The organism is Elusimicrobiota bacterium (genome assembly GCA_016182905.1).
Classification (GTDB): domain Bacteria; phylum Elusimicrobiota; class Elusimicrobia; order UBA1565; family UBA9628; genus GWA2-66-18.
Genome location: JACPFR010000010.1, coordinates 1 through 55,404, shown reverse-complemented (window position 1 = coordinate 55,404; position 55,404 = coordinate 1). Strand labels below are relative to the sequence as shown.

Here is a 55,404-nt window from a genome sequence, read left to right as displayed (position 1 = left end):
CCAGCGGCCGTCCTGGAAGCGAGGATTGCTGGGGCCGCCGTTCCACGGCCGCGCGGGGGTGGACGAGGACGCCGAGCCGGCGCCGGGGTGGATGTCGGGGACGCTCCCCTTCGGCTCGGCGGCGCGGCGGGAGAAGAAGGGGTCGCGCGCGTAGGCGATGGCGCGCAGGGCCGCGGCCGTCTTCATCGGCCGGGTCTGGTTCGTCAGCATCTCTTGAAGCTTCGAGGGCTTGGGCGAGCCGTCCGCGTTGAGGCCCTGGGAGCGGGAGTACTCCTCGAACTTGCCGGAGCGGACCAGGACGCGGGCCCAGGCGTCGGGCGAGTTGAAGTAGGCCTGCTCGTTGACGCTGGCGATGTCCGCCGGCGACTGGTCCATCAGCTCCTCGAGGGGCGCCAAGGCGTCCGCGCCGCCGGCCAGCTGGGCCGTCACGACGTAGGCATAGAGTATCGGCCAGCTGGAACCGAGGCTGTAGTCCTTCACCCCGCGCGCGTCGAGGTAGCGCTTCATCGCGTCGCCGAGTCCGAGGGTGAGCCCGAGGCGGGAGACCATGGCGGCCCACGCGCGGGACATCTCGTAGCCGGTGCGCGAGTAGCTCGTCTGCGTCTTCATCATGTTGTGCAGGCGGGAGAGGGCCTCGGGGCTCGTCTCCGTCTCGCCGGCGAGCTTGAGCGCGGCCTGGCGCACGGGCTCGGCGCTGTTCGTGCCCCAGAAGGTGGTGTCGCGGAAGATCTTCTGCAGCTCCTCGGTGCGGCCGAGGCGCTTCATCATCGCGAGATAGGCGTCCGCGTCGGTCTTCGCGTGATCGAGGTCGGCGGGCATGCCGACCGCGCCGAGGGCGCGGTTGGCGGCCTCGGAGATGTCGTTCGTGCGCCCCCCCTTGATCTGGGCGGCGCGGCTCATCGCCTGGCGCGTCGCGGCCAGGCCCAGGCGGGCGTAGATGGCCGACAGCGCCTGCACGAGCGCGTTGTGGACCGGGACCTCGTAGTGCGAGGTGCCGGTCACGCGGCGGGCCATGTTCTCGAGGACCTGCACGTCTTCGGCTCCGCCGAAGCGCTCTAAGATGAGCGCCGCGGTCATCGCCAAGGGCCAGTCCGCGCCGACCTCGTTGACGACCTTCGGCGAGGACCACGTGTTCTCCGCCGGAGCCTCGAGGGTCTCGGCGCCCCACTTCTTCGACTCGATCCATCCGCGCGCGGTCGCCGCGGCCGACGGCTGCGCCAGCATGGCGTAGCCCTCGGCCGCGGCGATCCGGATCGCGTGGCCGTCGCGCTGGTTCTCCGAGATGCGCGACTGGTCGATGACGCGCATCATCAGCTCGCGGATCTTGGCCATCTCCCGGATCTGGTGCGGCGTCCAGGCTCCGGCGACTGCGTCGCCGGAACCCCCGGCCGCTGACGCGGCCGCCTTGGTCACCGCCGAGAGGGCCGGGGCCTCCTTGCGGATCTCGAGCCAGATCTGGGTGCCCTCGGGCCCGGTCTTGAAGCCCATGCGGGCGCCCGGGATCGCCGCGAGGCGGCGGTACAAGTCGAGCAGGTTGTGGTCCCAGAGCAGGCGGGCGCTGAGGTTCAGGTTGTCGGCCTTCTGCTGGGCCGCCAGGTACGACGCCGGAGCCGCGCCGCTGAAGTGCATGACCAGGGACTTCTGATCGTCGGCCGAGAGCTCGTACGCGCCGCCGACGGCGACGCGGATCGCCTCCGCCTCCACTTTCGCCGTCACGGTGACGGGAGAGGCCGAGCCGGCCGTCGTCGCCTGTTCCTTGGCGAGCTTGACGACCTGCTTGAGCCAGCCCTCGCCTTGGCCCGAGGCCGGCGTGTCGAGCGCCTGAATCACGTTGTCGTCCCAGCCCGCCGCCTTGACCGCCGCGATCGTCTCGGCCGTCGCCGCGCGCGTCGCCGCGTCCTTCTTTTTCGAGTTGTTGTGTTCGGCCGCGACCACGGAGGAGTCCACGGCCAGCCCCGCGCCGGGAGAGAGGAACGCCTTCGTCCGCTCGGAGGCAGCCGGAGCCGCCGCCGACGCCCCCTCCTTCGGAGGCAGAGCCTTGCGCATGAGCTGGTCGAACAGGTTCTCGGACGGCTCCTCGGCGTCCATGCCGCCGGAGAGCCGCTCGATGATGGAGAACAGCTCGGCCGCGACGGCCTCGGACGCGCCCTGCACGGTGGCGCGCGCCGTGTTCTTCTCCGGCTTTTTGCTCGCCGCGAAGACGATCTTGCCGTCCTCATAGGTCACGTTGATCTGCGCGCCGCGGATGTCGTTCTTGCCCGCCTCGGCCTCGCTGAGGATCCACTTCGCGAGCGGGTCGATGATGTTCTTCTCGATCGCCGCCGTCATCGGGCGCGCGCCGTTCAGCGGATTGTAGCCGGCGACCTTGAGGAAATCCACGACGGACTGGTCGAAATGGATGTCGGTGTCGTGCCGGTCAGCCAGCAGGCGCTTGAACTCCTCGAGCTGGATCGTCGCGATCTTCGACATGTCCTGGGGCCGCAGGCGGTTCACGCGGATCCACTTGTTCTTCGACATCGGATCCTCGTCGAGGCGGTTCAGGAACTCCGGCCGGAAGCGCTCCTTGAGGGCCGCGCCGACCATCAGGTCGATCTCCTCGTCCCAGAGTTGATTGACCTCGTCGACGGTCGGCAGCGGCTTCGCGTCGCGATCGGCCGCCTGGCCGGCGGCGATCGCCGCGTTGTGCGCGTCGATCTTCTCCAGCATCTTGGCGTACTTCTCGCCGTCTACGCCCTTCATGCCGGCGTTGGAGGTCAAGATGATGACGGTGTTCTTGAAGTCCACGGTGCGGCCCTGCCCGTCGGTCAGGCGGCCGTCGTCGAGGATCTGAAGAAGCACGTCGAACACCTTCGTGTGCGCCTTTTCGACCTCGTCGAACAGGATCACGGAGTAGGGCTTCTTGCGGACGGCCTCGGTGAGCTGGCCGCCCTCGCCGTAGCCGACGTAGCCGGGAGGCGAGCCGGTCAGGCGCTGGGCCGTGTGCTCTTCCATGTACTCGGACATGTCCAGGCGGATCATGGCCTCGGGATCGTTGAAAAGGAAGCGCGCGAGCTCCTTCGCGAGGTAGGTCTTGCCGACGCCGGTCGGGCCGGTGAGCAGGAACTTGCCCATGGGCCGGTTCGGGTTCGAGAGGCCGGCCTTGTTGCGGCGGATCGCGTTCGCGATGGCCGTCATCGCCGGCGTCTGATTGATCACGCGCCGGCCGAGCTCCTCCTCCATCTTCGTGTAGCGCGCGGCGTCTTCCTCGCCCAGGTTCAACTGGCCGGACGCGATGCCGGTCTTGGCGGCGATCACCCGCTTCACCACTTCGGTCGTGACCTTGCCCGAGCCCGAGGCCACGGCCTCGCGCTCGCCGTACAGCGACTCCGCCTTCTTCACGAGCCCGGCGACCTTGTTGTACAGGTCGACCGGCAGCGCGAGGGTCGAGGCGATGCCCTTGTCGATCAGGGCCTGGCGCGCCTCGTTGACGGCGACGACGAGCTCGCCCCACGTCTCGCGCAGGTCGAGCGTGATCGCGGCGCGCAGATTGTCCGGGCGGGAGAGCTCGGCGGCGTCCTGGACGGCCTTGATCGACTTGTCCGGGTTGAAGTTCGTCTTGTCGAACTGGTCGGTGAGCTTCGCCGCGTCGACGAGCGCCTGGTCGGGGATCACCGCGTCGTGCAGGCTCTGCAGCCACGACTTCATCGCGCGGAGGATCGAGGTCGTCTGCGCGACCGTCGGCTCCTCGACGTCGATCTTCTCGAACCGGCGGCGGAACGCGTCGTCGCCCTCGATGAACTTCTTGAACTCGGAGCGGGTCGTCGTCGCGATGACCGAGATCTTGCCGTCGCGCAGCGGGCCCTTGAGCACGTTGGCGATCTTCTGCCCCGCGTTGTCGAGGAAGAACTTCTGGATCTCGTCCATCAGGACGATGACGTCGTTGCCGCGGGACGGCCCGCCCTGGTTGAGGCGCGGGAGCAGGTCGAGTATGGCCGACAGCATGCCGACGGGATCGTCCTGGGTCAGGATCTTGTTGATGTCGAGCTCGACGAGCCAGCGGCCCTTGAGCCGGTCGAACTGGAGGAAGGCATTCGAATCGACCGCCGTCGCGGCCTCGGCGTCCTCGATCATCTCGGCCAGGCCCTCGGGCACGGCCGTCTTGCCCACGCCCGCCTCGCCGATGAGGATGACGGAGTTGCGCATGCCGCGCGGGGAGGTCACGATCGGCAGCATCCGCTTGATCTCCTCCCCCCGGCCGACGACGGGCGGCCGCTTGTCCTCGGGATGGCGGGCGAGCGGCTTGAGCATGACGCTCAGGAGCTGGACCTGCTTGTCGGTGAGCTTGCTCTTGCCGTCGTTGAGGGTGACGTTCTGCAGGTACTCCTGCCACGCCTGCGCCGGGTCGCGGCGCACGGCGGCGGGCGCCGCGGGCTCCGGCTCGACGGCGGCCGCCACGGCGGCGGCCGACGGCTTCAGCTCCGGCGCGCCGGGCTGCTCCTGGAACGGGCGGACGGACGCGGCCCCCGAGTGCGGGGCGGCCGTCTCGTCGACGAGCAGCTGCAAAGTCGCGTCCATGTCGGCGCCCTCGGGCACCACCAGCAAGGCGGCGGTCTCGGAGCCGCGGAAATTCGCGTGCATCAGCTGCAGGCGGCGAACCTCGGCGTAGTCCTTGATCGCCTCGGCGCTCGTTCCCTCGCGGAACTCGACGATGACCGCGCGGGCGTGATCGTAGGCGGGGGCGCCGGCGTACGGCTCCTCGTCCTCGGTCATCTTGGCGGCGATGTTCGGATGGACCTTGACGGCTTCGACGTTCGCTTCGGCGGCGAGGCCGGCGGCCTTCTCGATGGCCCGGCCGGCGTCCGCTCCGGTCAGCGTATACATGTCGCCGTGGTGATAAAGGGTGTTCTGGCCTTGGCGGTAGAGAGCCGCGCGGATGTCGTCCTCGGACGTCCCCTCGGCGAACTTCACGAGGACCACGTTGACGCCGTACTCCGCTTTGCCGTGGCTCGAGACCTTGGCGGGCAGCGCCGGCGGCGGGATCAGGGCGCGGCGCACGGCGGGGGTCACGCCGACGCTGCGCACGTCGGAGCGGCGCGCGAGCTCTCGCGCGAGCTCGGCCGCGCGGGCCGGATCGGAGGCGCCGATCTTCCAATCGTGGTTGTCGACGCGCTCGCGCGCGCCGTAGCCGACCAAGGTCCCCCCGATCTTCTCGACGGGGACCGCGGGGTCGAACAGGACATGGACCTGATCCGTCAGACCGTCCTCCTTGACGACCTTCCCCTGCCAGTCCTCGTCCACGCCGGGCGCGTACGCGGGCTCGGGCTCGACGGCGGGCGTCTCCGCGACGGGCGCCTCCGGCGAGGCGGCGGGCGTCTCAAGAGGCAGGTCGCCCTGAACGGAGGCGTCGACCCCGCTTTCCGCCGCGGGCGTCTCCGCGGCAGGCGCCTCCGCGGCGCGGCGTCCGCGGGTCAGAAGGAGGTTGTGCACGAAGGTCGAGACGACGACCGTCTTCACGTCGGCCTCGTCGACGAAGGCGCGGGCGAGCTCGGCGGCCTCGGCGGCGGAGCGCACGGTCGTCTCCACGACCGTCTGGCCCTTCATCTCCTTCGGGGACGACAGCGAGCGGAAGGCGCGCATGGCCGACGGGTGGTTGGCGAACACGACGCGCACGCGCGCCTGAGGGTAGCCGCTGTTGAGCTTGACCTTGTGCGTCCAGTCCGGGCGCAAAGCGGCGGGGGTCCCGACGGGCTCGGGCACGGGGATGTCCATCGCCTCGCGCAGGCCGGGGTGCACGACGATCCGCAGCACCGCGGGGTCGCGGACGATCCGGCGCGCCACGAGATGCGCGTCCGTGCGGTTGGCGATCTCGATCCGGTAGTAGCCCATCGCGGGCGCGGTGGCGGAATACTCCAGGCCCGCGAACAGCCGCTCGAGGTCGGCCTGCGGCGTGCCGGGCGTCACGTCGACGGCGATCGCGTTGACCGAGGCGGAGTCCTCCGCGACGACCTTCGACAGCGGGTCCCCGGGAGCCTGCTCGTCGCCGATGGACGGGGCGCTCAGCAGGCGGGAGAGAAGGGAGAGCTTGACGGCGCCGCCGCCCTGGGACTTCTCCTTGTCGGCGGCCTTCATCGCGTCCTTGAGCTTGCCCTGCTGATGCTTGTTGTCCCAGCGCGCGAAGATCTCGTGCTCCTTGAACCACTTCTTGAGACGCTCGTAGAAGGGCCCGTTCCGCGGGTCGGCGAGGACGGCCTTGATCTTCTCGAGGGAATCCTCGGGCATGGCCTTCTCTTTAAGGAACTCGGCGGCCTTGTCCGGGTACTCCTTCATCAGGGCCTCGAGCTTCTGGTCGTCGGAGAGCGCGCGGAACTCCTCCTTGGCCATCATCTCGTCGACCAAGGTCTCGAGGGCGTTCTTCATCGCGTGCTCGGTTTCATAGGCCGAGACTTCGCTCTCCAGACCGAGGTCCTCGGCGATCTGCACGATCACCGCGCTCCACTGGCTCATCAGCTCCATGAGGTCCTGGACGGCGGCCTCGGAGCGGACCTTCTCGCGGATGCACCAGTAGTCATACGAGCAGGGCAAGGCGAGGAACAGCAGCGGCAGGGCCAGCGCGAAGTTGAAGTAGGCCGCGGCGTAGAAGGCGGCGAGCGCCGTGAAGGTCACGGTGTTCGCCAAGGTGTTGATGCCCTTCTGCGTGCGCACGCCCATGAAGTCGGCGAGCCAGGTCAGGACGTTGGAGGGACCCTCGTAGAGCCGGCGGAACACGCCCTGGTAGCCGCGCTCGACCTTGGGGTTGAAGATCCACTTGGCGTAGAACCGCTCGGGCAGGACGCTGGCGAGGATCTTGCCGCCGTCGAGCTGGGGCAGGGGCAGCATGTTGAACGCGGCGAGCGCCAGGTTCATCTTCCACAGGCCCGCTGCCACGAGGGCCAGCACGCCGCCCGCGGGCAGCAGCGCCGCCGCTCCGAACGCGAGGCCCGCGATCAAGAGGTTCGTCGCGGGACCGGCCGCGGCGACCCAGAAGGCGTTGCGCGCCGAGCGCGGCCCGCCGAACGGGGAGGTCAGGTTGTTGAAGTCGGCGTCCACGGGCTTGCCCGCGCCGAGCAGGAGCGGGAAGGGCAGCAGCACGCTCGAGATCGCCAGCGACAGGGCCGGGACGATCACGGTCTTGACCGCGTCGATGTGGACGAACGGGTTCAGGCTGTGGGAGTGGGCGTGCTCGGCCGTCTTGTCTCCCAGGCGATGGAGCACCGCGATGTGCGCGACCTCGTGGGCGAGGACGGAGACGACCAGGCCCGCCCCGAGCGTCAGGACGGGAACGGCGCCGTACGCGATCGCCACGGCGACGGCCGCGGCGACGGCCAGCGGAGCGACGACCTTCGCCCAGATCGGCGTGGCCGCCGATCTGCGGATATCGCCGACGCGGCGCGCGGCCTCGGGGGTCGGGATCGAGTAGTCGTTGATGATCGCCGTCGCGCGGGCCGAGGGCTTGGAGAGGCCGGCGGCGTGGGAGTGGGAGTGAGTCTCCCCCTTCGCCGCGGCGGGCGCGTCGGAGACGCCGTCCTCGCGGTCGGCCGCCCCGTCGAAAGCTTCGCGGCCGGAGAGGCCGAGGAAAGGAAGATACTTCGCCAAGGCCGCGCGCACGCCCGACTTCTTCGGCCTCACCCAGCGCGGGCCCGCCTCCGCGGGCGTCTTCTTGCCCGTCTTGACCCAGCGCGGTCCCGCCGCGGGCGGCGCGGGCTGCTTGGCGCCCTCGACCCAGCGCGGGCCGTCGTCCTTCTTGACCGGCGCGGTGGGCGCGCTAGGCTGCTTCGCGGGCTGTCGCGCGCCCTGCTGGTGCGCGCCCTGGCGTTCATCGGCGTTGGCCGCCGCGGGACGGGGCAGCGCGAGGGCCGTCGGAGCCACGGCGGGAGAGAGCGCCGGGACGAGGCTCGCGGAGCCGAGCGAGAGATTGGAGGGAACGGCGGAGACGCCGTTGGAAGCGGAGGGCGAGAAGCCCGCCCGCGCGGCCGAGCCGGCCTCGGCGGCCTGTCCCGCGCGGAACGTCTGCGCGGCGACCGGGGTCACCGTGGTCGTCGCCATCAGCGACCCGCTCACGATCACGGCCACGACGGACTTCAGCGTCTTGGTGTTGCGCAACGATGCCATTGGTTCTCTCTCCTGAGTACCACCACAACGTGCTTCTCTATATGAGGGCAGGAGAATTATAAGGACTGTTGATCTGAATCAATAGGGACCGAGGACCCAAAAAGCCCGTCGATTAAGGCCCGCGAACGCGTGGGCCCAATGGGGAGACGCCGCGTAGGACTTTGCGGCGTTGTGACGCCCGTGTGACGGCCTGACGACGCCGCGGGCAACGACTGGACGCGGGAACGGCCGGCGGTATCAAGGCGTATCAGGCGGCGTAGCCGCTAAGCTCGTCAGACGAGCGTAACGCGCCGCTCCGCCGTCATACGCCGCCTGAGCGTAACGTCGAGGAAACGGCGCCGGATCGACGCCCTGAGGGGCCTGGGGTCGCCGCGACAAGGGGTCGTCGAACGTCGCGGACGACCCCCGGAGCGCGGCTCGATGCCGCGCGTCCCCGAAGGGCGTCGATCCGGCGCCGTCCCAGTATCGGCGTTACGCCCGGAGGCTGAGTATGACGCGGATGCCCGCGAGGTTGACCTTCTTCTCCATCCACCCGCGTATGTCGCGGAGACGGTTCAGGTCGAAGTCGTTGTAAAGCCGCTGCCGCCCGCGGGTGCGGGACGGACGCAGCAGGCCGTGGCGCTCGATCCAGCGCAAGGTCCAGATCGGGATGCCCGTCAGGCGCGACGCGGCCCCGATCGTGTAGACCGGGGTCGCGGTCGTGCGCTTGACCGGGCGGTAGAGCCTACCCACGCGGAGGCCTTCTGAGCTTGCGCGGGCGCGAGCCGAGGGACGCCTCGAGGCGCGGGGCCTCCGAGCGGATCTTGACGTAGGGCGTCCAGGTCGCGGTTCTCTTCACGAACATCCAGGGCATCAGGTCCTTGGCGATCATCGGCATGACCTCCGGGGAACGTCTGGCGCTGCAAGCTCCGTGTATATATCAGCTTAACTGATATTTGTCAATAGGTAAGCTGATATATATTGTCATGGGATGCGGCGCGCGCCCGCTTTTGTTAGGATTTAGGAGTGAAGACGCTGCAGATCTATCTCGCCGATCTGAAGGAGCTGCTCGAGGGCCGGGACTTCGTGTCCGCCCGCACGCTCCTCAAGCTCCTCAGCCCGATCGACCTCGCCGACGGCTGGGACCACTTCGACGCGGACGAGCGCGTGGCGATCTTCCGCCTCAGCACGCGGCAGAAGGCGATGCAGCTCTTCGAGGAGCTGGAGAGCGAGCAGCAGGCCGCCCTCGTCGGGAGCCTGCAGCGGCAGGACGCGCAGGAGCTGCTCAGCGACCTCGACCCGTCCGAGACGAGCCGCATGATGCGGGACCTTCCCCAGCCGCTCGTCCGCCAGTTCAACTCGATCATGAAGAAGGGCGGGCAGGAGTGCGTCCAGCAGTACCTCCAGTATCCCCCCGAGTCGGTCGGCGCGCTGATGCGCGGGCGCTACGTGACGCTCGACGAGAAGTGGACGACGAAGGCCGCGGTCGAGCGGATACAACACAGCACGCGTCTCAGACGCATCGAGGAGACGCACCTCGACACCTTGATGGTGATCGACTCCAAGAGCCAGCTGCGAGGCGTCGTCGGCCTCAAGTCGCTCGTCGTCGCGCCGAACGACATGCTCGTGCGCGACCTGATGGACCCCGCGCCGCGCACGCTGACGCCGGAGCTGGACCAGGAGGAGGCGGTCAAGCTCTTCACCAAGTACAAGCTCAAGAGCGCGCCCGTCCTCGGCGCGGACGGCGCCCTGCTCGGCGTCGTCGTCTACCGCGACATCTTCGCGATCGCGAGGGAAGAGACCGAGGAGGACTTCGCGAAGATGGCCGGCTACGCGCGCGAGACGGGCCTGCGCTCGAGCTTCCGCGGCGCGATGCTCCGCCTGCCCTGGCTGGCGATCACCTGCCTCGGAGGCGTCGGCGTCTCGCTGATCGTCACCCGGTTCGAGGCGACGCTCGCCCAGATCATCGCGCTGGCGAGCTTCTCCCCGATGATCGCCGGCATGGGCGGCAACGTCGGCTCGCAGACGGCGACGATCGTCGTGCGCGGCCTCGCCACGGGCGAGATCGGGGACGACGACCAGGGCTCGACCGTCCGGCGCGAGCTTTCCGTCGGAGCCTTGCTCGGGCTTTTTTACGGGATCGTGGTAGGAGCCCTCGCCGGATTCCTATATCACTCCCGACACGGCTGGAGGTTCGGAGCGGTCGTGGGCGTCTCGATGGCGCTGTCGATCTCCGTGTCGTCGGGGCTCGCCTCGATCGCGCCGCTCGTGATGCGCCGCTTCAAGATCGACCCCGCCACCGCCGCCGGGCCGATGACCTCGACGACCACCGACCTGCTCAGCAACGCGTTCTACTTCACGCTCGCGAGCTGGCTCCTCCTCGGCCGCTAGCCGCCGCGGGAGACGAGGACGGCCGCGAAGTCGGGGCCGGGCTCGGCCTTGAGGTCGTAGCCCAGGTCCAGGTGCAAGGTGTAGGCGTGGAGCATGAGGCGCTTGGCCCCCCCGATCGGACGCGGCGGCGGCCCGTAGCGGGGATCGCCCAGGATCGGGTGTCCCTCCGAGCTGAAATGGGCGCGGATCTGATGCTTGCGGCCGGTCAAGGTCTCCACGCGCAGCAAGGTGGCCCCGCCGAGAGGGCGCTCGACGCGCCAGCGCGTGACCGCGCGCTTGCCGTCGGGGGCGGGTGCCACGCGCCCGGAGCTGAACTCGCGCAGGGGCTTGTCGATCTCGCCGGAGCCGGTCATCGAGCCCAGGACGGCCACGAGGTACTCCTTCTTCGCGCGCCGCTCCTCGAACTCCTTGGACAGCAGGCGGTGGGTCTCCGCGTCCTTGGCGAACACGAGGATGCCGCTCGCGTCGAGGTCGAGGCGGTGGACCGTGAAGACCTTCTTGCGCAGGCGCCGCTCGATCTCGACGTTGACCGCGATGCCGATCTCGCCGCGCCCGGGGATGGTGGGCAGGCCGACGGGCTTGTTCACCGCGACGATGCGGTCGTCCTCGAAGATGATGGGCGTCTCGATCATCGCCCCCCCGTCACGCGCGCCCACGCGGCCGCGGGCTCGAGCGCGCCCTTGCCCGCGATGACGAGGTTGAGGAACTCCCAGGCCGCCTCGGGGCGCCCGGTCGCGACGCCCGCCTCGTAGGCGGCGCCGGCGAGAGAGCCCTTCATGTAGGGGGTGGTGTCGCCGCGGAAGCCCCCGCGGGCCCACTCGCGTCCGCCGTCGAAGGCGCTCAGGTTGCCCGCGTGGACGGTGCCCGCGCGGCCGGCGCGGACCTCGTCGAGGCCGACGAGCTCGACGGCGCGCAGTATCTCGACGGCGACCGCCGCGATCTCCGCCCCGTACTTGTTCGAGACGAAGCCCTCGTCCTGCAGCCAGTGCACGTACTCGTGGGCGAACAGCGGCCGGTAGTTGGCCGAGAGGTCGGGCAGGCGCCGCCAGTCCGGCTTGACCATCAGGCGGATGCCGAAATCGGAGCGGAAATGACCGTCGGGGATGCCGACGTGGTCGGGATGGTCCTTGTAGGTGGTGGCGGAGTGCCAGTACATGCGGTAGCCGTTCGTGCGCCCGAGCACGTCGGCCTTGTACGCGGCGTCGACCTTGCGGCCGAGCTTCGCGGCGATGACCGGAAACTCCGCGGCGACGAGCGAGGGGATCGTCCTGGCGACGAGCACCTCCTCGTTGACCGGCGCCGCGCCTGACTCGAGCCAATCCGTCGTGACCTTGCGCCAGGGCTTGAGCTCGGCGGCCACGCCGCGCCGGGACAGCAAGGTCGGATACAGCGCCGGGAAGGCGAGCCGCATCACGAAGCGGCCGAAGACGGTGGACGAGAGCGAGGCCGCGACGCCCTTCGGCACGACGGAGTTCCATTCGACGACGCCTTCCTCGGAGATGATGAAGAAACGCGCGTCCTTGCCCGCCGCCGTCTCAAGGTCCTCCGGCGAGGGATAAGCCGAGTGCATCGAGTAGACGCCCATGCGCGCCGTCGGGTGGTTGTGGAGGGCGAGGTCGTAGTCGTCCCACTCCCCCGACACGCCGTGGCGGTCGCCGCGCGCGATCAGCCACTTCCCGTCGCCCTTGCGCCTATGAAGGAACACCTCGTGCGGGAGCTCCGCGACCGCCCGGAGGCTCTTCGCCGTCGGGGCGAAGCCGAGCGGGAGGACGGACCCGGCGGGCGCCGCGTCGAGCGCCTTCAGCGCCGCCTTCATGAGGCCGCCGTCATGATCGTAGCCGTCGAGCGCGGCGAGGTTCCCGGCCGCGGACGGCGCGGGCTTCCTCGCGGGCGAGAGCAGGCGGAGGAACGCGCCCCGGCCCGGCTCCGCCGCCGCGGGCGCCGAGACGACGCCGCCGCCGAGCGCGACGGGCGCGTCGAGCTGGGCGCGCGCGTTGAAGTCCGCCTCCGCCGCGCCGGACGCGTCGCCGGAGCCCAGCTTCGAGACGTCGAGCGCGGGCGCGGCGAGGGACTTGATCAGGAGCGGCCGAGGCTCGGCGACGGCCCCCTTGACGGCCGCCGGACGCGCGACGGCGAGCGCGGGAGCGGAGAAAGGGGCCGCGAGCGGCGACGGGGCCAGGCTCGCCAGCGGGATGAGGGCGTTCGACGCCAACTGGAGCGGGACGGCGCCCAAGGGCGACGCGGCCGACGACGACGCGCCCGGGATCCCCAGCTCCGGAACGAGCTCGACCCGCGCGGTCCCCGCGCGGGCGGGAACGGCGAGGGCGGCGGCCAGGACGGCGGCGAGACGGACGGTCATTCCCCGGAGCATAACAGCCGTGAGGAGGTCACGCCAGGGGTCGAAAGACCTATAATAGGAACCGTGAGATCCGCGAGAGTCCTGGTGGTCGACGACGAGGGCGCGAACCTCGAGATCCTGCTGCGCTGCCTCGCCCAGAAGGGGCACTCCGGCGTCGGCGCGGAGAGCGCCGAGGAGGCCGCGAGGGCGCTGGCCGCCGGGACCTTCGACCTGGTCCTCCTCGACCACGTGCTGCCCGGTCAGACCGGGATGCAGGCCCTTCCCCGCTTGAAGGCCCTGACCCGCGCGCCGATCCACATCATGAGCGGCTATTCCGACGACGACACGCGCCGCGACGCCGTGCTCCTGGGAGCGTCGGGCTTCCTGCCCAAGCCCATCGAGCACGCGGCCTTGGGCGCTCTGCTCGACTCGCTGCCCGAGCGCCCGGCGTGAACATCCCCCCCGCCTCGGAGCTCAAGCGCGAGGCGCTCGCCGGGCTGACCACCTTCTTCACGATGGCGTACATCGTCGTCGTCAATCCGGCGATCCTCTCCGCGCCGGGCACGGGCATGCCCTTCTCGGGGGTGCTCACCGCGACCGTCCTGCTGTCCTTCCTCATGACCTTGATGATGGGCGCGTACGCGCGCCTGCCGTTCGCCGTCGCTCCGGGCATGGGCATCAACGCGTTCTTCACCTACTCCCTCGTCCTCGGCCTGGGCGTGCCGTGGCCGACGGCGCTCGGCGTCGTGTTCTGGGCGGGCGCGCTGTTCGTGGTCATCTCGGTCACCCCCCTGCGCGTCAAGCTCGCCGAGGCGATCCCGGACGGCCTGCGCACGGGCGCGGCCGCGGGCATCGGACTGTTCCTGGCCTTCATCGGCTTCAAGAACGCCGGGGTCGTCGTCTCGGACCCGGCGACGATGGTGCGGCTCGGCGTGCTCGACCGCAAGGCCTTCCTGGCGCTCGCGGGAGGCGCGCTGACGATCGCGCTGATGCGCCGCAAGAGCCCCTTCGCCTTCCTCGCCGGCATATTCGGCGTGACCTCCGCGGCATGGGGCATGGGCCTGATCGCCGTGCCGCCGGCCCTGCTGTCGCCGCCCGATTTCTCGAGCGTCTTCCTGAAGCTCGACGTCGCCGGGGCCCTGAAGCTCTCTTTATTGCCGGCAATCGTCTCCTTGCTGTTCACCGACCTGTTCGACTCGATCTCGACCTTCGTCGGCGTCGCGCACGCGACCGGCCTCGTCGACGAGAAGGGCCGCCCCCTGCGCCTGAAGGAGGGCCTCGTCGTGGACGCCTTCGCGACGATGGGCGCCGGGCTCGTCGGGACCTCCTCGGGGACGGCCTATATCGAGAGCGCGTCGGGCATCGAGATGGGCGGGCGCACGGGCTGGACCGCCTTTTTCACCGCCCTCTGCTTCATCCCCTGCTTCTTCCTGGCGCCCGTCGCCGGCATGGTGCCGGCCTACGCCACCGCGCCGGTGCTCGTGATCGTCGGCGCCTTGATGTTCCGCAGCGTCGCGCGCATCGACTTCTCGCGCGTCGAGGACGCGATCCCCGCCTTCCTGACGATCGCGCTGATCCCTCTGACCTTCTCCATCACGCAGGGCATACTGTGGGGCTTCGTCTCCCACGCGGCGCTGTACGCGCTGTGCGGCCGCCGCCGCGAGGTCTCCGCCGGAACCTGGGCCACCGCCGCGCTGTCCGCGGGCCTGCTCCTCCTCGACCACGCCCGCTGGTAGCGCTACGCGGCGGGCTTGCGGCCCGACATCAGGTACTGGAGACCCGCGCCGACGGCGCAGAGCCGCCGCTCCTTGGCGGCCGCGTGGCTCCTGCGCTGATAGGCCATGACGTTCTCCCAGAGGCCCGGGAATTCCTCGGGCTTGCCGCCGCCCGCGCGGAAATAGGACTCGGTCTCGTCCTTGTCCCAGATCCAGAAATCGCGCGAGAGCCAGTCCTCGGCCTGCGCGAGCGCGGCGGCCTGCTCGGGCGTGGACCGGCCGGGAAGGGTGAGCGTCGCCTTGTCGGAGAGGTAGGCTTGAAGGTCCTCGAGCCCGGCCTCGTGGAGCAGGGCCGGAAGCAGGTCGCCGATAGAGTTGTTTCCCAGCCCCAACGCCGCCTTGCCTCGCTCGCACAGCGCCTGAAGGCGGACGGCGGCCGTCAGCACGGAGACGTCGCCGTTGAAATTCTCGCTGTCGCGGACGAGCGAGTTCGCGAGGTTGTTCGGCTCGCTCAAGACCAGCAGGCCGCCGGGCTTCAGCACGCGCAGGAACTCGCGCAGCGTCGTCCGAGGATCGGCGACGTGGATCAGCAAGGTCTGGCATGTCACCAGGTCGAACGCGGCGTCGTCGAACGGCAGCGCGTTGACGTCGCCTCGCCGGTAGCCGAACCGGCTCAGGCCCTTCGCCTTCGCGATCTCCGCGGCCTTCAGCACCCACTCGGGCTCGCGGTCGACGCCCGTCACGACGGCCTTCCGGGAGAGGAAGGGCGCCAGGACGCGCCCCCAGTGGCCGATCCCGCAGCCGGCGTCCAGGACGCTCCGGGCCTCCGACAGCCGCCAGCGCGCGGCCATCAAGGCGATGAAGTCGGAGTTCCACCAGAAGTCGCGCGACTCGCCGAAGTACTCCGCGGAGTGCGGCTTTTCTTTTTTGGCCGCCATCACAGCGCGGCCTCGAGCGAGGCGAGCGCGGACAGCCAGCGCTCCTCGCGCGAGACGTCCTCGAACGAGTCGTAGTGGAGCTCGCCGGACGGCGCCTTCGCCAGGATCGCTCGCGCGCCCCGGCCGCGCAGGGCGGCCGGGGCGCGGGCCGCGAGCTCGACGGCCAAGGTCCGGAAGTTCAGCTCGGCGCTGTAGCTCATCTTGGCGCCGAGCGCCGTGTAGTCGAACTCGGACGCGAGGATGCGCACGCGCCGGGCGGGAGAGACGAAGAGCATCTCGATGAACGACGTCCGCTTCTCCTCGCGCACCTGCCGCGTCTTCTCCTTGGCGCCCATCAGCGGCAGTCCGGTCGCCAAGGTCGCCCCGAGGCGCACGGACTTCTCCGCGAGCGACGGGCCCTCGGTCACGGTCTTGAGTCCGCTCTCGCCGACCGTGCCCGCCGACAGCACCTTCAGGTGCGTCCAGACCAGGCGCGAGCGCTCGGCGTTCCCCCGCCCGGCCGTGACGTCGAAGCCGTCCCCGGACAGTTCCGCCTTCGTCACGACGACCGGCGGCGGCGGCTCCTCGAGCAGGCTGACGGGCACCGCGACGGCGGGCTGCCCCGCGGCGCTCAGCTCCGCGGCCAGCGCCTCGGCGTCCTCCGCGGGCGAAGGCTCCGCGACGATGCCCCAGGAGCGGCGCACGGCCGGCAGCCAGCTCTCCGAGGGGAGCGCGGACCTCTTCGCGAACGCGGCGGCGACGAGGCGCGGGTCGAAGCGCGCGGGCGCGCGCAGCAGGACGGCGTGGGGCGGACGGGGCCCGCCGCTCACTTCGGGGGGATCAGCGCGTAGCCCCGGCCGGAGACGCTGACCAGCCACTGATCCGACTTCCAGCCGAGCTTGAGGCGGACGCGGCGCACGTGGACCTCGACGGTCTTCAGCGCGCCCTCTGACGGGGCCTCGACGCCCCACACCTCGCGGTACACCTCGGCGCGCTCCGTCGGCTTCGGCGTGCGGCCGGCGAGGAAATACAGAAGCTCGAACTCCTTCGGCGTCAGGTGCTGGTACTCCTTGCTCCCGAGCTTGACGAGCTTGCGCGGATAGTCGAGGCTCAACGCCCCGACCGACAAAGCCGCGGGCGGCTCGGCGCGCTCCTCGCCGGCGTTGCGGCGCAGCAGCGCGCGCGCATAGGCGAGCAGGCGGGCGCTCTTCACCGGCTTGGTCAGGTAGTCGTCTGCGCCCATGTCGAGGCAGGCGATATCCTGGCCCTCCTTGTCGTTGCCGGTCAGGACGATGATCGGGATGCGCGCGGTGGCGGCGTCCTGCTTGAGGACCTGGCACACCTCGAGCCCTTTCATGCCGGGCATGATGAGGTCGAGGATCACCAGCTCGGGCATCTCCTTCTGGACGGCGAGTATGCCGGCCTTGCCCGACGGAGCCTGGACCACCGAATAGCCCTCCAGAGACAGCACGTCGCCCACCGCCTTGCGGAAGGACGCGTCGTCGTCTATCAGAAGCACCTTCGATGCCATGCCGAGATTTTATATAAAAGAAGAGTGGAACCCAAGCTCTTCCCGCTCGCCGTCCTCTTCCTGACGGCCGGACTCGCCTGGGGCTACGCGCTAGGACGGCGGCGCCGCCGCGCGCGCGCCGAGGCCCACCTTCCGGACGAGGAGCGAATCGCCTGGCTCCAGCGCCTCTCCACGATCGGCCAGATGATGTCCGGCGTGGTGCACGAGGTCCGCACTCCCCTGGCCACCGTCATCCTCACCGCCGAGCACGCGCAGCGCGTCCTCGACAAGGGCGGCGACCCCCGCCCCCAGCTGGCCGCCATCCTCGGCGAGGCGGACCGCGCCGTCGAGATCCTCTCCGACATCCTCGATTTCGCCAAGCCCTCCCCCCTCGAGCTCAAGCCCCTGCCGCTGGCCCCGCTGATCAAGGCGGCGCTCGAGCCGATCTGGATCCGCTTCGACGAGCGCGGCGTCGACGTCTGGCTCGAGGTCCCCGAGGACCTCGTCGTGCGCGCCAGCCAGCGCCACTTCCACCAGGTCGTGACCATCGTGCTGATGAACGCCCTCGACGCCCTGCCCTTCGGCGGCCGGCTCGAGATGATCGCCAAGCGCGAAGGAGACACGGTCCGCGTCGCCCTGACGGACAACGGCGTGGGCATCGACCCCGTCGCTCTCAAGGGGCTCTTCGAGCCCTTCGCCACCGGCCGCGCCGAGCGCGGCGGCACCGGCCTCGGCCTCAACGTCGCGCGCTGGATCATGACCAAGCACGGCGGCGACGTCGCCATCTCGAGCGAGGGCACGGGCAAGGGCACGACCGTCACGCTCACCTTGCCGTCGGCTTAGAACGCCGCCTGGCCGGGCGCGCCCGCAGGTCGGCCATTCCGGACATGCTACAACTATAATGCTATCATCACCCCGACAAATTGGAGGAAGCATGGCTTTTTACCGCAAGAAGCGCCGGAAAGTGGGCCCGAGCAAGAACGACCAGAAGGTCCGCCGCGCGCAGAACGCCGAGGACCAGGAGCGCGCCGCCGGCACCCTCTCCACCCGCTTCCCCTCCCTGCGCTCCCTGCGCGTGAAGGTCTCCATCGCCACGCCCCAGGGCGTCGTGCTCGAGGAGTCCGAGGAGACCTACGGCCCCAACGACCCCTTCTTCCTCGAGGCGGACTGCCCCGGCTCCTGCGGCTCCGGCTCCTACGACTTCGCCGTCTTGATCGGGCAATCCCTCGAGAATCTTCAAGAGCGCGGCGCCGCCCAGATCGTCTGCTCCGAGCCCTCGTACAGCGGCGCCCCGGGCGCCGTCTGCGGCTGCATCGCGAAGTGCGAGTTCCTCGCCGAGGTCACGCCCTCATGAGCGAGGATCTCCAGGCCGAGCTCGCGCGCCTGCGCGCCGAGAACGAGACGCTCAAGAAGGCCGGCGCGCGCGGCGTCTCCCTGAAGGTCAGCCAGAAGGGCGCCGTCAGCCTGTACGGCATGGGCCGTTTCCCCGTCACGCTCTACAAGGAAAAGGAATAGTGCGCCGGGCCGTACTCCTCTCCTTCCTCGTGCTGGGCGCCTGCGCCTCGCTCGACAAGGAGAACGAGACCTTCCTCGAGGGCGACCGCGCCCACTCCGCCGCCGCGAAGCACGACACCGGCGGCTGCAAGCCGTGGTTCGTCTCCCCCTCCCGCGACTGGGGCGAGGGCGCGCCGCGGCACTCCTGCTGGAACCGCCTGTGGGAGGTCCCGACGGCCGTCGTCGTGGCGCCTATCGCCATCGCGATCGTGACGGCGCCCATCTGGGTGCCGATCGTCGTCCTCAAGTAGCCGTCACTCGAGCAGGCGGGCCACCGCGCCGGCGATCAAAGCCTCGAGCCTCGCTTTCTGCGCGGGCGTCAGCTTCGCCTTGTCCAAGGTCAGGATCTTCCCGCTCGCGGGATCGTACAGGGACCCGTCGCGGACCCCTCCGTCAAAGCCGGCGTCCACCGCGGCCTCGTCGCGCGTCAGTTCCACGCTCACGCATTGGACCGTCAGCCGGGCGGGATAGACCTCCCCCCCGGGCCCGCTCAGCGGCCGGGCCAGGTAGAAGCTCACGCGAGGCTTCATCCCGCCGGGACACTGGCCGTCCACGGCCGCGGCCGACATGACCACGACCGACACCTCGTATTCGGTCGCGCCGACCGACAGTCGCTCCACCGAGGTGGGCCGCTGCCGGGCTCGCTCCGTGAGCCGGGCCCAGGCCCCGGCGTCGGCCACGCGCGCGAGCGGCGCGGCCTGCGCGGCGGAGGCGAGCGCGGCCAGCACCAAGATCAGCTTCACCACGCGGGCTCCAGCATCACCGTGCCGGCGCGCTTCGTGGAGACATAGAGGCCGTTCGTCGCGGTCGCGGACCGCCGCACCTCTTCGAGGCGCGCGTACAGCGCCGCGCCGGGGCAGGAGGTGATCTCCTGGTCGCGGTGTCCTTTGATCCTCTCCGCGGGGATCGAGTAGGTCTCCGACAGCCAGCGCGTCAGCTTGATCAGAGAGTCGAGCTGGGCGGCCGTGGGCTTCCGCTTGCGCGGCGAGAAATCCCCCATCAAAGAGATGCCGACGTTGCCGTCGTTGCGGTCCTTCACATGAGCGCCGACGAGGCCCAGCGGACGGCCTTCCCAGATCCGGCCGCTGCCGTCGATGAGGAAGTGATACGCGATGTCGATCCAGCCCCGTCCGCGCTGATGGAAGCGCTGGATCCCCTGGAGCTCGTCCACGGCGTCGTCGCGGCTCGTCGGCTGCGGCGCCTCCGTGTGGTGCACCGAGATCCGCTCCGGCGTCATCGGCTCGTAGGGCTTGGCGGCGGGCGAGGCGCCCCAGGCGGAACGGGGCTCGACCGTCGGCTTGGGTGAGGCTCCCGCGACCGGGAGAGACGCGGACATGAGCCTGAAGGGTCCGCCGCCCGGGCGCTCCTCCTCGAAATCTGCGGCGTACACGCCATAGAACTCGATCGCCGACGGGACCGCTCCGTCGGCCGTGATGCGCAGGCGAACGGCGGACCCCTTCTTCCCCGACACCAGGACCTTCGACCAGAAGCGGCCATGAGAGGAGCTCTCCCCGCTCGCCTCGGTCCACGGCCCCCAGGCCGTCCCGTCCTTGACCGACGCCTCGAGGACGACGCCGGGGCCGTCGAAGCGGCCCTGGATCAGAAGCCCGGTGAAATCCGAATCCACGGGGTCGCTCGGGCCGGAATCCCAGACGACCTCGCCGGGGACGGTCGCGGCCAGGACGATGCGCCCGTCGAGGGGCTTGCCGCTGAACTCGACATGCGCGCCGACGTCGTTCGCGCGCAGCGGCGCGGCGAAGGCCAGCAGGGCGAGCAAAGCGGCTCTCATGCGCATAAGGTACACCGCGCGCGCGCCGGGCGGCAGAGGCGAAAGGCCCGCCCCCCGCTGGGCCCTTCGCCGGGGTCGCCTTGCTATTAATGGCCGCACATGCTATCATGAAGCGCGGGGTAGAGCAGCCCGGTAGCTCGCAAGGCTCATAACCTTGAGGTCGCTGGTTCAAATCCAGCCCCCGCAACCATTTCGCAGTTTCCTCGACGAGAAACAGGATCGAACCCCAGTCAAAACTGACTGGGGTTCTTCTGTTTTAGACCCCACAAGACTACTAGGTTCGTGGAGGTCAAAATGGCGAAAACTGCGACTTACACCGCTCCAAAATACGGCGAATGCTCACTAGGCCATGCCTATGAGGCGTTCCGGCTGCGCTGCCAAGCGCAGAATCTTTCGTCCGGAACCTGCGGTTGGTACGAGCTCACCATCGCGCTCTGGCACCGCTTCCTCGAAGCCCAGGGCATCACCAAGGCCAAAGACGTGACGCCGAACCTGATCCGCGCCTACCTGGAGGACATGCGCAAGCGGGACCTGGCCTCAGGCTACCGCAACCGCACCTACGGCGCCCTCAGCTGCTTCTTCGGCTTCCTCGCGCGCGAGGGACTCATCCCCGCCAATCCGTTCCTGCTGGTCGAGAAGCCGCGCATGGAGAAAAAGCTCATCCGGCCTCTCTCCATGGACCAGATTCGGCAGCTCTTGGGAGCCTACAACCAGAAGCTCTTCCCCTCCCACACCGCCTGGACGGTCATGGTCTTGATTCTCGACACCGGCCTGCGCATCTCCGAGGTCTCCGGCCTGCGCACCGATGAGATCGACTTCCAGGGCGGCGTACTCCGAGTCATGGGCAAGGGCAACAAGGAACGCCAGGTGCCCTTTGGCGCGACTTCCAAACAGGCGCTGTGGAACTACATGGCCCGGCGCGGAGAAGTCCCGGACCAAGGCCTCATGTTCGTCAACCGCTTCGGCGGCAAGCTCTGCCGCCTTTGGATTCAGAAGAACATGCGGCTGCTCAGCCGGCGGCTGGGCATCAAGGGGGTGCGCGTCTCACCGCACACGCTGCGCCACACCTTCGCGATCAACTACATCAAGAACGGCGGCGACGCGTTCAGCCTACAGAGAATCCTGGGGCATTCAAGCCTCGACATGGTGAAGATCTACGTCAGCCTCGCCGATCAGGACGTGGCGACGATGTACCGCAAGTTCAGCCCCATGGACCGGCTCGGCGAGGTGCCGGGAGCAAAGCGGCGAGTGCTGGTGCGATGAACCGCCGCGCCAAAATCACGAGAATGATATTCTCTACCGATGCGAATTGATCTTCGCGAGCGCATAGCAGGACAAACTGCCGCGGCCATCCGGACCTTCCTGAGGCGAAGTCACGGGGACGCCTGGGATTTGTCCTACGTGGCCAAGCGCCTCCGCGCGGATCAGGCCGCGGCGCGAGAGATCGTCGTCGAGCTTGCCGCACGCGGGTATATCGAACGGTCAGCGTTCTTCGTCGAAGGCGAGTACTGGAAGAACACGATCCGCGGCAACGCCTTCGCGGGGGCCACGGCGGCGAAACCTCTGTTGAGAGCGTCGGCCGACAAGCGCTTGAAGGAGTTTCTCGACCGAGTTGAAGAGGTCCGGCGCGATCCGTACTACTTGTACAGGGTCCACCGAGTCATTCTCTTCGGGAGCTACCTGACTTCAAAGGACCGGATCAACGACATCGACCTGTGCGTGAGCCTGACGGTCAAGGAGAAGGACAAGCAAGACCGGCTGCGGGAGCAGCGCGTCGAGGAGACTCTCCGCCGCGGCAAGGTCTTCAAGTCCTTCATCGACCGCCTCACCTGGCCGGAGACGGAGGTCTTAAAGTTCCTCAAAGCCAAGTCCCGGAGCATCAGTCTGCATACGGGAAGCGACGCGCCTCTCACCGCGGGCGGCTCCAAGGTCATTTATCGGGACGGGAAATGAGCACCTCCTTCGACCGAATCACATTTTCACACGAGAGTTTGCTTTCGGCTCTTCGCTCCGCAGGTGCGAAAGAATTTGAAGAAACCACATCGCCGGGTTTCCTGGATCACTTCAATGCGCCACCGTCGTCGCCATTTCCGCCACTGTTTTGAACGCACGCGCGAGATCGAAGCCCGCGAAATCCGCGGCCCGCAGCACTGGTCTCAGCTGAGGCTCCAGCTGCTGCCGAAGCGCTTTCAGTCGCGCCTCGGAAACGTCCACCGGGCTATTTCCGGGAACGGCGAGCTTCCTCTTGACGAAACCGACGAGTTCCGCGTCTTGCGGCTTTACGCCCAGCGTTCGGACCCCATAGTCGATGTCGTAGAAATCTCGTATGGCGGCCTCCCGGCGCGACAAGGCGGCGCGGAATTTCTCGGAGAAGGCCTCTATGCGGGAAATGCAGCGAACCGCGGTCGGCTTCACCATCGTCTGACTCGAGATCGGATCAAGAAGCATAGTCCGTGCGGGCCCATCGATGACCGGCGTGAGCAACGGTTCCCGCAGGCCTACTTCGATCTTGATGGTTTCCTCCTGCCCGCTGAGCAGCGAGGTATATCCCGCGGAAGCGAGGTACTGTGCGGAGCCGTTCGCGCCGGTCACCGGCTCGACGACGCGGAAGACCGGAAGCGCCTTTTCCAGCGACTGGATCGCTTTCTTCAGCCCCGCGGCCTGTGCGCTGCGCTTGGCGCGGGAGGCGTCGGTGGGCATAGGGATGACGAAATCCAAGTCTTCGCTCAGCCGATAGACGTCCGCGTGAATCTTGGCAAGAGACGTGCCGCCTTTGAAGACCAGCGCGGGGTCAACGGCCGCCAGGTACGCCAGCAGGACGGTGCAGAAATAGTCCTTCTCGATGAGGCGCGGGACGAACGTCGTCTCCGCCGCCGTGAAGCCCACGGCCTCGCGGAACAGCCGGACGTCTTCATGCAGACGGATCGGCACCGGCTCAGGCCGACTCATTGAGCACCACCCCCCAACGACGGTCCAGCGTCCCCCGCTTCGGCTTGTTTGGAATCCATGGGATCAGACCCGTCGTCGGCTTCAGCGCCCGTTCCAGCTTGCGGAGCAGCGGCGAGGTCACGCCTTCGCGCTCAAGGAGCGCGCCCACGCGCCGAATCGTTCCCGTGTCGCCGTACTTCAAGGCGGCTTCGACCAGGTCGGCCGCGTCGACTCGCCGAGCCGCCAATTCACGCCGAATCCAATCGAAGCCCTGCGGAAGGCTGTTGAACCGCGACCAGTCGTAGACCGCGTCGACGAGCGCGCGCGCGCGCGAAGAATACACGGCGGTCTGACCTTCGGGCGTCTTGAACTCCTCCGTGCCGCCGAGGCGCTCATCCGCGACCTTGATGAGCGTGAGCGCCACCGCGCCGATGGTGCGATCACCGAACAGGCGGTTGTTGTAGGCATAGACCCGGTTCGGAATCTGCCCGCCGAATCCGTAGCGGTTGAAGGCATTCGGACCGCAGATCTGGTACCGCCCGCCTTGCGCCGCCATCAATGCGTTCAGGGCCGTCACTTCATCCGGACTCCACTTACCACCCAACGGAAGCCGCGGCGGCACCAGATAGAGGCCCCGCCAGACGCGAGCGATCATCCCCGCTTTCGACAGCCGGCTCAGGAGCTTGCACTCCTGAACCCTGCTGATCTTCAGCGGTTCGGACAATTCGCCCATCCGCACCGTGCTGAGCGCGCGCATCTGAACATACGCAAACAGCATCGTTTCGAGTTGTCCCAAGCCCCTTCGCATGAGTGCATGATATACCAGAAATAATCCCCTGTCAAGGGATTTACTTAACAATACAATACACTCACGCAGCGGCGGCTCCCATGACCTTCGGACGGGCCAAATCCTGAGGTACTCCCAGTCCTTCGGACCACTGTGGACCTGATTTAAGGTGGTCTTTGCTGTTGCCGTTGTGGCCGTTTTTTAATCCTGTACGGCGCCTCGCTTCAGGACTTTCGCGCGGCGCGGGAGCACTGCGCGTTCGAGGGGACGGTTCGGGGCGATACGCTGCAAATCGTCAAGACGGCGCCGGCGTACGCTTGAGGTGCGTACGCGAAACCCGAGCCCCCAGGCTTGCTACGCTCGAGCGCTACGCCTCTGAGCGTAGCAAGCATGACCCCTCCAGGTCAACGAGGCTTCCCTGGGGCTTGAAAGATTAGATGAGTCCTGCTATAGTTTATAATGGTCTTTAAATGACAACCCAGGGTTGTCAAATAGGAACCAATACAAATAAAAAGTTTATATTATTCTCTATTCGACAACTTAGAGTTGTCGAACTAGAAACATAGTAAACAATGAAAAACGAAGCCGCTCGCAGTAAGCTCAATGAACTGTTGATGCACTGGCCCAAGGGCACGGTGGCGGTCCAGCATTGGCTGCGCGAGCAAGGCATACCCAGGCAGCTCGCGGAAAAATACCGCAGCTCGAATTGGATAGAGCGGATAGGGCCGGGAGCCTATACCCGCGCGGGAGACAAGGTGGACGTGTTTGGAGCCCTGTACGCCCTCCAATTCATGCTCAAGCTTCCCGTGCATGTCGGCGCCAAAACGGCGCTGGAGCTTCAGGGCTACGCTCATTTTATCCCCATGAGACATCTGCCGGTCGTGCATCTCTATGGGCAGCCGGGCCGGCCGCTTCCGACTTGGTTTAAACGTCAGCAATGGGAATCGCGCGTGCGTTTTCATTTGGTCCGACTCTTTCCAGACAAGCCCGAACTGGGACTCACGACGAAACCTTTCGAATCGATATCGGCGCGCATGTCCGCTCCAGAGCGCGCCGCCCTTGAACTAGTCGATCTCGTTCCCAAGGAGCAGTCGTTCTCGGAGGCGCGTCTCTTGATGGAGGGCCTTACGACCCTCCGGCCCGAGCTGGTGCAAGAGTTGCTCGAAGCCTGCCGCTCGGTTAAAGCCAAGCGGCTCTTCCTCTTCCTTGCAGAAGAGGCCAATCATGCCTGGTTCAAGGAACTCAACACCTCGAAGCTCGACCTGGGCAAGGGCAACCGCTCGATAGTCAAAGGCGGGCACCTCGATCAAAAGTACCAGATAACCGTCGAGCCCAACCCTGACGTATTCTCCGTCAACGAGGGCCCATGAGAAAGGCTTTCCTCGAGCAGGCGCGGCTCATGCTGCGCGTGCTGCCGCACGCGGCCGCCGAAGAGAGCTTCGCGCTCAAAGGCGGCACGGCGATCAATTTCTTTGTTTGGGACATGCCGCGGCTTTCCGTGGACATCGACCTGACCTATCTCCCCATTGAGCCCCGTCCACAATCCCTGCGCGGCATCAGCGATGCGCTGCTGCGGGTGAAGAAGTCGATCAACAGAGAGTTCCCCGATTTCAACGTCCATGAGAGCAAGACCGGAGACCTCGTGCTAAAACTCGTGGTCCGTTCTCCCGCAACGGAAGTGAAGATCGAGCCTAATACCGTTATACGGGGAACCCCTGATGGAGTAATGACGCGCGATCTCGCGAAGAAGGCGCGCGCGGCCTTCGAGGTCGGCATGAAGGTCCGCACGCTGTCCGAGTCTTCGCTTTTCGGCGGCAAGATCTGCGCCGCTCTCGATCGCCAGCATCCGCGCGACCTCTTCGACATCAAGCATCTTCTGGAAGGTCCGGGGCTGACTCCCGAAATCAGGAAGGGCTTCCTGGTCCATCTGATCAGCCACGACCGTCCGATGCACGAAGTCATCGAGCCCACGCGCAAGGACGTGCGCGCCGCGTTCGAGACGGAATTCAAGGACATGACCGATGAGCCGGTGACGTATGAAGAGCTCATCGCCGCCCGAGAACGCCTGATCGCGCGGCTCAAGGCCGACCTGACGACGCCCGAGAAGCAATTCCTTCTTTCAGTTAAAGAAGGCAAGCCCGAGTGGCAGCTCCTCGGCCTCGAAGGCGTCGAGCGGCTGCCGGCCGTTCAATGGAAGCTCAAGAATATCGGGAAGATGGCCCCCGCCAAGCAGCAGGAGCAGCTCGCCAAGCTGCGCGAAAAGCTCGGGATGTGAAGAAATGAATCCCCGCGACTTTGCGATCCGAGTCATCCTGAGCACGAGGAGCGGCGGAAGTGGGCGGGGCCCAGAACGTTTCGATCTAGCCGAGGCGAAGAAGCGGCATGCCCGGCTAAAACTCTAGAAGGGAACTTCGACCTCTTCGCTGCTTTCCTCGGTCCCTTCGGCCACGAAGCCATTTTTGGTGCTGTACGTGTACCCCGCGTCGAGGCTCTCGAAGCACTTACGACCGACCTTCTCCAGTTCTCGAGGGAAGAGCTTGAGGCCATACCCGGAGATGACCGAGCTCGGAGAGGCGACAAGAATCTTGGACTTCTGGGAGTGATCAGAACGCACGAAGCGCTCGAAGAGCAACGGGAAAAGTTTCTTGTTTCTAAACCCTCGCCAGACCGCAGGTTAGTGAGGGTTCAACGATGAGAAAAACGCTCGCCCTCCGCCCCGCCGGTCAGTTTGAAGTGACGCCCGCGTCGAGCGTAAGCTCATGCGACTGCGCACCGCGCTTCAGGCAATCGATAGGGTACACCTTACCCCCGGTCTACGGAGGATTTACGCAACCACTTTATTTAGAACAGTTACTCCTCATAAAAGCCATTAAATGCTCTATTTAGAACACTATTAAAGACTTGACAGAACTCAAATAACACGCTATTATTGTTCTAGATAAGATAATTAAAGCGTCTAAGCCCATTTAAATGCTCTAAAGAGATACTTTATGAAAGAGATATCCAGCCCCGAAGAACTGGCGAAAGCGATCGGCGAAAACATTCGATCACTCAGGCTCCAAAAGAACCTCACTCAGAGCGGACTAGCTGCTCGCGCTGGAATCAGCATGAGCGCGTTGCGGCATCTAGAGTCGGGGCAAGGAGCGAATCTAGGAACGCTCATTCGCGTTGTCCGGGCCTTGGACAAACAGGAATGGCTCCAGGCACTGGCCCCACAGGTCTCCATCAACCCACTCCACATGACGCCGACGCTCGCGGAACGACAGCGCGCGCGCACCAGCCGGAATAAGAGGGCTCATGGCCAAGAAGGCTAAGAAGCCAAAAGTCGAGCGCTATCACCCCGTCCAGCGGATCGAGGTCTATGCCTGGGACTTCTTTGTGGGAGCCCTCGCGCTCGACCCGAAACTCGGATACTACGTCTTCGCCTACGACAAAAGCTTCGGCCGCACTGGGATTCAACTCGCGCCGATTCATATGCCCGTTGACGACTCAGAGCGACTCTTCGTCTTCACCGATCTTCCGGAGGCGACCTATCGCCGCCTACCGGCGATGCTCGCCGACGCGCTGCCCGATGAGTTCGGCAACGCCCTGATCGACAAGTACATGGCCGAGCGTGGTCTTCCGAAGTCCCAGATTACTCCGCTCGACCGCCTGGCCTATATGGGCAAACGCGCCATGGGAGCTCTAGAGTTCAAGCCCGCGCGCGGCCCTCAGACGAGGAATCCCACCGCTCTCGAGATGGGGCAGCTCGTCACGATGGCCCGCAAGGTCGTAACTGGCAATCTCCAGGATGAATCCGCCGCGGAGGCCGCCCTGCGCAGCATCATCGAGGTCGGCACCTCCGCCAACGGCGCGCGGGCAAAGGCCGTCATCGGCTGGAATCGCCAAACTTCGGATATCCGCTCGGGCCAATTCGCACTCCTTCCGGGATTCGAGCACTGGCTCCTCAAGTTCGACGGCATGGGCGAAGATCGGGAGTTGGGGCAATCGCGAGACTTCGGCCGGATCGAGTACGCCTATTACCTGATGGCCAAGCAAGCCGGCATCAATATTCCCGAATCGCGGCTGCTCGATGAGAACGGCCGGGCCCACTTCATGACTAGGCGCTTCGACCGCGAAGACGACGGCACGAAGCACCACCTTCAAAGCCTCTGCGCGATGGATCATCTCGACTTCAAGAAGAAGTCCGCGAACAGCTACGAGCAACTCTTCATGACGATGCGCCAACTCAAGCTCGGCCATTCGGCGGACGTCGAGGCTTTCCGGCGCATGGCCCTCAACGTAATGGGCCGCAACTGCGACGACCATACGAAGAACTTCTCGTTCCTGCTCAGGAAAGGCGGGGCATGGGAACTATCCCCCGCTTACGACATCACCTTCGCGCACAATCCGAAGGGCGAATGGACGAGCCAACATCTGATGTCCGTGAATGGGAGATTCGGAGAGATTACACGCGACGACTGCCTGGCCCTGGCCGACCGCTTCGGCATCGGCGAGGCACCATCCCTCCTCGACCAGGTCCGGCAGGTCGTAGAAGATTGGGCCACTTTCGCGAAAAAAGCCGGAGTCCAGCCGAGCGAGATCAAGCGCATCAGGAAACATCTAAATCCTCTCTGATATTCACCGCATCATTGCTTGGGGCGCCGATAAGGTGGCTCTAGACACTCGCGCCTGCGATTTGCTACAGTCATTTTAGGCAATTTAGACGAATTCGAACCCGTAACGAGAAATGTCGGGACCTGCCCTCAGGCTAGCGCCTGGGGGCTTTGTGTTTATATATGACGATGGAATCGAGGCTTGCTGAATTCGCCGCGGCTCAGGACGAGGTCTACGACGACGTCCTGCGCGAGCTGGCCGCGGGCCGGAAGGAGTCTCACTGGATCTGGTTCATCTTCCCCCAGCTGGCCGGCCTGGGGCGCAGCGCGATGAGCGAGCGGTTCGGGATCGCCTCTCTGGACGAGGCGCGGAGCTACCTGAAGCACCCGGTGCTGGGACCCCGGCTGCGCGAGTGCACCCGGCTGCTGCTCACGGGGACGGACCGGGACATCCGCGCCATCCTGGGCTCCCCCGACGACCTCAAGTTCCGCTCGTCGATGACCTTGTTCGCCCGCGCGGATCAGGCCGAGCCGCTGTTCAAGGCCGCGCTCGAGAGATTCTTCGGCGGAGAGCAGGACGCTCTCACCCTGGAACTCCTGAAAAGACGAAGCCCGCCGCGACGCCCCTGAGAGGCGTCACGGCGGGCGATGGGCCGTCTGGTCAGCGGATCTTCCGCATGAAGCGGTCCTTCAGGTCGGCCGCGATGAAGGTGCCGAGTCCCTTGCCGGCCGCCGCGAGGGTCTTCATCTTGGCGATGTTGACCGGGCCCGCGCTCTGGTTGCTGTAGTTGTAGACCGAGTTGTCCGCGAACTGGACGGTCAGGACGTCCTTCGTGATCTCATACCGGACGACCTTCGAGTCGCCGCTGAGATTCTTGTAACGGATGAACTGCTTGGGTCGCTTGGGGGTTTTCATGAGGTCAGTCTACGATATCCCGGCCGATCATCGCTTCTTTTTCTCGAGCGCGGCGCGGAGCAGCTCGGCCATGGGAGACGGGGGCCCGCTCTCCTCCTGCCGCTTGCGCCACTCGGCGGCGCCCGTGTCGCGCGGCAGCTCGAGCGAGATGCGCCGCTCGGAGAGCTTGACCTCCGCGACCTGGACCGAGATCGTCTCGCCGACCTTCTGGCGGTCGAACTGGAAATCCGGGGCGTCCTCCGTCTTGGACTGGTGAAGGAGGCCGACGACGCCGGGCTCGAGCTGGACGAACAGGCCGTAAGGCTCCTTGCGCGTGATCCTGCCTTCCACGACCTGCCCGGCGGCGTACTTGGACCAGGGGTCCACGACCGCGGGAGCGGCGGGGGTCGGAGGACGCTCGGAGACCTGCTTGAGCGACAGGGAGATCTTCAGGCGGCCGTCGACCGTCTCGCGCTTGAGGATCTTCACCGTGACGGCCTGGCCGAGGGTCAGGATCTCGGAGGGCGACTCGACGCGGGACCAGGCGACCTCGGAGACGTGAAGGAGCCCCTCGACGCCGGGCACGAGCTCGACGAAGGCCCCGAACTTCTCCAGGCGGACGACCTTGCCCGCGACGACGGCGCCGTCAGGGTTCGCCGCGAGGAAGGCGTCGCAAGCGCGCCCCTGCTCTTCCTCGAGGAGCTTGCGCCGGGAGACGACGACGCCGCGGCCGTCCTCGCCGAACTCGGTGAGGACGAAGGCGAAGGTCTTGCCGACGAACTCCGCGCCGGTCTCGGTGCGCTTCACGTCGATCTGGCTGATGGGGCAGAAGGCGGACTTGCCCTTCACGCTCACGCGCAATCCTCCTTTACAAGCCTCGACGACGCGGCCTTCGACGGGACGCTTGAGCTCGTACGCCTCCTTCAGGTCCTGGGCGATGTTCTTGTCGGTGGGGTTCTTGGAAAGGCGGACCTGGCCGCCGCGGACCGAGGTCACGTACAGGTCGAGCACGTCGCCCGCGCGGACGGAGACGGAGCCCTCGGCGTCGCGGAAGTCGGCGGTGGCGACGACGCCCTCGCGCCCGGGACCGAGCGCCACCTGGGAGTCCTCCCGGCCCACGGCCAGGAGCTCGCCGCGCACTTTGTCCCCGACCTCGAAGGTCCTCTCCGCCGCCTCCAGGGATTCGCCCAGCAGGGCCGAGAAGTCTTCCGTCGGTTCTTCGTCGTTCATACCGTGAGATTACGAGATTTCACCGCTCTTGTGAAGGCGCAAGCGCTCTTAATTTATTACAATTACAACAATGAAGATCCACATGTACGAGTTCCGATCGGAGAAGAAGAAGCTCAAGTGCAGCTGCGGCTGGGAGCGGACGCTCAAGTCGGGCGACGCGAAGGTGATCGCGAAGACGTTCTCGGACCACCAGGCCGACGCGGCCGCCAAAGCCGCGTAGACGCGCTCGAGGACGGGCCGTCACGGAATAGTCTCCCGGCCGCGATAGGCGCGGCCGGCGGCCTTTGATACCGTCGGGGCGTGATGATCCCTCTCCTCCCCTTCGGACGCCGTTCCGAGCGCGTCGCGGCGCGGCCGGCGGCCTGCTGAGCCATGCGCGCGGCGAGATGGGTTCGGCGCGTCGCCCTCACGAGCAACGCGCTCGACTTGCCGAAGGGGATCTTCACGCGCCCCGCGCGCGGCATCGCTCTGGGTCTGAGGCGCTCGGCGCGCGCCAGCCGCCGGCGCAAGGGCACGGAGTTCCAGTCCGCGATGTCGATGCTGAACTATCACATCAACCGCGGAGGACGCCGCCTGAGCGCGGAGCGGAGGCGCGAGCTCCAGAAGGCGAAAGGCGAGCTGCGCCGTCTCTACGGGCGCCGGCCGGGCTAGTCCAGATGCTTGAAGTACTGCACCTCGCGCTCGTGCTTGGCCGCCCTCTCGCGGCTCGTGAAGGTGCCGAGGTTGCGGCGCCGGCCCGTGCGCGGGTTCCTCTTGGTCGAGTACAGTCGGTACTTCCCGGACTTCAGTCGTCGTATCATGAGGTCAGAACCTCCAGCCGTAGCGCGCCGTGAAGGTCAGCACGTGGAGCGGACCCGTGGCGCCGGAGACCCCGCGGGCCTCCCCCCGGGGAGTCGCGGCGTAGCTCGCCGATCCCAGGCCGATCCAGCCGGCCTCCACGGTGACGAGCCCGGGCGAGGCGGCGTCCGTGTCGATGTCCAGGCCGAGCCGGGCCGAGGCCGCGGGGACCCAGGCGCCGCCGTCGATCAGCCGCCGCGTCTCGTGGGTCGCCGTGTCGGGCCAGGTCGAGGGCCTCACGTCGACCGTCGTCTTGTTCCAAGCCCCTCCGGCGCCGAGCAGGACGAAAGGCCGCGCCGAGCCGCGGTCCATGAGCGCGTAGCGGAGCACCCCGAGCATGACCCACGCGTCGCCCGCGACGCTGGCGTCGGCCGACGGGTACAGCCGCGTCGACAGAGTCCCGCCCCGGTTGAGATAGTCGATCTCGACGCCCGCGCCGAGGCGCGGCGTGAGGAACTGGACGCATTGAGCGCCGAACTGGACGCCGAGATCGCCATTGTCGGCGGAGCCCCCGCCGGGGACGCCGAGCCGGATCCGGCTCACCGGCTCGATCAGGCCGAAGCCGATCGACGCCTGCCTCAGGCGCTTCGCGGCGGGCACGGGCTCCTCGGCCCGCGCGCCGGCCGTGAATAGCATCAAAACGAGCAGCCCTGTCGTCCTCATGAGCGCATTCTAACCCGGGGACGGGCCCGGAGCCATCGCGACGGCGCCACGTTTTCTGGACTATTATGGGACGGCGGGTCCCCGGAGCCAGGCGGGCACGATCTTGAGGGCGAGGAGGCGGCGCCTCGTATTCGCGTCGAGGGCGGGCCAGCCGGCGACGAGGCCGCGGCACGACGGGGCCCCGCAGCGGCACTCGAGGCTCCAGGACGAGTCCGGCACGCAGGTGGAGTAGTCGAAGGATATCTCCTCCCCCGCCGCGATGGGATGGATCGCGGCGAGCGTAACGGCGTCGATCAGGCCCGCGTTGGGATCGCAGGAGTGGTTGAGGAAGCGCGCGGGAGGATCGGCGTAGAGCTGGCGTCCCGGCCCGATGTCCAGGCAGTGATGCCGCACCCCGCGGCGGTCGGCCTCGGCCGTCGTCATCGCCTCGCCCGTGAAGACGAGGATGACCTCGCCGGCGGCGTAGGGACGCTCGGCGAAGACGCCCTGACCGTGAGCCGAGGAGGCGAGGCGGACCATGCGTGATTTTACAACACCGGGGCAAAGATGACACCATAGGGGCATGAGACCCCTTCTGACGCTCGTCGCCCTCGCGCTGGCCGCGTGCTCGTGGCCGCACAGGAAGGCGCCGGAGGGCGCCGCCGCGCGGGACGCGTTTTGGAACAATCTCTCCGCGCTGTGCGGCCGGGCCTACGAGGGACGCATCGCCGCCAACGCCGGCGGCGGCGCCGGCCCCGACCCGTTCGACGGCAAGACGCTGGTGATGCACGTGCGGGAATGCTCCGCCGGCGAGATCCGCGTGCCCTTCCACGTCGGCGAGGACCGCTCGCGCACCTGGGTGTTCACGCGCACCGCAGCGGGCCTGAGGATGAAGCACGACCACCGCCACGAGGACGGCTCCGACGACAAGATGACGATGTACGGCGGGGACTCCGCCGGCGCGGGCGCGCCGGAGAGGCAGTCCTTCCTGGCCGACGAGGCCTCCCGCGCGATGTTCGTCGCCGGGGGCATCCCCCGGTCGGCGGCCAACGTCTGGGTCGTCGGGCTGACGCCGGGCAAGACCTTCCGCTACGGCCTCGAGAGGCCGGGCCGGGAGTTCCGCGTCGACTTCGACCTGACGAAGGCCGTCGCCGCGCCGCCGCCGCCGTGGGGCGCGAAATAACCTTTACCCTCCCGTCATGGACGCCGCGCTCCGCCGGAGCTAGAATCCCCGCGAGTGAGGCATCCGCCATCTCCGTCGTCATGCCGCTGATCCTCGCGGCCGCCGCCATGCAGGCCGTCGCCGCCGACCGCTTCGGCGTCGTCCAGCTCTATCCGACCGCCCCGGACGGCAAGAACTGGGCGTCCGCGTGGGACGGCGGGAGCGCGCGCTCGTTCCGCGGCGTGGATCCCGAGGACGCCTGGTTCGACGCCGACCACGGCGAGGCGTCCTACCGCGTCGACGGCAAGGGCCAGCTGCTGATCTCGGGGCCCGTGCCCCGGATGTACATCCACGACCCCGAGCTGAAGCGGAGCTGGCGGAACGTGGAGATGACGGTGTACGCGATGCGGATCGACGACGAGGACACGCCCTACGCCGGCATCGTCGGCGTCGCGCGCAGCGCGCACGGCATGTTCGCCTCGGAGCGCGTCGCCCGCTGCGACAGCCGAGGGATCGGCGCGCGGATGCGCTACGACGGGCACGTCGACTTCGAGAAGGAGACGGTCCATCCCTATTCGTCGCCGGCCGCGAACAAGAAGGTCTGGCCGAAGCTCCCGCGCAACGTCTGGATCGGCTACAAGTTCGTGGTCTACGACCTGCCCGGCGGCGGCGTGAAGCTCGAGCACTACCTCGACACGACCGACGGGGCCGGCGGCGGCACCTGGACCAAGATCAACGAGCTCGTGGACGACGGAAAGAGCTTCGGCGCGCGCGGGAAGCCCTGCGCGCCCGGCATCGACCCCGCGCTGCCCCTGACCGCCGGCGACGAGCGCCCGGGCTCGGAGTCGGGCAAGCCCAACCTCGCCGTGTACTGGCGGAGCGACTACGTCGGCCCCAACGGCCTGATCTACAAGAAGATGAGCGTGCGCGAGATCGCCGCCCCCTGAGACGGCGCGCGGCGCCGAGCCCCGGGGCTACTTCCGGCGGCCGACGGTCGTGTAGTTCGTCTCCTTCGGGCCGGTGTAGATCTGGCGCGGGCGGCAGATCTTGAAGCTCGCCGACTCGTTCATCTCCTTCCACTGCGCGATCCAGCCGGGCAGGCGGCCGATGGCGAACATGACGGTGAACATGTTCGTCGGGATTCCAATAGCCCTGTATATGATGCCGCTGCTTGGCGATGTCGAGCAGGGGGTCGTTTATGCCGAGCTTGTTCAAGACCGTGTCGCAGGCTTTCTTTATGATCTTGGCGCGCGGGTCGAAGTTCTTGTAGACGCGGTGGCCGAAGCCCATCAGGCGCGCGCCGCTGTCCTTGACCTTGACCTTGTCGAGGTAGTCCTTCGGGTTGATGCCGCTCTCCCTGATCGACTGCAGCATCTCGATGACCTCCTGGTTGGCGCCGCCGTGCAGCGGGCCCCACAGCGCGGAGATGCCGGCGGAGACGGAGGCGAAGAGGCTGGCGCGGCTGGAGCCGACCATGCGCACCGTCGAGGCGGAGCAGTTCTGCTCGTGGTCGGCGTGCAGGATGAGGAGCAGGTCGAGCGCCTTGGCCACGTCGGGGTCCACCTCGTAGTCCTCGGCCGGGACGGCGAACATCATCTTGAGGAAGTTCTCCGAGTAGCTGAGCTTGTTCTCGGGGTAGATGAAGGGGTGGCCGATGGACTTCTTGTGCGAGTACGTCGCGATGGTGGGCAGCTTGCCCAGCAGGCGGTAGATCGAGAGGTCCAGGTCCTTGCCGCCCGAGGCCTTGCCCGGGGCGTTCTGGTAGAAGGTCGAGAGCGTGCTGACGGCCGAGGCCAAGGTCGCCATCGGATGCGCGTCGCGCGGGAAGCCCTCGTAGAAGTGCTTCATGTCCTCGTGGAGCATCGTGTGGCGCGTGATGTTCGTGGTGAACGCCTCGAGCTCCTTCTTGTTGGGCAGGCGGCCGTAGATGAGGAGGTAGCTGGTCTCGACGAAGGTCGAGTGCTCGGCGAGCTGCTCGATGGGGATGCCGCGGTAGCGCAGGACGCCCTTCTCGCCGTCGAGGAAGGTGATCGCGCTCAGGCAGGAGCCGGTGTTCATGTAGCCGTTGTCGAAGGTGATGTGTCCCGTCTTGGCGCGGAGCTCGGAGATGTCGATGGCGCGCTCGCCCTCGCTGCCCTCGACGATGGGCAGCTCGATCTCCTTCCCGTCCAGCTTCAGAATCGCGGTCTTCGCCATGTCCTTGCTCCTTTCCTGCTTCTCCGGCGCGCCTTTTATCGTGGGTATCATAATATTTCTCGCTCGTTCGGTCACTTAAGCAACAAAACGGCCCGCGCGCGGATCCGCGCACCCGGGACGGTCGTAGCGTTGCATGCGGGCTGTGGAGGGCTTCCAATCATGGACATATTCCGGATAAGAAACCGCGGCATTCCGCTCCTCGGGCTCCTCGCCGTCCTGTGCGTGGTTCCGCGCATCGCCGCCGCGGCAGCTCCGGCCGCGCCCCCCGAATCCTGCGTCGAGTGCCACAAAGACGAGAAGTTCCGCGTCCAGAACAAGAAGATCTACGACTATTATCAGGAATGGAAAGGCTCCGCCCACGACCTGGCCGGGCTGTCCTGCACGGCCTGCCATAACGGCGACCCCGCCAAGGCCGTGAAGGAAGAGGCCCACGCCGGCATGGTCCCCCAGAGCGACCCCGCCAGCCCGTTCCATTACAAGAACATCCCCAAGACCTGCGGCGGCTGCCACCAGCCGGTCCTCGACCGCTTCGCCAAGAGCCGCCACTTCGAGCAGCTCAAGAGCACCGGGCGCGGCCCGAACTGCATCACCTGCCACGGGGCGCTCAACTCGAAGGTCTACTCGACGACGATCATCCAGCGCGCCTGCTCCAACTGCCACAACGCCAAGACCAAGAACCACCCCGAGGTCATCGCCCAGGCGCAGGAGATCCTCGAGCATCTCAACCACGCCAACGGCTACCGCAAGGGCCTGCGCTTCTACTACAAGTCGGTGAAGAAGCCCGAGGCGATGGCGAAGGTGGACAAAGCCTACACCGAGACCATGTACTTCTGGCACGAGTTCGACTTCAGGAGGCTCAAGCCGCGCTCCGCGGAGCTCCTGGCGGAGCTCAAGAACCTCTATCTCGAGGCGCACAAGGAGCAATCGGTGAAAGGCGATGGGCGCTGACGCCTCCCCGAAGATCCCGCTATGGGCGGCCGGCGTCTGCGTCGGCGGGTTCCTGCTCCTCGCCGCCGTCTTCGCGATGAACCTGCTCGGCGGCGCCCCCCCGAACGACGAGATCCCGAAGCTGTCCCCCGAGTACGCCGACACCGCGACCGTGCGCAAGGTGCGCAAGGAGATGACCTTCGACGGCGCGCCGTGCTCGTCCTGCCACGAGGGGACCGAGCCGCTGCAGGGCGACCCGAAGGAGAAGGGCGTCTTCCACGAGAAGATCGAGATCAAGCACGGCCGAAACCAGCACTGCTTCAACTGCCACAACCGCAGGCAGCCCGCCGACTTCTCCGACTTCGACGGCAGCCCGATCAAGCTCGTCGACGTCCAGCTGCTGTGCGCCAAGTGCCACGGCACGCAGTTCCGGGACTGGAACAGCGGCGCCCACGGCCGCCGCACCGGCCACTGGGACGTCGCCAAGGGCGGCCCCAAGCAGACGGTGTGCATCGCCTGTCACAACCCGCACTGGCCCGTCTTCAAGCCCCTGAAGGCCGCGCCCGCCCCGCACGTCAACCCCCGCACGCGCAAGAGCGCCCGCCCCGGCGCAGGCGCCGTACACGGAGGGCACGAGTGATGTCCGAAGAGCGGAAGCCGGAGGAGGGCGGGAGCGAGATCTCCCGCCGCGCGTTCCTGGCCGCGGCCGCGGCCGCGGCGGTGACGGCCACGGCGGCCGCGCTGGCGCCGATGAAGGATATCGCCGACCTGCCCTCGCTCGAGGAGTTCCTGCGCAAGCACTACACCGAGCTCACCCCCGCCGACAAGGCGGCCATCATCGCCCGCATCTCCGCGCAGGTGGAGAAGAAGTACGGCGTGAAGCCCAACCTCACCGATCCCCCTCCCCTCGGCGGCGTCGAGTTCGGCTACGCGCTCAACATCGGGCGCTGCGTCGGCTGCCGCAAGTGCGTGTTCGCCTGCGTCGACGAGAACAACCAGTCGCGCAACCCCGAGATCCAGTACATCCGGGTGCTCGAGATGAAAAAGGGCTCGATCGACGTGGAGACCTCGAACACCGAGTATGAAGGGGAAGTCCCCAAGAAGGACTCCTATTACATGCCGATCCAGTGCCATCAGTGCCGCAAGGCCCCGTGCGTGAAGGCCTGCCCGGTCAAGGCGACCTGGCAGGAGCCCGACGGCGTCGTCGTCATCGACTACAACTGGTGCATCGGCTGCCGCTACTGCATCGCGGCGTGCCCCTACGGCGCCCGCCGCTTCAACTGGCAGGAGCCGAACATCCCCCAGGACGAGCTCAACCCGGAGATGGGCCTGCTCTCCAACCGGCCGCGCCCCAAGGGCGTCGTCGAGAAGTGCCACTTCTGCCTGCACCGCACGCGCAACGGCAAGTACCCGGCCTGCGTCGAGGTGTGCCCCACCGGCTCGCGCAAGTTCGGCAACCTGCTCGACCCGCAGAGCGAGATTTCCAACATCCTCCAGACCAAGAGGGTCTACGTGCTCAAGGAAGAGGTCGGCACCTTGCCGCGCTTCTACTACTATTTCGATATTTAATATGCCCATAGCCCTAAAGGAGTACTTCGTGTTCGTGCGGCGCTGCGCGGCGCAGACCATCCGAGGGGATTGGCGCTACTTCGTTTGGATGACGGCGCTGACCGGCGTCGCCCTGCTGGGGCTCAACGCCTACTGCAAGCAGTTCGTCGCCGGGCTGACCATCACGGGCATGAGCGACCAGGTCTCCTGGGGCCTGTACATCGCCAACTTCACCTTCCTCGTGGGCATGGCGGCGGCGGCGGTGATGCTCGTCGTGCCGGTGTACATCTATAAAGACGAAACGCTTCACGACGTCGTGATCCTCGGGGAGCTGCTGGCCGTGGCCGTCATCATCATGTGCCTGCTCTTCGTGACCGTGGACCTCGGCCGTCCCGACCGCTTCTGGCACATGGTCCCGGGCATCGGCAAGTTCAACTGGCCGATGTCGATGCTGAGCTGGGACGTCATCGTGCTCAACATTTACCTGGCCCTGAATGCTCACATATGCGGCTACCTCGTCTACATGGTCTACTGCAAGCGCAAGCCGGCGCCGCTGTGGTACATCCCCTTCGTCTTCACCGCCATCGTCTGGGCCTTCAGCATCCACACCGTCACCGCGTTCCTGTACGTGGGCCTGGGCGGGCGGCCGTACTGGAACTCGGCCATCATCGCCCCGCGCTTCCTGGCCTCGGCCTTCACCGCCGGCCCCGGCTTCCTGATCCTGACCTTGCAGGTCATCCGCCGGGTGTCCAAATACCGGATCGACGACAAGGCGCTGATGATGCTGCGCGGCATCGTGCAGGTCTCGATGATCATCAACGTCCTCCTGCTGATCTGCGAGCTGTGCAAGGAGTTCTACACCGACTCGGCCCACGTGGCCTCGGCCAAGTACCTGTTCTTCGGCCTGCACGGCCACCACGGCCTGGTGCCCTGGATCTGGACGGCGATGGCGCTCGACCTCATCGCCCTCGTCCTGCTCGTGCTCCCGCTCTCGCGCAGCCTCAAGTACCTCGACCTCGCCTGCGTGCTGGCCATCGTCGGCATCTGGATCGAGAAGGGCATGGGCCTGATCATCCCCGCCTTCGTCCCCAGCCCCCTGGGGGAGATGGTCGAGTATTTCCCCACCCTCAACGAGTGGCTGATCTGCGCCGGCATCTGGGCGTTCGGGATGCTGCTCTACACCGTGTTCCTGAAGATGACCTTGCCGGTGCTCACCGGCGAGCTGACCCCCGAGTCGCCGAGCGCCTAGGGTTCCGCTTCACCTTGCCGCTCGCCTGACCGGCAAGCTACAATCTGAGCATCGACCTCACGGAGCCGGAACTCGCCCTCGGACGCAAGATCATCGAGACCTGCCGCGACCTGGAACGGCGCGGGCTCAACCAGGGATCCTCGGGGAACGTCAGCGCCCGCCTGGGGCCCGGCTCGGACGCCTTCCTCATCACGCCGACCGCGATGCCCTACGACGTGATGAAGCCCGAGGACATGGTGCTGATGCGCCTCGACGGCTCGCACGCCGGCCGCCGCGAGCCCTCGAGCGAGTGGCGCTTCCACCTCGACATCTACCGCTCCCGTCCCGAGGTCGGCGCGGTCGTCCACACCCACAGCGGCTATTCCACCACCCTCGCTTGCTTGCGGCGGGAGATCCCCGCGTTCCACTACATGATCGCCCTGTTCGGCGGCGGGAACATCCGCTGCTCGGAGTACGCCACCTACGGCACCCAGGAGCTGTCCAACCACCTGCTCAAGGCGCTCGAGGGCCGCAACGCCGCTTTGATGGGCAGCCACGGCCTGGTCGTGCTCGGGCCGGACATCGCGCGCGCGCTGGCGCTGACCGTCGAGGCGGAGACCTTGGCCATGATGTACTGGCGCGCGGTGCAGATGGGCCAGCCTCGGCTGCTCTCCGACCCGGAGATCGCGCGCGTGCGCGAGAAGTTCGCGACCTACGGCTACGGCCCGACGAAGTAAGAACAAACGGCTGAACCACAAAGTCACAAAGACACGAAGAACGGAAAGAGAGTTAACGGCAAGGCCGATGGATCCGTTGACTCTATATCCGTTCTTCGTGTCTTTGTGTCTTGGTGGTTGATCCGTCCGTTTACGGGATCACGAACATGTAGAGGAAGTCGGCGCCGGCGGCGCCGAGCTTGTCGTAGTACTCCTTGTCGAACTTCCCCTCCGAGGTGAGCTGGACCAGGCGGCCCAGGTTGTCGGTGCCGCTGAGCAGCCACGGCGTCCACCACGCGGCGGTCGCCCCGACGTGGACGGCGCGCACGGCGGTGAGCGCCGCCTTGGCGCCGATCGCGCCGGAGGCGACGGCCTCGGCGCCCTTGAGCGCCGTCACGGCCTCGCCGGCGCCGAGCGTGACCCACAGGACCGGGCTCATCACGCCCTCGGCCACGTTCTCGAAGACCCCGGCGGCGACGCCGCCGGCCTTCATCCCCGCCGAGCGCCAGCCGTCGAGGTCGGTGGAGGCCGCGAGCATGCGCTTGCCGTAGGTGCTCGCGCCGTAGTTATCGCGCAGGGTGGAGACCGCCTCCTTGGCGCTCACCGGCGCGGAGAGCGCCTGCCAGCGCAGCTCCGGCGCGAGCGGGACGAGGCTCGCGTCGAGGGCGCGGCGGCGCTCCGAATCCACCTTCCCGCACAAGGTCCGGCGCGCGCCGGGCGTCAGCCGGTCGAGGTGGCGCCGGTCGTCGGCGGCCAGGTTCACGAGCGGGTTCTTCGCGTAGGAGCCGCCCGCCTCGAGGCTGTACATGTCGGACTTGGCGAGGTCGGCGAGGAGGATCTGGGGCGCGCCGACGAGGCCGGTGTAGAGGCTGGCCGCGACCTGGTCGCAGAACTTGAGCGTCGGGCCGACGACCGGGGCCTTCATGATCCTCTCGCCGGTCCGGCCGAACCAGGACGCGCCTTCTTTGGTCCGGGCGGTCTTGATCTTCTCCTTCCCTTCGACGGTCCAGCCGCCCTCGCCCCAGGCGCTCTCCGTCAGCCAGGAGGACGAGAGCTCGTCCGCGTGCTTCCATGGGCCCCAGCCCTTCTCCGAGGACTCGACGGACGTGCTCCACTCGAGCCGCCGGCCGTCGTCGGCGTACTCGCGCCAGTAGCCGGGGTTCTTCTGCGCCGGCGTCCCGGCGGCGTCGACCTCGATGGCGCCCATGACGATGAAGGACATGCGCGCGGGCTTGCCGTCGCGGGAGGCGCCGGGCAGGAACTGGCCCAGGAGGACGCGGCGGCTCTTGTCGGCCCGCTCGAAGATGAGGCGGAAGTGGTTGGCGCCGTCGGCGCTGAGGCGGACGCCGACCGCGTTCTCCGGGCGGTACTCGGCGATGTCGCGCAGGAAGGCGCCGAGCTGGCGGGAGGAGGCGCCGTCCACGTCGGGCTTGCGCAGGGCGGCCAGGAGCTCGCGGGCGATGTCGCGGGCGAGCGCGGTTCGGGCCCCGGCGTCGGGGACGCGGAGGAGGTCGGCCACGGCCGTCTCGTAGCCGACGACCTTGCCCGAGGCGTCGGCGACGCGGGCGAGGCGCTTGGAGAGGAGGACGACAGAGGTCTTGGGCTCCTCCGCGCGGGGCGCGATGGCGGCCGCGGCGCCGGCGTAGGGCGCGGGCACGAAGATGTGCAGGTCGGAGCCGTAGCCGGAGGGCAGGCGCGGGCGGCCGGCCGCCTTCGGGGCGACGGACGCCGCGTAGGACGGCGCGGCGAGGACGGCGGAGGCGCCCGCGTCGCGGGAGCCGTCGAAGAAACGAGCCGAGGCGTTCGGGACGGCGGCGAAGCCGCGCAGAACGGCCGCGTCGCGCGGCGCGCTCGCGCGGACGGCTGCGGGGCCGGAGGCTTGCGGCCGGCCCAAGACGCGGCCGAGGAGGACGCGGACGCGGTCGATCTCGGCGCGGACCCGGCCGGGCTCCTCCACGGCGCCGGCGGCGAGGCGGCCCTCGATCTTCCGCAGGCCCTCGGCGACGGCGTCGAGGCGGGCCGGAGCGCGGCCCTCGAGATGCCGCTGGAGCTCGCGGCCGAACGCCTCGAGCTGGGCCAGCGGCGGCAGGGCGGCGGGCGGGAGCGGGGGCCGGACCGCGACGAGGGCGACCTGGGCGGCGGCGGACGGAGGGAGCGCGCCCGACGCGAAGACCGCCAACGAGATCAGGAGCCTGAGCATCGAGGCTTTGCGTCGTCCGGATCTCGCCATGCTCCAAGAATAGCCCCGTCAGGCCCAGGCCGTCAGGGCCCTAGGGCGCGGGCCCTTATGGGCCTAAAGGCCTAGACGGGGACGCCCCACGGCTGCTCGGCCGCGGGCAGGCGGTCGTCCACCTCGAGAGGGCGGAGCAGGCGCACCGCGCCGACGGCCGCCAGCGCGCGGATGATCGCCCAGCACGGGTCGAACTCGAACCAGCGCACGGCGAAGTTGGCGCGCGTGCACTGGCGATGGTGGTTGTTCTGGAACAGCTCGCCCATCGCGAGGAAGTCGAAGACGAGGGTGTTGCGCGACCGGTCGTTCGTGTCGAAGTTGCGGTAGCCGTAGCGGTGGCCGCACCAGTTCACGATCGCGCCGTGGATCGGCCCCATCAGGTAATGCGCGGGGAGCAGCAGCCACATCCACCAGGCCGTGGCGAAGAAGTAATAGACGCCGGCGTAGAAGACCGCCCAGAAGGACATCGAGAGCCAATGGTCGCCTATCTTCTCGAGCAGGGGCCAGCTGGGATAGCCGCCCTCGAAGCGCCGCTCGACGGCCTCGCGCCCGTGCCCGATGGCGCTGAAGCGGTGGAAGGTCGCCAGCATCATCGCCGCGGCGTTCGGGAAGAACGCCGGGGAATGCGGGTCCTTGGCCGTGTCGCTGTAGGCGTGATGCATCCGGTGCAGCAGCGCGTAGGCGCGCGGGTTCAGGCAGGAGAAGCCCTGGGAGAGGTAGGCGAAGAGGTGGAAGAAGTTCTCCCACCCGCGGCTCATCACGAACATGCGGTGCGCGCCGTAGCGGTGGACGAAGAAGGTCTGGGAGAACAGCGCCGAGAACCAATGCGCGACGAAGAAGACCGGGATGATCATGCCCGTGATGTTAACAATTCCGCGCTAGCCCTTCCTCAGGGCCCCCGCGCGCAGGAGCTTGACGGCCTCGGCGAGCTCGCTCGCCAGGGACTCGACGAGCCCGGCCGCCTCCTCGAGCCGCTTGTCCCGCCCCAGCGCCTCGAGCCGCGCGGCCAGGCGCGCGACGCCCTTCGCGCCGATCGTCCCGGCTCCCCCCTTGAGCGCCGCGGCCAACGGCTCGAGCGCGGACGCGTCGCCGCCCGCCGCGGCGGCGCGCAGGCCGTCGAGGCGCGTCTGCGCGTCCTTGGCGAAGCCCTCGATGATGTCCCGGACCGCCGTCTCGTCGCCCAGGGCGAGGAGGCCCTTGAGCGCGGCCGGGTCGACCGAGCCGAACCAGCGGCCGAGCGCCGCGGCCAGGTCGTCGGCGAGGACGGGCTTGCCCACGCAGTCGTCCATCCCCGCGGCCAGGCAGCGCTCGCGGTCTCCGCCGAGGGCGTCGGCGGTCATGGCGATGATCGCGGTCCTGCGGCCCTCCACGCCCGGCCGGGCGCGGATGGCGGCCGTCGCCTCGAAGCCGTCCATCTCCGGCATCCGGCAGTCCATCAGCACCAGGTCGTAATGGGTCGCGGCGGCGGCCGCGGCCGCCTCGCGCCCATCGGCCGCGGCGTCGGCCGCGCAGCCCATGGACCGGAGCTGGAGGAGGGTCACCTTCCGGTTGACGGGGTTGTCCTCGGCGACGAGGATGCGCAGGCTCTTCCAGGAGGCGAGGGGCTCGACCTTGAGCGCGCGCCGGGCGAGCTCCTCCGCGGAAGGCTTGACGCCGAGGGCGCCGCGGACGGCGTCCAGGAGCGCCGCCTTGAACACCGGCTTGGGCACCGCCCCGTCCAAGCCCAGGGAGGACGGCTCGCCGGGGCCGAGCAGGATCATCCGCACGGCGACCAGGGCCGGGTCGCCCTTGATCTCCTGAGCCAGCTGCTCGCCGTCCTGGCCGGACAGCCGCCGGTCGATGAGCGCGAGGATGTACGGGTCGCCCCGCGCCTCGGCGGAGCGCAGCGCCGCGAGCGCGGCCGCCCCGTCGGAGACGGCGTCGGGACGCATGCGCCAGGAGGCCGCCAGGTGCGCCGTGACGCGCCGGCTGGTCTCTCCGCCGTCGACGATGAGCACCCGCACCCCCGCCAGCTCCGGGACCTCCGCCGGCGCGGCGGCGTCGCCCTTCGGCAGGACGGCCTCGAACCAGAAGTTCGAGCCCTTGCCGGGGGCGCTGACGACCCCGACCGAGCCCTTCATCATCTCGGCGAGCTTCCTCGCGATCGCCAGCTCGAGCCCGGCGCCGCCGTGCCGGCGCCCGGCGGGCGCTTCGGCCCGGCTGAACGCGGCGAACAGCTTGGCCTGCGCGGCGGGCTCGATGCCGGGGCCGGTGTCCTGGACCTCGAAACGCAGGCGGACCCCGCCTCCCTCCTCCGCGACCCGGCGCGCGCCGAGGACGACCTCGCCCGACTCGGTGAACTTGACCGCGTTGCCGGCGAAGCCGGCGAGGATCTGGCGGAGGCGGCCCGAATCTCCGCGCAGGCGCCGCGGCACGGCCTCGTCCACGAACACCAGGAGCTCGAGGCCCTTCTCCCGCGCCTGCGCGGCGAACAGCAGGGCGACGTCCTCGACGATGAGCCGGGGATCGAACTCCTCCTCCTCGAGGGGCATTGCGCCCGCCTCGAGCTGAGAGAAATCCAGGATGTCCCCGAGGGTCGCCAGCAGGGCTCCGCCGGCGTCGCGGATGCCTTCGGCGAGCTCGCGCTCCGGGGGAGCCAGGCTCGCCTCCAGGAGCCGGCCGGCCATGCCGAGGACCGCGTTCACCGGCGCGCGCACCTCGCGGCCGATGCTCGAGAGGAACAGGGACTTGGCGTTGGCCAGGTCGAGGACGGTGTCGCGAGCCTTGGAGACCTCCGCGCGGGCCAGCTGGGACTGGGTGTTGTCCACGGCGAGGACGAGGAAGCCGTCGATCCCGCCCTTCGCGCCGCGCAGCGCGGTCGCGGTCAGGCGGACGGGCAGGGCGGACCGGTCCTTGCGCAGGAGGGAGCACTCCCTCGAGTCGGAGCCGCCGAGGCGGGCGGGCTCGACCAGGGAGTCGAAGTCCTGGCCTTCCGGGAAGAGGAGCGAGGGCGGCTTGCCCAGAATATCCGCCGCGGCGTAGCCGAGGAGGTTCTCGGCGCCCTTGCTGAACACCGTGACGAGGCCGGCGGGATCGGCGGCGATGATCGCGACCTGGGAGGCGCCGTCGAGGACGGCCTGCAGGCGCGCGCCCGCCTCCGCCGCGCGCGCCTCGGACAGCTTGCGCTCGGTGATGTCGTGGCTGATCGCGACGTATTGGACCGGCTTTCCGTCCTCGCCCATGAACGGGGTGATGGTCGTGTCGACCCAGTACGCCGCCCCGCTCCGGGCGAGGTTGCAGATCTCCCCGCGCCAGGTCCGGCCCGACGCGATGGTCTGCCAGAGCTGCTTGAAGAACGCGTCCGGGTGCTTCCCCGAGGACAGGATCTTGTGCGTGACGCCGATCAGCTCCTCGCGCGAGTAGCCGGAGACGCGGGTGAGGAGGTCGTTGACCCGGGTGATGCGGCCGGCGGCGTCGGTCGCGGCCACGATCGCGGAGGAATCGAGCGCGGTCTTGAGGTCGAGCGTCTCCTTGGCCGAGCGCTGCAGGGCCGAGTCGGCCCGGCGGCGTCGGAGGAAGCCCCCGAGCTGGCTGCCGATGGAGACGAACAGGTCCAGGAGCTCGGCGTCGGGCTTGGCGGAGACCGGGTCGAAGAACTCCAGGACGCCCTCGACCTTGCCGTCGAGCGTCACGGGGAAGGCCAGGGCGGCCCTGACGCCGTCGGCCGCGGCCGCCTCCGCCCGGGGGAAGTCGGGATCGGCCAGCACGTCGGGGATCCAGACCGGCTTGGCGTCGCGCCAGGCCCGGCCCGGCAGCCCCGCGCCGCTCTTGAGGCGGAGCTCGCGGGACTGGCGGGTGAAGAGGGTGCTCTTGCCGCCGGCGCTCCAGAAGTCGGCGCAGTAGAGCTCGCCGGCGGCGTGATCGACCTCCCAGGCGCCCGCGGCGGACCAGCCCATCGCCGCGCCGACGCCGCGCAGGACCCCCTCGAGCCCCGCGCGCCAGTTCGCCGCCTCCGCGAGCGCCTTGGTCGCCGCGAACCCGGCGGCCAGGCGCCGGTCCGTGCGCGTCCGGGCGGTGACGTCGCGCAGGACGACCCGCGCGCGCCCGCCGTGATCGCCCTCGCGGCGCGGCGAGGCGCGCCCGCGCGCGAGCACGCGCTCCCCGGATCCCGTCAGGAACACCAGGTCGATGTCGCCCCGCTCCTCCCCCTTGAGCGCGCGCGACAGGGCCGCGGCGCCCTGCTCGCGGGACTCCGGCGCCAGCAGGTCCGAGACGGCCGTCTTGGCCGCGTCCGGGAGGCGGCGCCCCAGGGCCGCCAGCAGCGCCTTGTTCGCGTCGACCAGGCGGCCGTCGGCGTCGAGGGTCATGATCAGGTCCGTCGTCTCGTCGAAAAGAGCCTGGAACTTCGCCTCCTGCTCCCGGACCGAGGACAGCGCGACGTCGAGCGTCGCTCCCTCGAGCTCGCGCGCCGCCAGCACGGCCAGGTCGCGCAGGAGCTGGATGCGGCGAGGGTCGAGCGCGCGCGGGATGCGGTCGACGACGCCCAGCGCGCCCATCGTCTCGCCGCTCGACAGCCGCAGGGGCGCGCCGGCGTAGAAGCGGATGTTCGGCGCGGAGACGACCAGCGGGTTATCGGCGAAGCGCGGGTCCTTCGCCGCGTCAAGGACGACGAACGGCTCCGGGCCGAGAAGGGCGTGGCCGCAGAAGGAGAGGTCGCGCGGAGTCTCCCTCGCGTCGAGCCCCTGGCGGGACTTGAACCACACGCGCTCGGCGTCGACGAGGCTGACGAAAGCCGTGGGCGCGCCCAGGAGGCTCTGCGCCAGGCGCGTGAGCCGGTCGAAGCGCTCCTCGGGGGCCGTGTCGAGGATCTTCAGCCCGCGCAGCGCCTCGAGGCGCCGGGCTTCGTCGGCCGGTTTTTTCGGCTTCTCCATGGGCTCGGATCAGAGTATGCCCTGATCCGTCCGAATTTACCATATGTTTCGTGGCCGTCCCCCGGCCGCGGGGCTACACTAGGACCATGCCCCACGGCGAAGCTCCCTGGCTCGATGAAGGCTACCGCTGGCACATGGCCGCCGCGCTGTCGGTCGGCGCGCTGCTCGCCGCGTTCCTGGGCTGCGCCGGGCTGGTCGAAGAGGTGCGCTTCGCCCCCCCGAAGGCCGCGGCGCGGGCCGTCCCCCCCGACCCCGACGGCCTGGAGGCCGTCGCGCTCGTCCAGGACAGCCGGCTGGCGGGCGACGAGGCGACGGTGCTCGAACGCCTCGCCGGGACGGTCCGCAACCCCGCGTACCCGCGGGCCTGGAGCGCCGAGAAGACGGAAGGCGGCTCCTACCTCGTGATCTTCCGCGAGCCGGCCGGCGTCCCGGCCTACGCCTTCGAGGTGAACCTCGAGACCGAGGCCGTCGAGGCGACGCCCGAGGCGGTGGAGCGCCTCACGATGCTGCGCGTGCGCGCGGCGGCGCATGCGCCCGAGAACCTCGTCGCGCGCGCCCGCTAGCTAGGGCCAATACACCGCGAGCGCCGCCGTGACGGCGCATAGCCCGAGGAGCGGCAGGCCCAGGCGCAGCCCCAGGGCGCGGCGCGAGACGACCGTCACCAGCCCCGCCTTGAACAGGGTGTTCGAGGACGCCGCGACGAGCGCCAGCCTCCAGGCCGTGTCCGCCTCGATCGCGCCGGAGCGCGCGAGGCGGGCGGCGGACAAGGTCGCCGCGTCGACGTCGGAGAGGCCCGAGAGCGCGGCCACGAGCCACTCCGAGCCCGCGAAGCGGTCGTGACCGAGGGCCATGAGCAGCCCCACCAGCGCGTAGCCCGCGCCGAAGCCGACGGCGGCGAGCATCCCGCCCGGGTTGCGCGGCTCGACCCCTCCGGGCTCGCCGGACGAGCGGAGCAAGACCGCCCCGGCGAACAGCGCCGCCGCCGCGGCCGCCAGCGACAGAGGCAGCGCCCCGCGCAGGAGCACGCGCGGCGCCGCGACGCCGATCTCGATCATGATGCGCGCGAACACGACCGCGCAGGCGAGCGCTACCACGCCCCCGGCGAGCGCCTCCGTCCGGGGCTGGGCGGCCGCCTGGCGGGAGTAGCCGAAGGCCGTCGCGGTGCTGGAGATGAGGCCGCCGAGCAGGCCCGCGGCGAGCATGCCGCCGCGCTTGCCCATGAACTTGTAGGCGATGTAGCCCGCCAGGCTCAGGCCCACCACGAGGACGACCATGAGCCAGCTCTCGCGAGGATTGAGCGTCCCGCTCGGCCCGTACGCCTGGTCCGGAAGGATGGGCAGGATGATCATCGCGACGACCGCGAAGCGCATGATCGCGCGCATGTCCTCCTCGCCGAGCTTGTCCACGGCCCCGTGCAGCTCGGGCTTGAACTGCAGCAGGACGGCCACCGCGGCGCCCGCCGCGCCGGCGACGGCCAGGGAGCCTTCCGCCGCGTAGGCGCCGATCAGGAAGGTGGCCAGCAGGGCGACCTCGGTGGTGATGCCCCCGGCCTCCCTCTTCGAGGCCAGGCTCGCGGCGACGGTGACGGCCGCCAGCCCCAGCAGCCCGGCCCCGACGGCCCAGGAGCCCGGAGCGAACCCGGCGAAGGCTCCCAGCAGGGCCACGAGCGGGAAGGTCCGCACGCCGCCGAGGCGAGACTGGGACTGCTCCCGCTGCAGCCCCACGAGCGCGCCCACCAGCACGGCGATCGCGAGGCGCATGGCCGTCAGAAGGTCGTCGGGTGCCATCGGCCTATGCTAGCAAAGCGCCGCTTCCGCCGGGTCGCCGGGCGAAGACGTTTTCTTGTAGAATCAAGGACGCCGCAAACAGGAGAATCCCATGGCCAAAGCCCAAGCGCGTCACATCCTCGTCCCGACGGAAGCGGAGTGCGCCAAGCTCAAGAAGGACATCGAGGGCGGAGCCAGCTTCGCCGACCTCGCCAAGAAGCACTCCAAGTGCCCCTCCGGCCGAGAGGGCGGCAACCTCGGCGAGTTCGGCCCCGGCCAGATGGTCCCCGAGTTCGACACGGTGGTCTTCAGCGCCCCGGTCGGCGCGGTGCAGGGGCCGGTCAAGACCCAGTTCGGCTTTCACCTGATCGAAGTCACGAAGCGTTCCTGAGCTGACGCGCCGGTCTAGACGAGAGACGCGCTCATCGTGATCTTGGCCGCGGCGCCGAGCAGGCGCGAGATCGGGCAGCCGGTCTTCGCCTTCTCCGCCGCCGCCGAGAACGCGTCGGCGGCGGCGCCGGGGACCCGGGCCGCCACCGTCAGGTGGATCGCCGTGACGGTGAACCCCGCCTCGAGCTTCTCGAGGGTGACCGCGGCCTGGGTGGAGATGCTCTCCGCCGTGAGGCCCGCCTCGGCGAGCTTGCCCGACAGCGCCATCGAGAAGCAGCCCGCGTGCGCGGCCGCGATGAGCTCCTCCGGGTTCGTGCCCTTCTCCTCGCCGAAGCGCGTCGCGAAGCCGTAGGGACGGTTGACGAGCGCGCCGCTCTCCGTCGAGATCAGTCCCTTGCCGTCCTTGAGTCCTCCCACCCAGACCGCGGAAGCGTTCCGTTTCATGTCATTTCTCCTGTTTGAGCTTGCGCGGCAGGGCGTCGATCTTCGCCGCGAGGATGAAATCGTTCATAGACAGCCCGCCGATCGCGTGCGTCGAGAGCTCGACGACGAGGTTCCGGTAGCCGGTCAGGTGCAGGTCGGGATGATGCCCCTCGGACTCCGCCTCCTGCGCGACGTCGTGGATGAACTCGATCGCGGCGGGGAAGTCCAGCATCGAGAGCTCCAGGCGCAAGGCCTTGCCCCCGGACAGCTTCCAGCCCGGGATCTTCGACAGGAGCCTCTTGGCTTCCTTCACCGGCATGGGCTTGGCCCCGCCTTCGCAGGGGACGCACTTCTTCGTCAGGAGTTCGTTCATGACGGCATCTTAGCCCGTCCGCGGCGGCCGGCGCAATGGCGCCGGCGTGAGGTTATTGTGTGCTAGTCGCAAAACGAGAGCTCGAGCTTCCGGGGCCCGGACCTCGTCTTGCGCGCCGCGTCGCGCAGCGCGTCCCGCAGGCTCTCCTCGACGACGGGATGGTAGAACGGCATCTCCAGCATCTCGAAGACCGTCAGGCGCGCCTGCAGCGCCCAGGCCATCAGGTGCCCGAGGTGCTCCGCGGCGGGGCCGATCATCTCCGCGCCGAGGAACAGGCCGTCGGCCTTGCCGGCGTAGACGTGCAGCAGGCCCCGGTTGGCGCCCATGATCAGGGCGCGTCCTTGACGTTCGAAGCTCGCCTCTCCGGCGACGAAGGCCCCCCGCTCGAGCGCGGACCAGGCCGCTCCGACCTGCGCCAGGCCGGGGTCGGTGAACGTGAGGGAGAGGGGCGCGCGGCGGACGAAGCAGCGGGTCCGGCGATGGACGCTGTTGTAGCCGGCGATGCGGCCGTCGTCGGCGGCCTCGTGCAGGACCGGGCGCCGGACGCTGGCGTCGCCCGCGAGATAGATAGGGAAGCCCCGCACCCGCATCGTCCCGGCGTCGAACTCGGGAAGGCCGTCCTCGTCGAGCGCGACGCCGAGCGCTTCGAGGCCGAGGGCCTCCAGGTTCGGACGCCGGCCCAGGCTCGCCAGGATCAGGTCGCGAGCGTACGCGCGCCCGCCGGACCGGACCTCGACCGCGCCGCGGCCGAGACGCAAGGGGAATTCCCGCGAGAAGACGCGGACGGCGCAGGCGTTGACGGCGGGATCGGTGAGCGCGCCCAGGTTCCGGGAGCGGTCGAAGGCCGCGACGTCGCAGCCCAGCCGGGACAGCGCCTGCCCGATCTCCAGCCCCACGGGCCCGAGGCCGACGACCCCGATCCGCTCCGGAAGGTCCTCGAGCTCGAAGAGGGCGTCGGTCGTGACGACGCGGTCTCCTAGGGCGAGGAACTCCTTCGGCACCACGGGGCGGGAGCCCGTCGCCAGGATCACGCGCTTGGCGAGGAACTCCCGGTTCCCGACGCGCAGCGCGCCCGGGCCGATGAAGCGGGCGCGTCCCCGCACCAGGCGCGCGGACGGAGGCGAGCGTCGCCGGGATGCCGCCGCGGGCTTTTTTCCCGCCGTGGACGTCGTTGGCGGCCTGGATCAAGGCCTTCGAGGGCATGCAGCCCACGCGCGCGCACGTCGTGCCGAGCGGGCCGTCCTCGGCGACGATGAAGGCGTTCGTCTCCTTGCGGACCTCGCGCAGCGCGGAAAGCCCGGCGGTCCCGGCCCCGATGCTGGCGACGTCTATTCTCTCGACCACGCCCCGTGGAGCGGCTACTCTCCGCCGATCGTGTCGTCCATGTCGGGGTCGACCATGCCCGCCTCCACGGACGAGCGCGAGTTCCCGCGGAAGTCCTCCGGCTGAACCTCGTTGAACGAGTCGGTCAGTTCCTTGTCGAACGCCTCGTCCGGCCGGCGCGTCACGCCTCCGGCCAGGTCCAGGTCCGCGATGTCCAAAGTCTTTCGGGTGAGAGGGATCATACCCACAGTGTAGCCCCCTCCGCGTCCGGATGCAGTGGACGGCGCGTCAATCTTTGTTATCCGAGGCGTGACGCGTCCGACATGGTTTTTTCCCGGCGCCGGCGTTAAGCTGACTCCAACGAACCCGAGACCAGAAATGTCGGGACCAGCCCCCGGGCTTGCGCTCGGGGGCTTCGCGTCTTCAGGCGGCGACCCGCCTCAGGACCTCGCGAAGCGTCTCGACGAGGAGGCGCGGCGTGAACGGCTTCTGGAGAAAGGGAGTACCGGGCTCGAGCACGCCGTGCCGGGCGATCACGTCGTCGGGATAGCCCGACATGTAGAGGATGCGCGTCTCGGGAGCGCGCGCGGCGATGCGCTCGGCTAGCGCGCGGCCGTTCATCCCGGGCATGATGATGTCGGTGAGGACGAGGTCGATCGGCCCCGAGCGAGCCTCCAGCAGGCGCAGCGCCTCCTCGCCGTCCGCCGCGGCCTCGACGCGGTAGCCCTGATCGAGCAGGCTGCGGCAGATCATCTTCCGGACGCCGTCCTCATCCTCGACGACCAATACCGTCTCCGACGCCTTCCCCCCCTCCGAGACGGCGGGGACGTCCGGCGCGTCGGGCATGCCGCCGGGCGCGAACGCGGGGAACTGGATGGTGAACCTCGTCCCGCGGCCGGGCGAGCTTGCGACCGCGATGTGCCCGCCGCTCTGGCTGACGATGCCGTAGACCGTGGCGAGGCCCAGGCCGGTCCCTTTCCCGACCGCCTTGGTCGTGAAGAACGGCTCGAAAGCGTGCGCCAGGACTTCCGGATCCATCCCGGACCCTCCGTCGGTGACCTCGAGCATGACCGCCGGGACGCCGAGAGGAGAGGCGTCGGCCGCGACGTCGTCCGTCTCGATGACGAGCCTGCCGCCGTTGGGCATGGCGTCCCGGGCGTTGATGATCAAGTTCATGAGGACCTGGGCGATCTGGCCGGGGTCCGCCTTGATCCGGCCCACGCCGGGCTTCAGGCGCGTGACCACGTCGATGTCCTCGCGGATGAGGCAGCGCATCATGCCCTCCAGCCCCCCGATCACGTGATTGACGTCGACGACCTCGGGCTTGAGCACCTGCTTGCGGCTGAAGGCGAGGAGCTGGTGCGTCAGCGTCGCGGCGCGATCCGCCGATTTCTCGATCTCCTCCACGTCCCGGAACAACACGCCGTCCTTCGGGACCGCCCCTTTGAGGAAAGAGCAGTAGCCCTTCATCGCGGTGAGGATGTTGTTGAAATCGTGGGCGATGCCTCCCGCGAGCCGTCCCACGGCCTCCATCTTCTGCGATTGGCGCAGCCGCTCCTCGAGCTCATGGCGCTCGGTGACGTCCTGGAGGATGCCGATGAGTTTGATTGCCGCGCCGGCCTTGTCGCGGACCACGTCCGCCCTGGAGCGGACCCGGCGGACGGAGCCGTCGGGACGCACGATCCGGTACTCGATCTCGTAGGCGCTCACGCCGCGGATCGCCGACTCGCGCGCGCGGAGATACGGCGCGCGGTCGTCCGGATGGACCATATCGGCGAATCTCTCGAAGGTCGGCTCCGCTCCCGCGTCCAGTCCGAGTATCCGGAAGCACTCCTTCGACAATTTCACGCGGCCGCCGTCGAATCCGACCGCCCAACTGCCGATGTTGGCCGCCTCCTGAGCCTTCTCGAGGAAGGATTGGCTCTCCCAAAGGGCCTCCTTCGCCCGCCGCAGCTCGTCGAGGTCGCGCAGCATCTCCTGAGAAGTCAGCTCGAGGGAGCGCTCCAGCAAGGCCCGCTCCTCGTCCGCCTGCCGGTAGGCCGCGTCGACCGCGAGCAGGAACTCGTCCGTGGGAAGGGCGCGGTAGTGCTTCTTGAGCTGGCGGCTCAACAAGCTGTGCAGGTTCTCCATCTCAGGATTCCTTGAAGGTGGTGACCGTCATGGTCTGGTTGTGCAGCTCGCAGCGGCCTCCCGAGGAGAACGGGGCCAATTCCCCGTAGGAATAAAAGCCCGTCAACGCGGCGCGAGGACCGAGTATGCCCCGCACGCCCTCGACCTCCTCCTCGACGCGCTGGCCCAGGATCATCTTGCGTCCGACGCAGCTGATGAGGATGGCCAAGTCGGGATCGGCGGAGAACGGGGCCCGCACGCTCGCGCGCGCGGCGTCGACGGCGCCGTCGATGAGGCGGTCGACGTTGGCCTTCATCAGGCGCGCGTACGCGCCTTGGGGGATGTCGCCGCCGAAGATCATGCTCTGCTCGGACTCGTCGATCGACAGGACGGTCCGCACGACGCTCGCGTCCCCGTCCCGCGTCCGGAGCGCGAGAGGGAACAGGAGGGCCGCGGCCGGCAGCCCCAGGGCGTGCCTTCCCAGGTACTTCTTATAAAGGTCCAAGGCCGATCCTCCGTTGAGACGGTAGAGGACGTTCCCCTTCGACTCGGTGACGAGGCGCTCGGGCCCGAAAGGATCCCAGCCTCCGACGGAGCCGAAGCCCACGCGCAGCCCCGCCCCGTACAGGCCGAGGATGGCCACCGCCCCCTTCTCCGGCTGCCCTCCGTTCCAGAGGACCCGGGTGTCCTTCATCTGCGCGATATCGCCCGAGAGTCCTCCGGTGACGCTGACGCCGGCCGGCAGCACCGAGGAGAGACCCCGCGCGAGCTCGCTGCCGTTGGTCTTCAGCCCGTCGCTGAGCACGAAGGCGTGCACCAGGCCCTCCGGCTCGAGGGCGAGCGCCAAGCGGCGTCCGGCCTCCCGGCTGTCGCCGGCCTCGGAGAGCCGGATGACGTGTCCTTGGACGCGGGTGCCGTCGAAACGGACGGCCGTGAACGCGATCTCGCCGTCGCTGACGCCCGTGCCGTTGATCTCGCCGGCGGTCGAGCACCCCAGCAGGTGCGCCCGGGGATGCATGGCGCGCAGCTCGGCGATCCTGCCGCGGTCGGCGATCGCGGCGGTCGCGCCGAAGACGAAGACGATATCGGCGTCCAACGCCGTATCCCGCGCCCCGATGACCCACCCGCCGCTCGCGCTCCACCGGCCTTGCTCTATCTTCATCATCCTCCTCGGACTTTCCCGAAGAGGATAGCCGCTCCGTCCCGCATGCCCGTTTAGAGAACGCTTAATTTATTCTTCGGCGCGATGTAATTGTCATAATTTTTTGAACCGTTCACGATGGACCGCCCCCGCGCGAGCCGCCATAATGAGGCATGAGGATCCGCCAACCGGCTCCGAAGGCCACGGCCGCCCAGGAACGCCTGCGGATTCTTCTGTTGGAGGACGACCCGGACGACGCCGAGCTGATCCGGCACGCGCTCGCCGAGACCGCCCTGGGAGCCGACGTGCGCTGGAGCCGGACGCGGGAGGAGTTCGTCAAGGCGCTCGACGCCTATTCCCCCCATCTCGTCCTCTCGGATTACACCTTGATCGGCTTCAACGGGCCCGCCGCCCTGGCTCTCGTCCGGGAAAAGACGCCGGACATCCCGTTCATCCTGGTCTCCGGGACGATCGGAGAGGAGCTCGCAGTCGAGACGCTCAAGAGCGGCGCCACGGATTGCGTCATGAAGAACCATCTCGAGCGCCTCGAGCTCGTGCTGAACCGGGCGCTGCGGGAGCGGCGCGAACGGGAGGAGCGGCTCAAGGCCGAGGCGGCCCTTCGCGAGAGCCAGGCGAAGCTCCTGCAGTCGCAGAAGATGGAGGCCCTGGGCCGGCTGTCCGGCGGCGTGGCCCACGACTTCAACAACATCCTGACGGCCATCACCGGC

53 protein-coding genes, 1 tRNA gene and 2 pseudogenes (1 of these 56 only partly in view) are annotated in these 55,404 nt (G+C 68.4%); 27 read left to right on the top strand and 29 right to left on the bottom strand.

Annotation, left to right across the window (positions count from 1 at the left end; translation table 11 throughout):
• The 3 genes from HYV14_04205 to HYV14_04195 all read right to left on the bottom strand — a co-directional run.
• On the bottom strand, nt 1-8,127 hold the 5' portion of the coding sequence (locus tag HYV14_04205) for an AAA family ATPase (protein MBI2385198.1). The gene continues 24 nt to the left of window position 1, outside the view; only the first 8,127 of its 8,151 coding nucleotides appear in the window; it begins with the start codon at nt 8,125-8,127; its stop codon lies off the left edge, out of view.
• A gap of 471 nt (nt 8,128-8,598) precedes the next feature.
• The gene (locus HYV14_04200; protein ID MBI2385197.1) at nt 8,599-8,805 is read right to left on the bottom strand and encodes a MerR family transcriptional regulator; all 207 of its coding nucleotides are present in this window, start codon (nt 8,803-8,805) and stop codon (nt 8,599-8,601) included.
• A 46-nt stretch (nt 8,806-8,851) separates the two neighbouring features.
• Nucleotides 8,852-9,004, bottom strand: a complete 153-nt coding sequence (locus tag HYV14_04195; GenBank protein ID MBI2385196.1) for a hypothetical protein — start codon at nt 9,002-9,004, stop codon at nt 8,852-8,854.
• Nucleotides 9,005-9,132: 128 nt separating this feature from the next.
• On the opposite strand from HYV14_04195, the gene mgtE reads away from it, so the two are divergent.
• Nucleotides 9,133-10,497, top strand: coding sequence for a magnesium transporter (gene mgtE / locus HYV14_04190; protein ID MBI2385195.1), 1,365 nt, complete (start codon nt 9,133-9,135; stop codon nt 10,495-10,497).
• Here the strand turns inward: mgtE and HYV14_04185 are convergent.
• Both HYV14_04185 and HYV14_04180 read right to left on the bottom strand, forming a co-directional pair.
• Nucleotides 10,494-11,129 (bottom strand): RNA pseudouridine synthase, encoded by a 636-nt coding sequence (locus HYV14_04185; GenBank protein MBI2385194.1) that lies wholly within the window; start codon nt 11,127-11,129, stop codon nt 10,494-10,496. The two genes, mgtE and HYV14_04185, sit on opposite strands and share 4 nt — an antisense overlap.
• On the bottom strand, nt 11,126-12,856 hold the full coding sequence (locus HYV14_04180) for a hypothetical protein (GenBank protein ID MBI2385193.1): 1,731 nt from the start codon (nt 12,854-12,856) through the stop codon (nt 11,126-11,128). The genes HYV14_04185 and HYV14_04180 overlap by 4 nt, the downstream gene beginning before the upstream one ends.
• 63 nt (nt 12,857-12,919) lie before the next feature.
• Here HYV14_04180 and HYV14_04175 point away from each other — a divergent pair, with 63 nt between their 5' ends.
• A complete protein-coding gene (locus HYV14_04175) occupies nt 12,920-13,288 on the top strand; it encodes a response regulator (GenBank protein MBI2385192.1) in 369 nt (122 codons plus the stop codon).
• A gap of 62 nt (nt 13,289-13,350) precedes the next feature.
• A complete protein-coding gene (locus tag HYV14_04170) occupies nt 13,351-14,571 on the top strand; it encodes an NCS2 family permease (protein MBI2385191.1) in 1,221 nt (406 codons plus the stop codon).
• 2 nt (nt 14,572-14,573) lie between these two features.
• Here the strand turns inward: HYV14_04170 and HYV14_04165 are convergent, their stop codons facing one another.
• Genes HYV14_04165 through HYV14_04155 form a run of 3 tightly spaced genes read right to left on the bottom strand, consistent with a single transcriptional unit; the run spans nt 14,574 to nt 16,998 of the window.
• The gene (locus HYV14_04165; GenBank protein ID MBI2385190.1) at nt 14,574-15,488 is read right to left on the bottom strand and encodes a class I SAM-dependent methyltransferase; all 915 of its coding nucleotides are present in this window, start codon (nt 15,486-15,488) and stop codon (nt 14,574-14,576) included.
• Entirely contained in the window at nt 15,488-16,297 is an 810-nt protein-coding gene (locus HYV14_04160) for a hypothetical protein (protein MBI2385189.1), read from the bottom strand. Before HYV14_04160 ends, HYV14_04165 begins: the two co-directional genes overlap by 1 nt.
• Nucleotides 16,294-16,998, bottom strand: coding sequence for a response regulator transcription factor (locus tag HYV14_04155; GenBank protein MBI2385188.1), 705 nt, complete (start codon nt 16,996-16,998; stop codon nt 16,294-16,296). The genes HYV14_04160 and HYV14_04155 overlap by 4 nt, the downstream gene beginning before the upstream one ends.
• A gap of 24 nt (nt 16,999-17,022) precedes the next feature.
• Here HYV14_04155 and HYV14_04150 point away from each other — a divergent pair, with 24 nt between their 5' ends.
• The 4 genes from HYV14_04150 to HYV14_04135 all read left to right on the top strand — a co-directional run bounded on the left by HYV14_04150 (nt 17,023) and on the right by HYV14_04135 (nt 18,782).
• Nucleotides 17,023-17,820, top strand: a complete 798-nt coding sequence (locus HYV14_04150) for a HAMP domain-containing histidine kinase (GenBank protein ID MBI2385187.1) — start codon at nt 17,023-17,025, stop codon at nt 17,818-17,820.
• 91 nt (nt 17,821-17,911) lie between these two features.
• The gene (locus HYV14_04145) at nt 17,912-18,331 is read left to right on the top strand and encodes a hypothetical protein (protein ID MBI2385186.1); all 420 of its coding nucleotides are present in this window, start codon (nt 17,912-17,914) and stop codon (nt 18,329-18,331) included.
• On the top strand, nt 18,328-18,492 hold the full coding sequence (locus tag HYV14_04140; GenBank protein ID MBI2385185.1) for a hypothetical protein: 165 nt from the start codon (nt 18,328-18,330) through the stop codon (nt 18,490-18,492). Before HYV14_04145 ends, HYV14_04140 begins: the two co-directional genes overlap by 4 nt.
• Entirely contained in the window at nt 18,492-18,782 is a 291-nt protein-coding gene (locus tag HYV14_04135) for a hypothetical protein (protein MBI2385184.1), read from the top strand. Before HYV14_04140 ends, HYV14_04135 begins: the two co-directional genes overlap by 1 nt.
• 3 nt (nt 18,783-18,785) lie before the next feature.
• On the opposite strand, the gene HYV14_04130 is transcribed toward HYV14_04135, so the two are convergent.
• Both HYV14_04130 and HYV14_04125 read right to left on the bottom strand, forming a co-directional pair.
• On the bottom strand, nt 18,786-19,277 hold the full coding sequence (locus tag HYV14_04130) for a hypothetical protein (GenBank protein ID MBI2385183.1): 492 nt from the start codon (nt 19,275-19,277) through the stop codon (nt 18,786-18,788).
• Complete coding sequence (locus HYV14_04125; GenBank protein ID MBI2385182.1) at nt 19,271-20,320, bottom strand: N-acetylmuramoyl-L-alanine amidase; 1,050 nt, start codon at nt 20,318-20,320, stop codon at nt 19,271-19,273. Before HYV14_04125 ends, HYV14_04130 begins: the two co-directional genes overlap by 7 nt.
• A gap of 113 nt (nt 20,321-20,433) precedes the next feature.
• Here HYV14_04125 and HYV14_04120 point away from each other — a divergent pair.
• From HYV14_04120 to HYV14_04110, 3 genes are all read left to right on the top strand, one after another.
• Nucleotides 20,434-20,510 (top strand) — tRNA-Met (locus HYV14_04120).
• A 104-nt stretch (nt 20,511-20,614) separates the two neighbouring features.
• Nucleotides 20,615-21,583: a tyrosine-type recombinase/integrase gene (locus tag HYV14_04115; GenBank protein ID MBI2385181.1), complete on the top strand. Its 969-nt coding sequence runs from the start codon at nt 20,615-20,617 to the stop codon at nt 21,581-21,583.
• 138 nt (nt 21,584-21,721) lie between these two features.
• On the top strand, nt 21,722-22,273 hold the full coding sequence (locus tag HYV14_04110; GenBank protein ID MBI2385180.1) for a nucleotidyltransferase domain-containing protein: 552 nt from the start codon (nt 21,722-21,724) through the stop codon (nt 22,271-22,273).
• A gap of 111 nt (nt 22,274-22,384) precedes the next feature.
• Here the strand turns inward: HYV14_04110 and HYV14_04105 are convergent, their stop codons facing one another.
• Nucleotides 22,385-23,251 (bottom strand): nucleotidyl transferase AbiEii/AbiGii toxin family protein, encoded by an 867-nt coding sequence (locus tag HYV14_04105; protein MBI2385179.1) that lies wholly within the window; start codon nt 23,249-23,251, stop codon nt 22,385-22,387.
• Nucleotides 23,252-23,255: 4 nt separating this feature from the next.
• Complete coding sequence (locus HYV14_04100; GenBank protein ID MBI2385178.1) at nt 23,256-24,056, bottom strand: hypothetical protein; 801 nt, start codon at nt 24,054-24,056, stop codon at nt 23,256-23,258.
• Nucleotides 24,057-24,607: 551 nt separating this feature from the next.
• Here HYV14_04100 and HYV14_04095 point away from each other — a divergent pair.
• A complete protein-coding gene (locus HYV14_04095) occupies nt 24,608-25,405 on the top strand; it encodes a type IV toxin-antitoxin system AbiEi family antitoxin (GenBank protein MBI2385177.1) in 798 nt (265 codons plus the stop codon).
• 29 nt (nt 25,406-25,434) lie between these two features.
• Nucleotides 25,435-26,310: a nucleotidyl transferase AbiEii/AbiGii toxin family protein gene (locus HYV14_04090; GenBank protein MBI2385176.1), complete on the top strand. Its 876-nt coding sequence runs from the start codon at nt 25,435-25,437 to the stop codon at nt 26,308-26,310.
• Nucleotides 26,311-26,433: 123 nt separating this feature from the next.
• On the opposite strand, the gene HYV14_04085 is transcribed toward HYV14_04090, so the two are convergent.
• On the bottom strand, nt 26,434-26,667 hold the full coding sequence (locus HYV14_04085; protein ID MBI2385175.1) for a hypothetical protein: 234 nt from the start codon (nt 26,665-26,667) through the stop codon (nt 26,434-26,436).
• A gap of 385 nt (nt 26,668-27,052) precedes the next feature.
• On the opposite strand from HYV14_04085, the gene HYV14_04080 reads away from it, so the two are divergent.
• The 3 genes from HYV14_04080 (at nt 27,053) to HYV14_04070 (ending at nt 29,260) form a co-directional block, all read left to right on the top strand.
• On the top strand, nt 27,053-27,349 hold the full coding sequence (locus HYV14_04080; GenBank protein ID MBI2385174.1) for a helix-turn-helix transcriptional regulator: 297 nt from the start codon (nt 27,053-27,055) through the stop codon (nt 27,347-27,349).
• Nucleotides 27,333-28,652: a type II toxin-antitoxin system HipA family toxin gene (locus HYV14_04075; protein ID MBI2385173.1), complete on the top strand. Its 1,320-nt coding sequence runs from the start codon at nt 27,333-27,335 to the stop codon at nt 28,650-28,652. Before HYV14_04080 ends, HYV14_04075 begins: the two co-directional genes overlap by 17 nt.
• Nucleotides 28,653-28,813: 161 nt before the next feature.
• Nucleotides 28,814-29,260: a DUF1810 domain-containing protein gene (locus tag HYV14_04070; GenBank protein ID MBI2385172.1), complete on the top strand. Its 447-nt coding sequence runs from the start codon at nt 28,814-28,816 to the stop codon at nt 29,258-29,260.
• A gap of 31 nt (nt 29,261-29,291) precedes the next feature.
• On the opposite strand, the gene HYV14_04065 is transcribed toward HYV14_04070, so the two are convergent.
• Together HYV14_04065 and HYV14_04060 are read right to left on the bottom strand one after the other, a co-directional pair.
• Nucleotides 29,292-29,546: a hypothetical protein gene (locus HYV14_04065; GenBank protein MBI2385171.1), complete on the bottom strand. Its 255-nt coding sequence runs from the start codon at nt 29,544-29,546 to the stop codon at nt 29,292-29,294.
• 27 nt (nt 29,547-29,573) lie between these two features.
• Nucleotides 29,574-30,755: a S1 RNA-binding domain-containing protein gene (locus HYV14_04060; GenBank protein ID MBI2385170.1), complete on the bottom strand. Its 1,182-nt coding sequence runs from the start codon at nt 30,753-30,755 to the stop codon at nt 29,574-29,576.
• Between the two features lie 70 nt (nt 30,756-30,825).
• On the opposite strand from HYV14_04060, the gene HYV14_04055 reads away from it, so the two are divergent.
• Nucleotides 30,826-30,975, top strand: a complete 150-nt coding sequence (locus HYV14_04055; protein ID MBI2385169.1) for a hypothetical protein — start codon at nt 30,826-30,828, stop codon at nt 30,973-30,975.
• A gap of 152 nt (nt 30,976-31,127) precedes the next feature.
• Entirely contained in the window at nt 31,128-31,406 is a 279-nt protein-coding gene (locus HYV14_04050; GenBank protein ID MBI2385168.1) for a DUF3175 domain-containing protein, read from the top strand.
• Here HYV14_04050 and HYV14_04045 read toward each other — a convergent pair.
• The 3 genes from HYV14_04045 to HYV14_04035 form a co-directional block, all read right to left on the bottom strand.
• Nucleotides 31,403-31,555, bottom strand: a complete 153-nt coding sequence (locus HYV14_04045) for a hypothetical protein (GenBank protein MBI2385167.1) — start codon at nt 31,553-31,555, stop codon at nt 31,403-31,405. The two genes, HYV14_04050 and HYV14_04045, sit on opposite strands and share 4 nt — an antisense overlap.
• 4 nt (nt 31,556-31,559) lie before the next feature.
• Nucleotides 31,560-32,255, bottom strand: a complete 696-nt coding sequence (locus tag HYV14_04040; protein ID MBI2385166.1) for a hypothetical protein — start codon at nt 32,253-32,255, stop codon at nt 31,560-31,562.
• Between the two features lie 63 nt (nt 32,256-32,318).
• Complete coding sequence (locus tag HYV14_04035; GenBank protein MBI2385165.1) at nt 32,319-32,774, bottom strand: SET domain-containing protein-lysine N-methyltransferase; 456 nt, start codon at nt 32,772-32,774, stop codon at nt 32,319-32,321.
• A gap of 43 nt (nt 32,775-32,817) precedes the next feature.
• Here HYV14_04035 and HYV14_04030 point away from each other — a divergent pair, with 43 nt between their 5' ends.
• On the top strand, nt 32,818-33,417 hold the full coding sequence (locus tag HYV14_04030) for a hypothetical protein (protein MBI2385164.1): 600 nt from the start codon (nt 32,818-32,820) through the stop codon (nt 33,415-33,417).
• 107 nt (nt 33,418-33,524) lie between these two features.
• Nucleotides 33,525-34,343: a hypothetical protein gene (locus tag HYV14_04025; protein MBI2385163.1), complete on the top strand. Its 819-nt coding sequence runs from the start codon at nt 33,525-33,527 to the stop codon at nt 34,341-34,343.
• Nucleotides 34,344-34,370: 27 nt separating this feature from the next.
• Here HYV14_04025 and HYV14_04020 read toward each other — a convergent pair.
• A pseudogene (locus tag HYV14_04020) lies at nt 34,371-35,592 on the bottom strand (type II citrate synthase).
• Between the two features lie 159 nt (nt 35,593-35,751).
• Between HYV14_04020 and HYV14_04015 the strand changes: the two are divergent.
• From HYV14_04015 to HYV14_03995, 5 genes are read left to right on the top strand one after another with little or no spacing between them, the layout of a single operon-like run.
• Nucleotides 35,752-36,540: a hypothetical protein gene (locus HYV14_04015; protein ID MBI2385162.1), complete on the top strand. Its 789-nt coding sequence runs from the start codon at nt 35,752-35,754 to the stop codon at nt 36,538-36,540.
• Nucleotides 36,530-37,159: a hypothetical protein gene (locus HYV14_04010; GenBank protein MBI2385161.1), complete on the top strand. Its 630-nt coding sequence runs from the start codon at nt 36,530-36,532 to the stop codon at nt 37,157-37,159. Before HYV14_04015 ends, HYV14_04010 begins: the two co-directional genes overlap by 11 nt.
• A complete protein-coding gene (locus tag HYV14_04005; GenBank protein ID MBI2385160.1) occupies nt 37,159-38,088 on the top strand; it encodes a 4Fe-4S dicluster domain-containing protein in 930 nt (309 codons plus the stop codon). Before HYV14_04010 ends, HYV14_04005 begins: the two co-directional genes overlap by 1 nt.
• Nucleotide 38,089: 1 nt before the next feature.
• On the top strand, nt 38,090-39,316 hold the full coding sequence (gene nrfD, locus HYV14_04000) for a polysulfide reductase NrfD (protein MBI2385159.1): 1,227 nt from the start codon (nt 38,090-38,092) through the stop codon (nt 39,314-39,316).
• Nucleotides 39,317-39,366: 50 nt separating this feature from the next.
• The gene (locus HYV14_03995; GenBank protein ID MBI2385158.1) at nt 39,367-40,032 is read left to right on the top strand and encodes a class II aldolase/adducin family protein; all 666 of its coding nucleotides are present in this window, start codon (nt 39,367-39,369) and stop codon (nt 40,030-40,032) included.
• Between the two features lie 130 nt (nt 40,033-40,162).
• On the opposite strand, the gene HYV14_03990 is transcribed toward HYV14_03995, so the two are convergent.
• From HYV14_03990 to HYV14_03980, 3 genes are all read right to left on the bottom strand, one after another.
• On the bottom strand, nt 40,163-42,241 hold the full coding sequence (locus HYV14_03990) for a hypothetical protein (GenBank protein ID MBI2385157.1): 2,079 nt from the start codon (nt 42,239-42,241) through the stop codon (nt 40,163-40,165).
• Nucleotides 42,242-42,312: 71 nt separating this feature from the next.
• Complete coding sequence (locus HYV14_03985) at nt 42,313-43,095, bottom strand: acyl-CoA desaturase (GenBank protein ID MBI2385156.1); 783 nt, start codon at nt 43,093-43,095, stop codon at nt 42,313-42,315.
• A 24-nt stretch (nt 43,096-43,119) separates the two neighbouring features.
• Entirely contained in the window at nt 43,120-47,151 is a 4,032-nt protein-coding gene (locus HYV14_03980) for a PAS domain S-box protein (GenBank protein MBI2385155.1), read from the bottom strand.
• An 86-nt stretch (nt 47,152-47,237) separates the two neighbouring features.
• Here HYV14_03980 and HYV14_03975 point away from each other — a divergent pair, with 86 nt between their 5' ends.
• On the top strand, nt 47,238-47,714 hold the full coding sequence (locus tag HYV14_03975; GenBank protein ID MBI2385154.1) for a hypothetical protein: 477 nt from the start codon (nt 47,238-47,240) through the stop codon (nt 47,712-47,714).
• Here HYV14_03975 and HYV14_03970 read toward each other — a convergent pair whose 3' ends face one another.
• Nucleotides 47,715-48,938 carry an MgtC/SapB family protein gene (locus HYV14_03970; protein ID MBI2385153.1) on the bottom strand — a complete coding sequence of 408 codons (1,224 nt, stop codon included), beginning with the start codon at nt 48,936-48,938 and terminating at the stop codon, nt 47,715-47,717.
• A 91-nt stretch (nt 48,939-49,029) separates the two neighbouring features.
• On the opposite strand from HYV14_03970, the gene HYV14_03965 reads away from it, so the two are divergent.
• Complete coding sequence (locus HYV14_03965) at nt 49,030-49,308, top strand: peptidylprolyl isomerase (GenBank protein MBI2385152.1); 279 nt, start codon at nt 49,030-49,032, stop codon at nt 49,306-49,308.
• A gap of 14 nt (nt 49,309-49,322) precedes the next feature.
• Here HYV14_03965 and HYV14_03960 read toward each other — a convergent pair whose 3' ends face one another.
• The 6 genes and pseudogenes from HYV14_03960 to HYV14_03935 form a co-directional block, all read right to left on the bottom strand.
• Nucleotides 49,323-49,751: an OsmC family protein gene (locus HYV14_03960; protein ID MBI2385151.1), complete on the bottom strand. Its 429-nt coding sequence runs from the start codon at nt 49,749-49,751 to the stop codon at nt 49,323-49,325.
• Between the two features lies 1 nt (nt 49,752).
• On the bottom strand, nt 49,753-50,103 hold the full coding sequence (locus HYV14_03955; GenBank protein MBI2385150.1) for a 4a-hydroxytetrahydrobiopterin dehydratase: 351 nt from the start codon (nt 50,101-50,103) through the stop codon (nt 49,753-49,755).
• Nucleotides 50,104-50,165: 62 nt separating this feature from the next.
• A pseudogene (locus tag HYV14_03950) lies at nt 50,166-51,447 on the bottom strand (dihydrolipoyl dehydrogenase).
• Between the two features lie 14 nt (nt 51,448-51,461).
• Nucleotides 51,462-51,668 (bottom strand): hypothetical protein, encoded by a 207-nt coding sequence (locus HYV14_03945; protein ID MBI2385149.1) that lies wholly within the window; start codon nt 51,666-51,668, stop codon nt 51,462-51,464.
• A 181-nt stretch (nt 51,669-51,849) separates the two neighbouring features.
• Complete coding sequence (locus HYV14_03940; protein MBI2385148.1) at nt 51,850-53,556, bottom strand: response regulator; 1,707 nt, start codon at nt 53,554-53,556, stop codon at nt 51,850-51,852.
• A gap of 1 nt (nt 53,557) precedes the next feature.
• A complete protein-coding gene (locus HYV14_03935) occupies nt 53,558-54,697 on the bottom strand; it encodes an FIST C-terminal domain-containing protein (GenBank protein MBI2385147.1) in 1,140 nt (379 codons plus the stop codon).
• Nucleotides 54,698-54,849: 152 nt separating this feature from the next.
• On the opposite strand from HYV14_03935, the gene HYV14_03930 reads away from it, so the two are divergent.
• Nucleotides 54,850-55,404 (top strand): response regulator (locus HYV14_03930; protein ID MBI2385146.1); only part of this gene is annotated, 555 nt, incomplete at its 3' end.

Bases quoted from the DNA above. Each gene is read 5' to 3' on its own strand.
- HYV14_04195 (MBI2385196.1), bottom strand. From the start codon at position 9,004: ATGCCGATGATCGCCAAGGACCTGATGCCCTGGATGTTCGTGAAGAGA.
- HYV14_04185 (MBI2385194.1), bottom strand. From the start codon at position 11,129: ATGATCGAGACGCCCATCATCTTCGAGGACGACCGCATCGTCGCGGTG.
- HYV14_04180 (MBI2385193.1), bottom strand. From the start codon at position 12,856: ATGACCGTCCGTCTCGCCGCCGTCCTGGCCGCCGCCCTCGCCGTTCCC.
- HYV14_04170 (MBI2385191.1), top strand. From the start codon at position 13,351: ATGGCGTACATCGTCGTCGTCAATCCGGCGATCCTCTCCGCGCCGGGC.
- HYV14_04165 (MBI2385190.1), bottom strand. From the start codon at position 15,488: ATGGCGGCCAAAAAAGAAAAGCCGCACTCCGCGGAGTACTTCGGCGAG.
- HYV14_04155 (MBI2385188.1), bottom strand. From the start codon at position 16,998: ATGGCATCGAAGGTGCTTCTGATAGACGACGACGCGTCCTTCCGCAAG.
- HYV14_04145 (MBI2385186.1), top strand. From the start codon at position 17,912: ATGGCTTTTTACCGCAAGAAGCGCCGGAAAGTGGGCCCGAGCAAGAAC.
- HYV14_04140 (MBI2385185.1), top strand. From the start codon at position 18,328: ATGAGCGAGGATCTCCAGGCCGAGCTCGCGCGCCTGCGCGCCGAGAAC.
- HYV14_04125 (MBI2385182.1), bottom strand. From the start codon at position 20,320: ATGAGAGCCGCTTTGCTCGCCCTGCTGGCCTTCGCCGCGCCGCTGCGC.
- HYV14_04115 (MBI2385181.1), top strand. From the start codon at position 20,615: ATGGCGAAAACTGCGACTTACACCGCTCCAAAATACGGCGAATGCTCA.
- HYV14_04100 (MBI2385178.1), bottom strand. From the start codon at position 24,056: ATGCGAAGGGGCTTGGGACAACTCGAAACGATGCTGTTTGCGTATGTT.
- HYV14_04095 (MBI2385177.1), top strand. From the start codon at position 24,608: ATGAAAAACGAAGCCGCTCGCAGTAAGCTCAATGAACTGTTGATGCAC.
- HYV14_04090 (MBI2385176.1), top strand. From the start codon at position 25,435: ATGCTGCGCGTGCTGCCGCACGCGGCCGCCGAAGAGAGCTTCGCGCTC.
- HYV14_04075 (MBI2385173.1), top strand. From the start codon at position 27,333: ATGGCCAAGAAGGCTAAGAAGCCAAAAGTCGAGCGCTATCACCCCGTC.
- HYV14_04070 (MBI2385172.1), top strand. From the start codon at position 28,814: ATGACGATGGAATCGAGGCTTGCTGAATTCGCCGCGGCTCAGGACGAG.
- HYV14_04065 (MBI2385171.1), bottom strand. From the start codon at position 29,546: ATGAAAACCCCCAAGCGACCCAAGCAGTTCATCCGTTACAAGAATCTC.
- HYV14_04060 (MBI2385170.1), bottom strand. From the start codon at position 30,755: ATGAACGACGAAGAACCGACGGAAGACTTCTCGGCCCTGCTGGGCGAA.
- HYV14_04055 (MBI2385169.1), top strand. From the start codon at position 30,826: ATGAAGATCCACATGTACGAGTTCCGATCGGAGAAGAAGAAGCTCAAG.
- HYV14_04050 (MBI2385168.1), top strand. From the start codon at position 31,128: ATGCGCGCGGCGAGATGGGTTCGGCGCGTCGCCCTCACGAGCAACGCG.
- HYV14_04045 (MBI2385167.1), bottom strand. From the start codon at position 31,555: ATGATACGACGACTGAAGTCCGGGAAGTACCGACTGTACTCGACCAAG.
- HYV14_04040 (MBI2385166.1), bottom strand. From the start codon at position 32,255: ATGAGGACGACAGGGCTGCTCGTTTTGATGCTATTCACGGCCGGCGCG.
- HYV14_04035 (MBI2385165.1), bottom strand. From the start codon at position 32,774: ATGGTCCGCCTCGCCTCCTCGGCTCACGGTCAGGGCGTCTTCGCCGAG.
- HYV14_04030 (MBI2385164.1), top strand. From the start codon at position 32,818: ATGAGACCCCTTCTGACGCTCGTCGCCCTCGCGCTGGCCGCGTGCTCG.
- HYV14_04025 (MBI2385163.1), top strand. From the start codon at position 33,525: ATGCAGGCCGTCGCCGCCGACCGCTTCGGCGTCGTCCAGCTCTATCCG.
- HYV14_04015 (MBI2385162.1), top strand. From the start codon at position 35,752: ATGGACATATTCCGGATAAGAAACCGCGGCATTCCGCTCCTCGGGCTC.
- HYV14_04010 (MBI2385161.1), top strand. From the start codon at position 36,530: ATGGGCGCTGACGCCTCCCCGAAGATCCCGCTATGGGCGGCCGGCGTC.
- HYV14_04005 (MBI2385160.1), top strand. From the start codon at position 37,159: ATGTCCGAAGAGCGGAAGCCGGAGGAGGGCGGGAGCGAGATCTCCCGC.
- nrfD (MBI2385159.1), top strand. From the start codon at position 38,090: ATGCCCATAGCCCTAAAGGAGTACTTCGTGTTCGTGCGGCGCTGCGCG.
- HYV14_03990 (MBI2385157.1), bottom strand. From the start codon at position 42,241: ATGGCGAGATCCGGACGACGCAAAGCCTCGATGCTCAGGCTCCTGATC.
- HYV14_03985 (MBI2385156.1), bottom strand. From the start codon at position 43,095: ATGATCATCCCGGTCTTCTTCGTCGCGCATTGGTTCTCGGCGCTGTTC.
- HYV14_03980 (MBI2385155.1), bottom strand. From the start codon at position 47,151: ATGGAGAAGCCGAAAAAACCGGCCGACGAAGCCCGGCGCCTCGAGGCG.
- HYV14_03975 (MBI2385154.1), top strand. From the start codon at position 47,238: ATGCCCCACGGCGAAGCTCCCTGGCTCGATGAAGGCTACCGCTGGCAC.
- HYV14_03970 (MBI2385153.1), bottom strand. From the start codon at position 48,938: ATGGCACCCGACGACCTTCTGACGGCCATGCGCCTCGCGATCGCCGTG.
- HYV14_03965 (MBI2385152.1), top strand. From the start codon at position 49,030: ATGGCCAAAGCCCAAGCGCGTCACATCCTCGTCCCGACGGAAGCGGAG.
- HYV14_03960 (MBI2385151.1), bottom strand. From the start codon at position 49,751: ATGAAACGGAACGCTTCCGCGGTCTGGGTGGGAGGACTCAAGGACGGC.
- HYV14_03955 (MBI2385150.1), bottom strand. From the start codon at position 50,103: ATGAACGAACTCCTGACGAAGAAGTGCGTCCCCTGCGAAGGCGGGGCC.
- HYV14_03945 (MBI2385149.1), bottom strand. From the start codon at position 51,668: ATGATCCCTCTCACCCGAAAGACTTTGGACATCGCGGACCTGGACCTG.
- HYV14_03940 (MBI2385148.1), bottom strand. From the start codon at position 53,556: ATGGAGAACCTGCACAGCTTGTTGAGCCGCCAGCTCAAGAAGCACTAC.
- HYV14_03935 (MBI2385147.1), bottom strand. From the start codon at position 54,697: ATGAAGATAGAGCAAGGCCGGTGGAGCGCGAGCGGCGGGTGGGTCATC.